This is a genomic window from Streptococcus pseudopneumoniae (genome assembly GCF_001068775.1).
Classification (GTDB): domain Bacteria; phylum Bacillota; class Bacilli; order Lactobacillales; family Streptococcaceae; genus Streptococcus; species Streptococcus pseudopneumoniae_N.
Genome location: NZ_JWAJ01000124.1, coordinates 1 through 52231 on the forward strand (window position 1 = coordinate 1; position 52231 = coordinate 52231).

A 52231-nucleotide genomic window follows, 5' to 3' on the forward strand; every position below is an offset into this window, starting at 1 on the left:
CTGATTCTCCCCGTTCAAATCTAGAGATTTGAGATTTAGATAAATTACTATCAGCAATTGAACATAAACTGATTTGCTTTCCTTTTCGAATTTTTCTGAGTGTTATACCAAGTTTTGATTTCATATTTCCCATTTTCCCAACAAAATTTCAAAGGTTTTTTATTTATTATACAATAAATAAAAAATAAAGGGAGGTTCAGTATGAAAAAACTTTTAAAATTTACATGAATATTGTTATTGATTATGGATATTATCATTATAGTCGGAGGTTGAATCTTACCTGTACAGGTAAGTGTTTAGTTATAACTAAACACTTATTTTGGATTATTATGAAATAGATGGTACTTGTTATCTTAATTTTAGAGTATCTGGCGAGGATGTATATTTCATTGAGTTAGTAACTATGTATGGTTTAAGTGAAAATAGTGCGGTACCAACTCTTGCAAAGAGGTTTGGAATAAGTCTTACCGATTTAATAAAAAGTGATATTCATCGTGGTTTAACTAGAAAGAAGGGACATTTTGGATATTAACAAGAAAACGTTTTATACAATAACTTTTGGTGAATTTATATCAAATATTGGAGATAGATTTCAGAAAATTGCTTTTCCAATCTTAATTTACCAAGAATTTCATTCGTCTTTTGCAATGGGAGGAATGGTGATTATTGAATTGCTACCTCAATTCTTCTTGGGATTTGTTATGGGTTACTTATTAGATAATTTCAATAAGAAAAAAATACTATTATGGTCTACATTAATACCTGCATTATTATGTAGTGTAATACCGATATTATCTAAATATTCAGTTTCTATATTTTTTTACTATGTTATTGCATTTTTGCTACCTTTATTTTCGACACTTTTTCAAACAGGATTCTCAGTCATTACTCCTGCCTTATTTGAGAAGGAAGAATTGCAAAAATATAATTCTCAGTTTCAAGGTGTTCGAACTATTTCAAAATTAATTTCTCCAGCTCTAGCAGGGCTACTAATGTTAAAGTTTAATATTAATAGCATTTTTTTTATTAATAGTGCTTCTTTCTTGTTATTATTTCTTTCAATCCTAATTTCATATATTCCAGATCAAGAACACAAGGAGAATGGTAATGATGATATAAAAGAAATTTTTGTAGGTTTTAAAGAGAACTTTACAAATATTAAATTGAGGATTTCTTTACTCTTTACTCTTTACTATTGTTGTGAATATCGCTATGCTAGGTTTCAATGCAACGATTATTTTTTATTTACAGGATCAATTAAAGTTATCAAATAGTCTTGTTGGAATTGTATACTCAATTGCTGGATTTGGTAGTTTGATAGCAGTAACCCTTCTTTCTACTTTTTTGAATAAGAAGGATGCCTTTATCTTGATGAATATATCAATGGCAACCATCCCACTTGTCATTATGGCAAGTGGGATGGTAGAAAATTGGATATTTTTTGGAATTTGTTATTCAATTTTGAGTGGATTAATTACAATAGCTTCTGTCTCCATTACAACAATACAGCAACAAGAAAGTACTGTGTATAATATTGGAAAGATACTTTCAAGTTCTTTTGTAATAGCTACCATTTTTGCTCCTTTTGGAGGGATATTGGCCGCTTATTTTAATTGGCTTTTAAACCCGAGATTAAGTCTAGTTATTTTGGGATTACTAAGTAGTTTATTGGTTATTCTTATAAAGAGTTATGAAAAAAAGCTAACTAAGAAAAGAACTGCAACATTTATAAAGGAAGATTAGTGGATCAATTATCACTTGAAAAATAATATTAATTCGTAGTAAAATAAAAAATTGAAAAAGGTTTTACATAATGTACTACCTAATTCAGATTTAATAATTATTGAGGGGATAGAACTAGAAACCAAAAATACTGAATTTTAAACTGCACCCCAAAAGTAAGATTTTTTCTGTCTAACTTTTGGGGTCAGTGCATTATCTCTAACTTATGGAGTGCTTTTTCTATATTGAAATTATTTTACAGTACCCATGTGCGGATGGCATGGGCAACGCCAGATTCGTCATTTGTTTTAGTGATATATTTGGCGATTTTTTTGAGTTCTGGATTTCCATTTTCCATAACAACGGGGTTACCAACAACTTCAAGCATGGCACGGTCATTTTCCTCGTCACCGATAGCCATAGTTTCATCCTTGTTCAAACCGAGTTTCTCAGCTAAGTGAGTGATAGCTGAACCCTTGTCTACACCCTTTTTGAGAAGTTCGAGGTAGAAAGGAGCAGATTTGTTGATAGAGTAGCGGTCGTAAAATTCTGCTGGAATCTTTTCAATAGCAGCATCGAGAATTTCCGGTTCATCGATAAACATACACTTGACGATTTCCTTATCAGCCATTTCTTCAGGTGTACGGTAGAAGATGGGCATGCTGACGAGGGTTGATTCGTGCACTGTGTATTTTCCGATATTGCGATTGGCAGTGTAGATACCGTCCTTGGTAATGGCATGCATGTGGACGCCAAGTTTGCGACTGAGGAATTCCATATCTAAATAATCTTCATAAGTCAAGGATTCGCTGATAATCTCATGGCCAGTAGCAGTTTCTTGAACAAGGGCACCGTTGAAGGTAACAACGTAGTCCCCTTCATCTCTTAATTTCAAGTCATCTAGAAGTTTGGCAACTCCTGCGATAGGACGTCCAGTTGCAATCATAACTTTGACACCAGCTTGTTTGGCATCTTGAATAGCGGCAAATACTTCAGGAGTGATTTCCTTCTTACTGTTGACAAGGGTTCCGTCGATATCGACAGCGATTAGTTTAATACTCATATAGTTCCTCTTTTAGTTTTTATTTGGTGTAAAATGATCATTTTCAATTAAGTGTAAAAATTGCTGGGTGATGCTTGCAAAGATGCTGTTTTGGTCTAACATTTCTTTTGGAAAATAGAAACGATTATCTCCGTGGCGGCTGCCAGCAAGGGATTGAACGATAGGAGACAGGCTAGAGAGTTCTGCTAGTTCTCCATTTTTTTGTATAATCTCAATCTGTGTCCGTGGGTTTTCTGATTCAGGGCGATAGATATCATAAGGGAGGTCAAAGTTCTTATGGATAGCTGTGTAATAGTCAGGGTCAAAGCCGATGTCTTCAACCAGTTTTCTCATAGATGCAAGCTGTTCTTGATCTTCTTGTGAAAAGGTGATAGATTTAAAAACCTTGCGATTGACAAAACGTTGTGACAAATCAGCTAAAATCTTATCAGGACTAGTCATCCATAGTTGGAAATAGGTATTCATAACTCCGTCATCCAAAGATAGATAGTCAGCTAAGCTAACATTTTTTTCGAAAAATGGCAGTAGATGTGGGGATGTAAGTATAAAGAAGTCCTTGTTTTCTGGATAAAGTTCTTTAGCACGTTTCAAAAGATTCTGCAGAAGTACTTCCATAGCACGTGTTGCTGGATGGAAATATACCTGCATATACATTTGATAGCGACTAAGAACATAGTCTTCGATGGCATGCATCCCGTTTCGTTGGAAAGCAATTCCGTTTTCGATAGGGCGAATAACTCGTAAGATACGTGTTAGGTCAAATTCCCCATAAGAAGCCCCTGTAAAATAGGAGTCACGTAAGAGATAGTCCATGCGGTCTGCATCGATTTGACTCGAAATCAATTGAACCACCTGCTTATTTGGATAAGTGTGGTCTATAACGCTAGCTACCTTTTCTGGGAAATCTGGAGCTACCTGTAAAAGAACCTGGTGAATCTCTGTTTCAGGGCTTTGGATAATTTCCTGCGTAATAGCCTCATGATCGGTATCAAAGAGATTTTCAAAGGTATGCGAGTAGGCACCATGTCCTAAGTCATGAAGGAGAGCTGCAGTCATGGTTAGGAGGGACTCCGAGGAATCCCATTCTTTAGGATACTTTTCCTCAAAAATCTCGGTGATGCGTCGTGCAATCTCGTAAACGCCCAGACAGTGAGAGAAACGACTATGTTCTCCACCGTGAAAGGTATAACTGGATGTTCCGAGCTGCTTGATTCGACGAAGTCGTTGAAATTCTTTGGTATTGATTAAGTCGTAAATGACTTGATTGTTAACGTGGATATAGTTGTGAACAGGGTCACGAAATACTTTTTCATTCATAAAACCATTATAGCAAAAAGCTACAGTTTTTGGTAAAATAGTAGGATAAGAGTGAAGAAAGAGGACTTGAAGTGAAGATTCGAATGAGAAATACCATCCAATTTGATGAACAATTGGAAGTGATCGACCAACTTTATGATGTTGAGTTACGTGAGAAAGGTGATTTTTCCTATCTCCTTTTTTACAATGAAGAGAAGGAAAAAGTGGTACTCAAGTTTAATGATACAGAGTTGGTGATGTCTCGATTTTCCAACCCTAAGACCATCATGCGTTTTCTGAAGGAAGCTGATAGTTTAGCCTATATTCCTACACCAATGGGGATACAGGAGTTTATCATCCAAACAAGCCATTATCAAGTCGAACAACAAAAGATTGAACTAGCCTATCAACTACAAAACAAAGAAGGAAATCCATTTGCGGACTATCGCTTAGAAATTACTTGGGGATAAGAAAGTCGGTGGAGGAGAAATCGATAGACAAAGTCTCGATTTCCTAGTTCCAAATCAGCTAGCAGGTCAAATTTTTTTGCTAAAAAAAATGAGGTTGGAATTTTTATCCCAGCCTCTATTTGATATATAGTTCCTGATTTTTTAGGACGATTTCACGTACACTTGCAAATTTCTTAAGTTTTTTAAGATCTTCTGGATGTGTAACAAGGGTAATAACATATCCCTCTTTACCCATACGACCTGTACGTCCAGCACGGTGAGTATAGGTTTCAATATCTCTAGGGACGTCAAAGTTGAGCACACATTCCAGGCTATCAATGTCGATACCACGAGCTAGAAGGTCTGTCGCAAGAAGTAGTGTTAGCTGATTATCTTTGAATTTTTCTAAGATAACTTTTCTAAATTTGACGTTGACATCGCTAGCTAGTGAAACAGCTAAAACATCACGATACTGCAATTTTTCCTCGGCGCTTCCAAGATCTGACAAGTTATTGAAGAATACCAGTCCACGGAAGTCTTCGACATGTGCCAGTTTTCTAAGCATATCTACTCGATGACGTTGATCTACTTGCATGTAGAAGTGTTGAATGTTGTCCAACTTTTGATCAGAGAGGTCGATAGTGCGCGTGTTAGGCGCAATCTTATCTTGGTCAAACTTGGTAGTGGCACTCATATAGATGAGTTGGTGGTCGCGAGGTGCGTAGTGAGTAATCTTTTCTACAAAGTGGATTTGAGAATCATCTAGCAACTGGTCAAACTCATCAAGTATGATAGTCTCCACATTCATCATCTTGATTTTTTTCAATTTGATCAGTTCGAAGATACGACCGGGAGTTCCGATCAAAATTTCTGGTCCTTTTTTTAGTCGTTCAATTTGGCGTTTCTGACTCGAACCAGAAAGGAAGAGCTGAGCAGTCAAGCCAATAGCTTCCCCCCACGTTTTGGTTACCTCAAAAATCTGACCAGCCAGTTCAGTATTTGGCGCTAAAATCAATAGTTGTTGGGCTTTTTTCTTTTGCAGTTTGAGAAGACTAGGTAGGAGATAGGCCAAAGTCTTTCCTGTTCCAGTTGGACTGACTCCAAGAAGGGTTTGACCGTCTAAAATCGGATCAAAAAGCTGAGTTTGAATGGGGGTGAATTCTTGAAAGCCGAGTTGTTCGGTTAGCTCTTGCCATTCTTTAGGTAGTTTGGTTTTCATTTTTTCTGCCTCAAATCTAATGCCAGCAGTCTGGCGCATGGTGTAGAGTAGCTGATGGACGTGTGTTGCATCATCCAACCAAGCTTGGTAAAGTTCTAGGTTTGGCTGCTTGATCATGTTAGCAAAAGCAGCGACCTCCTCAGTCATGGTGTGAGGTGCTTGCTGAATAGGTAGATGTGTTTCATTACCTTGATGATCTGTAAAAATAGCTGAGCAAACATGCTCAATGGTATTGAGTGTCAAGGTTCCATCTGTTGTATATATTTCACAATGCAGATTAGAAGTAATGTTTTTACCAGCTTTGATATGAACTTGATAACCGGGATAAGATAAGATACCATCTCCGTTTAGATCAATAGCGTTGTCAAGTTGTTGAGCTTGATAGGTCGCATCAAGTGCCTTTCCAAATAAGCGCACCGCTGCATAGATTGGATAAATACCTAAGTCCATGAGAGCCCCACCAGCAAAACGGTCTGAAAATACATTCGGCGTGTTTCCAGAAAGAAGGTCTGACATCTTAGAAGAATACTTGGCATAGTTGAGGTCTGCACCTAAAACCTCCTTATCTACTAAAAAGTTTTCAATAGTTGTGAAGGCTTCCTCATGATAGTTACGGGCTGCTTCAAAGATAAAACGGTGATGCTCCTGAGCTATTTGAATTAACTCTTGCCATTCTTGGGGGTGAGTCACAGCTGGTTTTTCAAGGATAACATGTTTACCAGCAGATAAGGCCTTTTTAGACTGACTATAATGCAGAGAATTGGGACTTGCGATATAGACAACATCAAATTCAGACTGGAAGAAATCCTCTAAATTATCAAATAGACTAACATTTTGATAAGAACTAGTAAATTGCTGGGCAGTCGTAAGTTTTCTTGAATAAACAGCGACCAACTGGAATTCCTGACTAGTATGAGCAGCTTCTATAAAGTGGTGACTGATTGCACCAGTACCGATAATACCAAGTTTTAGCATGAAATCTCCTTTTCTACAAGTAATGACTGCTTTCATTATATCACAGATAGACTAAACTAGCCAAAGGGAGACAATTCTTTTATTTGATACTTCGAATTTTCATCAAAAAATGGTACAATAGATTCAGAAAAAATAGGAGTGTAGTATGAGATTATTACCTATGAGAAAAATTTCTCGTCATTCAAAAAGATTGGCGCTTTTTTTGACTTTTTGTGCGGGCTATGTAGATGCCTATACCTTTATCATACGTGGGAATACTCTAGTTGCAGGTCAAACGGGGAATGTCGTTTTCCTTTCCGTTGGTCTCATTCAAGACAATGTTTCAGATGCCAGTGCCAAGGTAATGACCTTGATTTCCTTTATGGTAGGTGTTTTCCTCTTGACAGTCTATAAAGAAAAGTTACGGATTGTAAGAAAACCAATTCTATCCCTTCTTCCACTAGCAATTTTATCTTTGATTATCGGATTTGTTCCCTTGACGGTTGATAATATATACATAGTACCACCGTTAGCATTTTGTATGGGACTTGTAACAACAGCATTTGGAGAAGTTTCAGGAATCGCATATAACAATGCTTTTATGACGGGAAATATTAAACGAACCATGTTAGCATTTGGGGAATATGTTCGCACAAAACATACTCCTTTTTTACGAGAAGGTCTTATCTTTGTCAGTCTACTATCTAGCTTTGTTCTCGGAGTTGTTGTATCAGCTTATCTGAGTATTTCTTATAAAGAAAAAACAATTTTAGGGATTCCAATCATGATGAGTATTTTTTATCTAAGTATGCTTTTTGCATCTTGGAGGAAAAAAGTTGGAGAAAAAGTTTAAATTCGATGATTAATACTTGTCAAAAATTAGGAATCATGCTATACTTGAAGAGTTGACTATGCACAATCCTGTGCAACCGCACGAACATCGTTGCTTGATTTTCAAGTGTAAGTGGTTCGTCCCACGATGCTAGGCGAGTCTTCACAAAAATACGGGGGGAACCCCAAAAAATCATAGGAGGTGCATAATGAGCACATACGCAATTATCAAAACTGGCGGAAAACAAGTTAAAGTTGAAGTTGGTCAAGCAGTTTACGTTGAAAAATTGAACGTTGAAGCTGGTCAAGAAGTTACTTTTAACGAAGTTGTTCTTGTTGGTGGTGAAAACACTGTTGTCGGAACTCCACTTGTTGCTGGAGCTACTGTAGTTGGAACTGTTGAAAAACAAGGAAAACAAAAGAAAGTTGTTACTTACAAGTACAAACCTAAAAAAGGTAGCCATCGTAAACAAGGTCACCGTCAACCATATACAAAAGTTGTCATCAACGCAATCAACGCTTAATTTTAAGGAGAACACATGATACAAGCAGTCTTTGAGAGAGCCGAAGATGGCGAGCTGAGGAGTGCGGAAATTACTGGACACGCCGAGAGTGGCGAATACGGCTTTGATGTCGTGTGTGCATCGGTTTCTACGCTTGCCATTAACTTTCTCAATTCCATTGAGAAATTTGCAGGCTATGAACCAATCTTAAAATTAAACGAAGATGAAGGTGGCTATCTTATGGTTGAAATTCCCAGAGATCTTCCTTCACATCAGAGAGAAATGACTCAGTTATTTTTTGAATCATTTTTCTTAGGTATGGCAACCTTATCGGAGGACTCTTCAGAGTTCGTCCAAACCAGAGTTATCACAGAAAACTAACACGGAGGAAAACATTATGTTAAAAATGACTCTTAACAACTTGCAACTTTTCGCCCACAAAAAAGGTGGAGGTTCTACATCAAACGGACGTGATTCACAAGCTAAACGTCTTGGAGCTAAAGCAGCTGACGGACAAACTGTAACAGGTGGATCAATCCTTTACCGTCAACGTGGTACACACATCTATCCAGGTGTAAACGTTGGACGTGGTGGAGACGATACTTTATTCGCTAAAGTTGAAGGCGTAGTACGCTTTGAACGTAAAGGTCGCGATAAAAAACAAGTTTCTGTTTACCCAATCGCAAAATAATCGCTCTAAGTAGCATTAAATAAGGCTTTCCGAGTTTTCGGAGAGCCTATTTTTTTGTTTTGATACCCACGCTGATACCCATATTTTAAAAACCAATGTAAGAAGCGAACTTGTCAGCCACTTCATCCTTTGCTTTTTGAGTGACGTGAGCATAGATGTCCATAGTGGTTTGAATATTCTCATGACCTAATCTTTCCTGAACTTCCTTGATAGTAGCACCAGCTTCGAAGAGTAGTGAGCAGTGTGTATGCCTAAAGCCATGTGGTGTGATTCGTTTGAAATCAGGATGCTTCCTCCAGATTCTATTCAACATATTGTTGACATGGACAACACTCTTAGGCTCTCCATTCTCATTTTTAAAAAGAAGTCCTTTTGTACTATACTTGTGCCAATCTTTTAAAACCTTAATTGTTTTTGAATCGAGGGTAATTGTTCGGGCACTCTTTTTTGTCTTTGGAGTCTGAAAGATAAGTTTATTATCTTCACCCTTGGCCAAGGTTTGATTGACAGTAATATGTCCTTTTTTTAAATCGATATCAGACCATCTTAGAGCGCTGATTTCATTTTTTCGCATTCCGGTAAAAGCTAGTAGTCTAAAATACGTCAGCATTTCATCATCGTCAAAGCCTTTAACGATTTTGAAAAATTCCTTCAGTTCTTCTTTGTTGTAGAACTTTTCGAGTTCATCTGTATTATTTTTTTGTCGTTTAGGCTTCAGTGTCTTTCTCATCGGATTCGTTTCAATCAACTCCATCGAAATAGCGTAGTCAAAGATTTGATTTGCTATGCTGATGATTCCAAAAAATCTTTTGTATTCGTCTGCCCACTTATTAACTTGAGTTTGGCACATGGTCATAGTAATCTTGTTTATAGCTTTATCTCCAAAAATTGGCAAGATATGACGGTCGGCAATGCTAGTCTGGCTTACGTAGGTTGACTCTTTAACAGTGTTTTTATAATGGTCCTTCCAAATCTCATAGACTTGTAGGAAGGTAGTTGTAGTGGTGTTCTTTGCTCTGAATGTCTTTTTTTCATAATCAGTCAGGCACTTTGCTTCAGCAAGTCTTGCCTCACGTTCTGTTTTAAAGCCACGACGGAAGGTTTGAATCTTCTTGTTAGTCAACGGATCTAATCCGTGATAAGCCTTAAAATAGTAAGCAGTAGTACCATTTTTTTGGTATTTTCCAATCATTGATTTTACCTCACTTTTTTGATAAAATGGGTATAGTAAAGAGGGCTTTTTAATGCCTTTTACTATCCAGAATATCCTCACACTCAGAGTCGCCAAACTTTGCGAGTGTGAGGATTTTTTATTTGAAGTTATTTTCCCAATTGTATTTCTAATTGTTTTTTATCTGAGAAATTCAAAATGTTGATGCCATATTCTTGCAAAGCGATTTGATGGTCGTCTTTGATATTATTGTACCCTTCGTCGCTTACAATAATATATAATTGTTCTGTATCACCGTATTCTTTTTTACGGTATTCAGATGTATCTAACCAACTAGCTAATATAGTATCAACTTGTTGTTTAGTGATGTTATTGTGAACTCTAGCTATTTTTGAAATTCCTTTACTCATGAATACAAAATTAAAACGGTGTTCTAGGCGTGATTTACCAGCGATTGAAAAAGCCGGAAAGACGGTGTAATGGTCGTTCTTCATGAAGTAGTATTTAACATCGTCTAAGAATTGAGATTTAACATTGTTAGGAGTTAGCTGAATAAAGTCATAAACATTCATCAACAATTGTGTCATATCGTGTATGACTTGTCCTAGATGTTCTTTACCAGTCGTCCGTTCGATTGCTCCATTATGTAAATCAAATCCGTTAAAATGTAGTAGTGAATTAAAGATATCCTGACGTCGTCCTTTTTTTGTGACATCAACATTATTGACGGATAGATTCCAAATAGTATAACCATCATCTGTAACTGTCAAATGTTTGCCGTTGCTTTTTATTGAGAAGCCGATAGCTTCACCTAATGGATCTACAAAAGGAGTAATCACTTCAGTATGAGTATCAGTCACATCGTTAAAAACAGCGTTCTCTTTTATGTAATTTAGATAAGTATTTTTGATATCGGTAGCATTCATGATATTCTCCTTTCTTTATAGGTTGATTATAACAAATCTTCTTGGATATTGATAGCTAAATATTCAGGGTTGTTCACGTTGGTATAGTCAAGTAAATTCTCAAACATATCCAGGAAATCATCGGTGTCGAAAATATCTTCATATGGAAGCGGATAGGCTTTGTAATGAGTTGTTTCATCTCCTTTTTGATAATACTCTTCTTCAGAGAAGATATTAACCCGATTACCCCAAACTTTCTCACCATTTGCGTTCTTATGGAATTTATTATTTAGATTGATTCGTAAGAGAGTATAATTGTGCTGTGTCTCTCTTAGATGAAAAACTTTACTTGTAGTACTGTAGAAGTAGTTCAAAATAAATCTAGTATTATGCTGACCAACAAGGTCAATAGTTCCTGAACTGCGATTTGTAAGAGTTCGATTGTGTTTAGTAGCAATTGCTTTGATTATTTTTATGAGAGATTTAGCTTCGCTATCGGTCAAAAGTAACTCTTTCATATTTTTCCTTTCTATTCTTCTCTTTCTTCTCCTATAAAGCACGAAAGAGCCCCAATAATTTATTGAGACTCTTTCGGTAGGATGCATCGGGCATCCGGACCAATTCGTATAAATACATTATAGAGTCTTTTGTTATTTTTGTCAAGCAACTATTTCCAAAATGGAAACAGTTGGTTTTACTTCTCTCTATACAAATCCACGACTTCACCGATAATTCGGAAGTCTGTCTCTGGTGTGATTGGCATATCTTTGTACGCTGGGTTTAGACTATGTAGGTATGCCTGGTCTTTGTCGATGACAAGCTGCTTGATATAAGCATCGCCGTTGTAGTTGAACACTCCGATAACTCCGTCATTTAAGTCCACACTGGTCTGGATAAATACCAGATCACCATCGTGATAGTCTGGCTCCATGGAGTCCCCTTTGATTGGAATGACAAAGTCGGCATCGATATCTACTGGCAACTCAATCCGTTCAACTCGTACGTCGTTCAAATACTGGCCTGTACCTGCAGAAACTGGGTGGTCGTAGTAGTCGTAACTATAAAGTTGAATGACTTCCGATACTTCGTTTATCTTCGTTTCTTCTTCGTTTTTCTGCTCGTTCAGTTGCCTCTCTGCATAGTTCAAGACTTTGGCTTGTCTTGGCTGGTGCAACTGGTCGTAGATGGTTTGGATTTGGGGAGTGCTATCAACCGATGTAGGTTTCGATAAATCAAACAAATATTGAGGCGATACACCCAAAGCCTGAGCATATATTCTTATATCTCCTTCATCTAATTGTCTATTCCCGTTCTCATGGTTAGAAATTGTATTTTGTTTAAAACCTGTCAGTTCGGCAAGTTTTTTTTGAGTTAACTTTTTGGATTTTCTCACCTCTTTAATTGAGTTTCCTAGTATATTCATATCAATTAACTCCTTTCTTTTTTATTATATACCAATGTGATAAAAAAATAAATAAAAAAATCTCAAAAAGTGATAAAAAGTTATTGACATATATCTCAAAATGAGATATAATTAAATCAAGCTTAAGGAAATAACAAAAAAACAAACCGGAGGGAAACACCATGAACACATTAAACGAGAAAGCCATCAACATCTTCAAAGCAGTGGTTGCAGAAACCCTGCTTCAAAATACATACGAGGAAAGCTTCCTCTATGGTCAGCTTGAATCATTCTGGAACAACTGCCGTCAGTTCGCTTTCGGATGGACAGAGTTGGCAGAAGAGATCGAACGCCAAGAGCGTTACCTTCTTGATGCTGGCTTCACTCAAGACGAAATCGATGACATTCGTTTCGATGCAGCGTTCGCAGGAATGCAGGACAAAATGAATGTAGCCTGATCGGTAGCACCAGGGTTCGACTCCCTGGCAGGCTGTTGCTCTTGAAGCAAAAAAATAGGGAAAGGAGGTAGGCGATGGATACAAAAGAAGTTGTTTCAAAATTAGAAAAAAACCAAGAAAAAAACATAGCCGAAATAAGTTACTTAAGAGGCTATGTTAAGGGTCTTGAGGAACGAATCAGACGTTTAGAACAGGCTAATCAGTAGTTTTAAGTGTGAAAGCATTTGGATACTTCGCTTGCAACTCAAAGATTTTCTCAAGTTTTTCAGGTTCTTGAAAAGCCATCATGATAATATCTTCTTGAGTCATTGGACGATTGGTAGTTGGTGCGTTTGCAATATTGCTGTTTAACGTTTCAATAGCATCATAGATATTGTTAATAGTAGATTTTAACTGGGCGAACTCTTGAGTTGTGACATAGTCTTTCTCATCATTATTTTTCTTTTTTAATGATGAAAAGTCTAGACTTTCTTCGGTCTTTTGGATCCGTTGGATAGTTTTGCTAACAGATTCAAGGACATCTGTTCCTGAAGTATTTTTCAAATCATAATGTATGATATTGATTGTTCGAATATCAAATGGGATGTCTTCATTGGTTTGCTGTCTTAAAAAAATGGTTGGCAAATCCAAAGCCTTACGATAGCCGAGTTCTAAAAAGACATTTGGGTTGTTACCTGTTATATCAACAATAACAAGGTCTGACTTTATTAGAGCGTCAAATATTTTATCATCTATTCTATCAGAATGATATAATTCATCAGCTCTTTTTACATCGTATTTATCAGACAAAGCTGGCTTAATGATGTGTCTTAAGACGCTATCAGAATGATTTCTAATTTCTGATTTTTCTGGACCGATAGCAGAGACGACAAAACAAATTTTTTGTGACATGGTTTTTCTCCAATCATTTTATTTTGATTATACCATATTTAGAAAGGAAAAATATGATACATCACTATATAACAAAGTACACCGAAAATAATCAGCGTTTCGCTGAAAGTTGGCTACAAATCAATATTTTTGGAAAGTGCTTTTGTCTATCGAAAAAGCGTATCAAAATTTGATACGCTCACCAGATTATTGTTTGACCCAGTTTCGACCAGGTTCTTGAGTAGGTGGTAATCTATCACCTTGGTCGATGTGGACTACACGACCGCCAGAAACTTGTCCGCCACGAGGGCCCACTTCTTGGTAAGTCCCTGCTGGTTGATTGTCAGTTCCTGGTTTGAAAAGCGGAAAGGTAAAGTACCTTTCTTGGCCGAATATATGCAAAATCGCTGATGCACTGGAAGTCAGCTTGGATGAATTAAGATAAGGAGGTAGGAACGTGCAAAAACTTACAAAAAAACAAAGATTGAGAAAACAAGAATTAAAGCCTAAAACTAAGCTGCGAAAAGAGCGAAAAAAGCACGAACTCACAACAGTTTTTATGGCTGATTTAATCGGCTTGAAAGACCGAAGACAATACGAACAAAAAGAAAGTGGTAAAGCACCATTCCACGATTATGAAATATCGATTATATCCAATTATTTTCACAAGACAGAAAGTGAATTATTTTTTTAAAACAAAATATCTCGAATTGAGATATAAAGAACAGTCCTCATTTTTAGAAAGGAACATTATGAACAACGCAGCGCAAAAAGTAACACGGATTGACAAAGATGCCTGGGATATTGCTACGGAACTTGCGAACGAGTACGGCGTATCTATTTGTCACATCATCAGTGAGAGCGTCCGCTACTGTGCAGAGAATGCCGAATTTAAGGAGATGGACGTTGTCGTTAAACGATTGGTAGTCGGCAGTAAGGTGTTAGCGTAGGAGGTTTGAGATGGACGTAAAGAAACAAAATAATGATGTCATCAAAGAAATCATTGAGAAACATTTTGAAAATATGGTTGATGATATTTTGGAACACACAGAGACCTACTATGAAGCTTTAGGAGCTATTAGTAGCATCAAAGGAAGCAAGATCCCGAACATGCTTCACTTAGCTGATTGTTTGAGGCAAAATATCAGAAAACGTGCTATGCAACAAAAAACACCTAATCATCAAAATTAGGTGCTAGAGGAGAGGACTATGAACGAACTAGTATGGTTTTACTTTGCTGTCATAATCAATCTTATCATTGGCTTTGCTACATACTACGCTAGTAAAAGAGATAGGAACAAGCGTATTGACGAATACAAAAAGAGACAAGAGACGGAGATAGAAAGAGTTAGAAAGAAATTTAATTTATGATTTTTTAGAGGTCTTTACTTAGAAAGGAATATTATGAACGAACTTATCAACGTTACACTTAATGATAGTCATGAGCCTGTTGTTTCTGGAAGACAACTTCATGAGGCTCTAGAAGTCAAAACACCTTATGATAAATGGTTTCCACGAATGACGGAATACGGATTTACAGAAAACGAAGACTTTTCGACATTTTTGTCGCAAAGTACAGGAGGTCGTAGAGCTACTGACCACGTTATCAAGTTAGACATGGCCAAAGAAATTGCCATGATCCAGCGGACAGAGCAAGGCAAGCAAGTCCGACAATACTTCATCCAAGTAGAAAAGGACTTCAACAGCCCTGAGAAGATTATGGCTAGAGCCTTGCTCATGGCAGACAAGAAGGTTCATAAGCTAGAAGCTCAGATTGAGGTGGACAAACCGAAGGTACTCTTTGCGGACGCAGTCAGCGCAAGTCACACGTCTATCTTGGTCGGAGACCTTGCTAAGCTCATCAGTCAAAACGGCTACAAAATCGGAGGAAATCGCCTTTTTGTCTGGTTGCGTGAAAATGGCTACTTGATCAAGCGAAAAGGTTCTGACTGGAACATGCCAACACAACGAAGCATGGAAATGAAACTCTTTGAAATCAAGGAGTCAACCATCACACATCCTGACGGTCATATCTCTGTCAGCAAGACCGTCAAGGTCACTGGCAAGGGGCAGCAGTATTTTATCAACAAATTTTTGAATGAGGAGGCGGTGTAATGAGACCAAGACGATATCCGTATAGTGGGAAAATAAAAAAGCCTATCAAACAATCGATAGACTTTATGATAGACAAAGATGCTATTCTTCAGTCGGATCTTCGAATTTCCCAATCGAAACACCCAATATCTGATCTAGAAATAGACAAACGTATGGCATTTTAAACGGTCCACCTATTGAATCGGTGTGAACTTCAACATCTACTAAAAAGATTGCTGTTGGATTTTTTGGGTCGTATTCAGAAACTCGAAGTTCTTTTATGTTTTGAGCAACTGCAGATACGTCAGGATAATCAGAGCTATCAGGATTATAAGCTTCTCCAATGTATCGCCCTGCAGCTGTTTGGACTATCAACTTGTGACCTGTATTTTTAGCGATAATAGCATGTGCTAGTAGAATGTCATATTTTTTGAAGTTGTTACTCATAACTTTCCCTCCTTTCTGTTGAAATTTTGACTAAAACGGTGAGAGGTCCTAGTCAAATTTATTATAGCAATCGAGGAGAAAAAAACATCCGTCTCAAGACTGATATAGGAGGTCAAATTGGAAGATAAAATCATTGAACTAGCTGATTACTTCATCAGCGAATCTAAAACCTACAGAGAAGCTAAAATAGCGTGTGAGAAGCTATTGAAACAAGTCAGCCATGAGATTGAACTCAGGGCGATGGAAAGTAATACTGTGTAAACAAAAAAGCACCTGACGGAAATCAGGCGCATAGAAAAATAACCAATAAAATTATAACACATTAGGAGGCTCTTGTGAATATACTTAGCGAAGAATTTGAAAATGGCATCCGAACAGTTGTAAGAACTCAATTCAAGGAATCATTCGAAGAATTGTTAGAGCATGAAACAACAGAAAAACGGTGGCTATCTATCGAAAGCGCAGCTAATTATGCCGACTGTAGCGCTAACACTATCAGAAAATGGTTAAGAATGGGTTTGAATCTATACAAGATTGACGGAACCAAAAGAATTGATAGAAATGAATTGGATAACTTTGTGCAGTCGCACTTAGTGATTTAGAAGGAGAAAGAAGAAAAAATGACAGAACCAACTTTATCAAGCCAATTGATTGGCTTAGTGGCAATCTTTATCGGGTTCTTTATCTTGATGCTACTGACTGCTAAAAATGAAGAAGAAGCTGAACAAAAAACAGTGATCATCATTGAAGAAGCTGAAGATTTCAGACAAGTTGCACGAAGAAACCTGAAAAACTGTGACAGAAAGTCAACCTATGATTCACAACCACCTGTCGGACTCGCTTCAACGATTGAGGACGTGCCTCATAGTTTTAGAGAATGCATCGAAGATTATGACAGACTGGCTAGCGACTATCAGGAAGAAGCAAGAATTAATGACCTTCTAAGAAGTCAAAATGCGAATCTCTTAGAAGAAAATGGGCGTTTGCTTTACAAAGAAATGACCATGGATTTTCGGAGAAATCAACGAAAATGGGGAGCTAGGGCATGATACTTCCAAGGAGGAAATATGTCAGAAATTAAATGGATTAAGATTACGACGGACATTTTTGACGATGAAAAAATACGTCTTATTGATGCACTGCCAGACCATGATGCCATTTTAGTTATATGGTTTAAAATCCTAGCTCTCGCTGGCAAACATAATCGCAACGGGCTTTTGATGATGTCAGATAAGGTTCATTACACTGATGAAATGCTTGCTACAATTTTTCAAAGGCCTCTAAATACTGTCAGAATGGCTCTGGGAGTCTTTGAGCAATTCGGGATGATTGAGATTATTGACGGTGTCATTACTTTGCCAAATTGGGAAAAACATCAAAATATTGATGGCATGGAAAGAATCAAGGAACAAACACGGAATCGTGTGGCAAGACATCGTGAGAAGCAAAAAAATCTAGCTCTCGGTAACGTTACAAGTAACGTTACAGTAACGGACGGTAACGCACTAGAAGAAGAAGGAGATAAGACTAAGATTAAGAATAGATTAGATAAAGATAAGAATATAACTACTACTAGTAATAGTGAAAATATCTTAGAACTATTTCAGTCTGAGTTTCGCAGATTGCTATCAGGTTTCGAAATTGAAGAAATCAATCATCTGTTGAACGAAAATGACTCTGAACTAGTCAAAGAAGCTTTGAGGACCGCTGTTAATTTAGGAAAACCAAACGTTAAATACATAGGTGGTATTTTGCGAAATTGGCAGCTGAATCAGGTTACAACAGTTGAACAGGTTCAACAATCTCAAAAACAACATCAAGAAAAAAAATCAGGTAAGGAGGCGACAGACGAATGGGGATTTTAGAACTTATCGAGCAATTTGAAGATGACTTTTATCCGATAAGCGAGGAAAAGAAGTCACTGCTTGCAAAACAATCTCTTTCTACTGCCACTGCTTGCTTGTCAGATATGGCCAGCTGGCAAGCTTGTGGAGGTAAGGTATCATGGTAACTGATGCACTCGAGGAAATGGCCTTATCTTACCATAGAAATACTGAACAGCAGGATGAAATTTGCGAAAAGCATGGAATTCCCTTGATCAAAATCCTCCGGACAAATGATGTCCTTTGTCGATTATGTGAATCAGAACGGATCCATGCAGAGAATCAAATAAAGGTCAATGAGTTGGCTGATGCTGAACATGAACGAGAGCGTAAGTTCTATCTTGAGAGATTCTCTCTCTATGATGATGTACTGAAAAATGCTACTCTTGATAACTTTGAGACACCTACTGAAAAAGAGGCTAAAAAATTGAAGTTTGCCAAAAAAATTTGTAGAGAGTGGGTAGGTGGAGCGAGAAACAATGTTGTTTTTCAAGGAGAAGCTGGAACGGGTAAAAGCCATCTTGCTTTTGCCATGATGAAAGCTTTATCAGAAGCTACAAAAGAAATTGCTATCTTTATCAATGTCACTGATTTACTGATGAAAATCAAGGCGGACTTTAGTCAGGAAGAGTTCCTGGTCAATAAGATTGCCAGTGCTAAGTTTTTGGTTTTGGATGATTTGGGTATGGAGAAGGACAGTGAGTGGTCCTTCAGTATTCTTTACAACATTCTCAACAAAAGGGCCAATACGGTTATCACGACTAATCTAACTGCACAAGAAATTCAGAAACGCTACGGTCGGCCGTTTATGAGTCGGTTGATGAAGGGTGTAGACAATGATCATCTGATGGTATTTAATGACTTAAAAAATAAAAGGAAAGATTACTTTTAGAGAGGTGGGACACCTTGTTATTAAGACTATATTTCGTCTACAATGGACACTGTCAATTTTTTCTTGGAAGTTTTTACAATGTGGATGAACTTATCGAACAGATGAAAGATCATCAGTGGGCTTTCTCAGGTATTACCAGACCAAAATTCAAGAAACACATCGGAAAAGACGATGTGAGGTTTGATTATGGTGCGGTAGATTGCTATTACTTAGCAACAAAATCAACGTGCCGCGAACCACGTTAAAAGCGAGCTAGAATATGCGTCAGACTTGGACGAATGACGTATAAAGAATTTGCTAGCTCTTGTGTCTTTGAGCCATGAGGGGCAAGAGCTGGATTTTTATAAACAGGTTAGATAAACCATGGAATATAGCAAAAAGGTAGTAATCGAAGGACTGAAACGCACAATCGAGCAAAACGAAGAGAATATAATCGAGTATTCGAAGCCGTGCGATTCACGGAAAAGACGCATTAGAGCGTTGGAGCGCGATTTGTTGAAGAAAAAGAATAAAGAATTGAGGAAGAAAGTGGAGGAGTTGGAAGATGAATAAACAGGAAGCGTTAAAAAGGATTGAGGCACAGAAAGAAACCATCATAAGACTTACTGGCTGGGCAGTTTATGTATATATAGAGGAGCTTATTAAAAGTCTTGACGAACCAGAAAAAGTCGTAGTACCGCAGTTTGTGGCAGATTGGATTGAGGAAGCTAGAAAATCTTGCAAAGACGTAGCAGACTTCTTCGATTTTGATTTCACAAATGAAGAAGTTGGTAAATGGTTTATGCAAGAACGACCGTTTGATTTAGCCGCTCGTGCATGGCTAGATGGCTACGAGATCGAGGAAGAGAACCAGTATGTGGTGACTTTAAAAAATAGGCAGCCTTTGGTCAAATCGCAATCAGGGAGTATTCTTTATTTTAGTCAAGATATAACAGCTGGGAATTATAAAGTTACCCGCAAAGAACTAGAAGAAGCTGGCTTTGGCTGGGTGTTCGATTGTCCGGGAATTGAAGTGGAGGAGGTGGAGTGATGGCTAGAAAGGTACAAACAACGCTTACCAAAGATATGTATGACCATGTCGAAGCCTTAAAAGAATATGGTGGTTATAGAAGCATATCAGAAGTGGTCAATAAAGCACTTGAAAAGTTAGTAAATGAACATACCGACAATGAAATATATAAATATTATTTGCAAAAAGTAAGAGATGGAAGAGAGGTCACAGATTGAAACGATTCATAGCAATCTGGATTTTATTGTCTGCTGGATTAAATATCTGGCAGAGTATCCACATTAAAAAACTAGAAGCAAAGCGCCCGATGGTTATCTATCGAGCCGATAATCAAGGTGCGGAAATCAAAGGCAGAGTTTTACAAAAGGAGAAGATTGGCGACATGTACACTATCACTATTAAAAGTTATGGCATTTTCGTAGTCACGCAAACAAGCTACGAATCATTGACGATTGGAGATGAGGTGAAATTATGATACCCAAATTTAGAGCGTGGATGAAGTCGCCAAAATGGATGTGTGATGTAACTAACATTTCATTTGATAGTAAGCTCGTAGATATCTGCCAGCAGGGAGATATTGAAAGATCTACAGAAATATCTGTAGAGTTTGACGAAATCGAACTCATGCAATCAACAGGACTCAAGGATAAGAATGGCAAAGAGGTATTCATCGGTGATATCGTTAAATGTACAAGAGGATGTTCCCATGAAGTATATCTAGAAAAAGAATACGGTGGCACATTCATAGGCGGAATGCCTGCCATATATCTAAAGGGATTGCTAAGTGGGTATGCGTGGACTGAAGACGAGGAAATCATCGGCAATGTCTACGAAAATAAGGAGCTTTTGGAGGATAAGGAATGAACCCAGAAATAATTGACAACGTAAACAAACCAAGCCATTATCAAGGACGATATGGTATGGAGTCTATCGATGCTTTAAGAAATTTCATGACACCAGAACAGTTAAAGGGCTTCTACTTAGGAAATAGTTTGAAGTATTTACTACGTCATCAGAAGAAAAACGGTCTTGAAGACTTGAAGAAGGCACGCAAGAACCTTGATTGGTTGATTGAGGAGATGGAACATGAGAATTAAGACATCAAATGGATCTATCATCAACGTTGACAAAATAAAGCATAGCATCACGATTGATGGTGTTGAGTATGGTTCAGATTGTCGTGCACTGGTTTCTAAGCACATAGATGGGACAGGGACTATTACATTAGTATTTGAAGGAAAAATGATTTAAAAAGGAGTAAAAACAATGTTTACACAATACGATAATGAAACAGGAAAAACTAAACTTACGAAACTTGCAAAAGGTGGCATCATCATGGTTGTTGCTATTACTTCACTTGGAATTTTTCGTCTCACGGCCGTGAAGCGCATCCCAGCTAATACGGTTGGAGTAAAGGTCAGTGCGATCGGAGGTGTTCAGGAAAACACCCTACAAACAGGCTATCATCTTAAAATTCCTTTCATCGATACCGTCTATACTCTTTCGACTTCAGTTCAGACGAAGACTATGGAAAAAATCACAACTCAGACCAAAGATGGTCAATGGCTGAATACTAACATTGATGTGAAGTATCGTGTGAATAAAGAAAAGGCCATGACGATCTTTTCAAACTACACCAAGTTAGAAAATGTGAATGAGAGTGTAATTGCGCCAGCAGTTCAACGGGCTATTGAATCTGTGACTGGAAATTACGATATCTATGATATTCTTGGAAATAAACGGACAGAAGTCTATGAAGGGATTGATAAGGCGCTAAAAGAAAAATTTGAATCTTATGATCTTGAATTTGTTTCATTCACAATAACTGATCAGGATGCAGGAGATGAGATTGAAGCAGCAATCAAATCTGAATCTGTCAAACAGAAGGAAATCGACACAGCTAAACAGGAACAAGAAAAAGCTAGGGTCGAAGCCGATACTAAGAAAGTTCAAGCTCAAGCTGAAGCGGATGCTGGTATCATCAAAGCAGAAGGTGAAGCCAAAGCTAACAAAGCTAAGTCAGACTCAATCACAGACAACCTTATCCGCATGAAGGAAGCGGAAGCCAGAGAAAAACATGGCTGGGTTACTGTCAATGGAGCTGGTAGCGTGATTACAAATCATGAGTAAAATATAAACGGCATAGAAACGAGGTGAGCGATGCCCTTCTTTCCTGATATAAATGAAATAAAAACGAAAGAGAATGCCAAAAGGATTCTAAAAGGATATCCTCGTTGGAGAAGAGTCGCAAATGACACTGATGGTCAGAGAGTGACCACCACCTACTCATTCATGCCACGAAATCCATTAAGCGGGAGAGATAGTCAAGTTGAAAAATTGGCTATACGAAAAGTTGATGCAGAGATTGAGCTGGATGCAATTGAGCAAGCTGTCAGTAGATTACATGATCCCCTCTATCGTAGGATACTTTTTGAGAAGTATCTTCAGTGGAATTGCAAGAAGGATGAAACAATCGCAATGGACTTGTCTCTTTCAGAAAGTTCATATTACGACATCTTGGATAAGTCTCTGATGGCATTTGCAGAGCTATACCGCAATGGAGAACAGATTGAAATTTTGGAGTAAATTTGGAGTTTTTTTGGAGTAAACTCGGAGTAAGTCCGGAGTAAATATATGATTTTATGTGCTAAAATTATATTATGAAATAATTGTAAAGGCAGGCACACCCTGTCTTTTCTTTTAGTTTGGAGGTGATATCGTGAAAAAAGTAGAACCAATTCGTGAGCTAGACGATATTGATAGAATGAAGAATTACTTGAAATCAAAGAGTGAACGAAACTATATTCTTTTCTTAGTAGGAATATATTCAGGTCTACGAGTAAGCGACATTGTTCCTCTTCAAGTGAAACATGTAGTTCAAGATAGAATTGAAATCAAAGAGAAAAAAACTGGCAAAATAAGAAAATTTGCAGTTAATCCAGAATTACGAAAGGCTTTGAATCGTTATATAAAAGAAAATCATCTTGAGAGTTACGACTATCTTTTTCCAAGTAGAAAAAAAGTTAGAGGTGACGGAGTAAGTATTAAACATATCGGTAGAGTGGCTGTGTATCAATTCTTGAACGATGCAGCTAAACATTCAGGACTCAAGCACATCGGAACACATTCGATGAGAAAAACGTTTGGTTATCATCATTATAAACAAAATGGGAATATAGCTATTTTAATGCAAATACTTAATCACTCTGCTCCAGACATCACATTAGATTATATTGGATACAATCAAGATGAAATTGATGAAAGTATGCTTACTTTTACGTATTAAAAGCACGCTTATTTATCATATTGAGAAATGGTAAATTAAAAAATAAGAAAAACCGGAAACCCATTGTCATGATTGGGCTAAACCATACTTTCTTGAAAGTCACAAAATATAAGATATGTTAAATATATGAGGGTGTCAGAGGTTGAAAAACTCCCCCCTACATCATAAAAATTTAACTACCTACCTCCCCAAAAAAGAAAGGCCCCTCCCTAAATGAATATCCCCCAAGAAAGACCAGACCGGAGTGGTCCTCACCGAGTCGCCTTTGAGAAAAATAAGAAGATTATTCTTAAGACAAGAAATACTTGTGGGATTTGTGGACTACCAGTAGACAAGTCATTGAAGTATCCACATCCTTTGTCACCAGTCATTGACCACATCATTCCAATTAATCGGAACGGTCATCCATCAGACATCAATAACCTACAGCTCGCGCACTGGCAGTGCAATAGACAGAAGTCTGACAAGCTTTATGCTGATGATAAATCAGCAAGTACAACTGTTGTTGGCAACAGAAATTTGCCACAATCGAGAGATTGGACAAAATATAGATCTTAAAATAAAAAATATATTAAATTATTTTTAATAAAAATATGAATTACCGGATTATTAGACTTAGAGAAAAATAGAAGAGTGTGAGGAAGTCCTAGCAGAGGATAGGGGGGTATCCCCCTCCCACTAGGCGCTCGAGGGCTTCACGCCGTCACTGTACATTTTTTCTCGCGCCAAATCATCACAAGAAAGGAGAACGGTTTGGAATTAAGAGGAATTGACTATCTCAGGAGAAAGTTGACTCTCTATCAGAGCAGAGTTAATCTGAGGTACAAGCATTATGCAATGCAACACCATGAAGCACCGACAGGAATCACAATTCCTCCACAAGTCAGGGTGAAGTACCAGGCTGTCCTTGGTTGGGCTGCAAAGGGCGTTGATAGTCTTGCAGATCGTTTGATTTTCAGGGAATTTGCTAACGATGATTTTAATGTTACAGAAATCTTTAATCGGAACAATCCTGATATCTTCTTTGATAGTGCTATTTTAGCTGCGCTGATTGGTTCGTGTAGCTTTGTCTACATTTCGAAGGGTGAAGATGATAAGGTGAGGTTGCAAGTCATTGAATCAAGTAATGCAACTGGTGTCATTGATCCTATTACTGGATTGCTTGTGGAAGGTTATGCGGTGTTGGCTCGTGATGATTACAATCGTCCAACGCTTGAAGCCTACTTCGAGCCTAATGCTACTCATTTTATTCCAAAAGATGGTAGTCCATACTCAGTTGTGAATGAAACTGGTATCCCTTTGTTGGTTCCAGTCATTCATCGTCCTGATGCTGTTCGTCCGTTTGGTCGGAGTCGTATCACCAGAGCTGGGATGTATTATCAGAAATATGCTAAGCGTACTTTGGAACGAGCGGATATTACGGCTGAGTTCTACTCATGGCCACAGAAATATATTCTTGGGCTTGATCCTGATGCAGAGCCTATGGAAAAATGGAAAGCTACTGTATCAAGCTTGTTGACGATTTCTTCTAGTGACAAAGGAGAGAAGCCGAGCGTTGGGCAATTTACTACCGCTAGCATGTCACCTTTTACTGAACAGCTCAGAACAGCCGCAGCTGGATTTGCTGGCGAAATGGGGCTGACATTGGATGACCTTGGTTTCGTTTCAGATAATCCATCATCTGTGGAAGCCATCAAGGCTAGTCATGAGAATTTGCGTTTAGCTGGGCGGAAGGCTCAGCGCTCACTAGGTGCTGGATTGCTAAATGTCGCTTATGTTGCAGCTTGTTTGCGTGATGAGTTTTGCTATACTAGAAGTCAATTTGTAAGAACCACAGTCAAGTGGGAGCCATTGTTTGAAGCGGATGCGAATACGATGACTATGATCGGTGACGGTGTTGTCAAACTAAATCAGGCATTACCTGGTTACATCAACGCAGAAACCATTCGAGACCTTACTGGTATCGCTGGAGATATGTCTGCTAGGCCAGTGATAAGCGAGGGTGGTTCAAATGGAGAATGATGTTTTACCTGGTATCTTGCAAGAGGTTCAGGAGAGATTTGAGAGAGATTTTGGTAAGAGCGAGATTATCAGAAATGCTTTTGCTACATTAAAAGCAAAAAAAGCCACTTACAAAACTGCAAATGAGTTTGCGATTGAAATTGGAGAGATTCTTTCTAAGGCTCTAGGAGCGTCTCTGAGCGCCGATAAATTACCAGATGGTAAAATGTATTACAATATCGCTCAGCGTTTGCTGATGGACGTGCTGGGACGAAATCACGAGCTTGTGAGTGGTTATGCTAGCGATGTTCAGAAGAATTTGAATGATGAAGCCAAAATCGGTCTCAAAGTGCAAGTCCCTGAATTGAATCAGGATCGAATAGCTGGCATTGTCAATCGCTTTTCGTCTGAGGAGAATTTTGAGGATGTCAGTTGGTTGCTTGGTGAACCTATTGTGAACTTCACTCAGTCCATTATCGATGATAGTATCCGGAAGAATGCGGAGTTTCATCATAAGGCAGGATTGCAACCTGAGATTGTCCGAAAATCGTATTTTCATTGTTGTGAGTGGTGCCAAGAAGTTCAAGGAAGCTATAAATATCCAAGAGTTCCAAAGGACGTTTACAGAAGGCATCAGCGCTGTCGTTGCACTGTAGACTATGATCCGAAAAGCGGAAAAACTCAAAATGTCTGGACGAAGAAATGGAATTCTATAGACAAAGAGAGAGTTGAGCGTAGGAAGTTAATTGGCATAGTATCTGTTGACGAGCTTGAGCAAAAGCGCTATAATAGGATTATGAAGAGTAGTGGTGCTGTGTATGGTGCTTGGAACGACAGAAATGATCCATACAATAAAGAGCGTGACCGACATGCTCAAGAATTTTATGAGAGTGTACGAAATCGAAATAAGCAACATGAAATAGTGAAGGTATCTAACAATAGCGGTCTTTCACAATCAGATGTTGAGAAGATTTATAACCATATTTTTATTAATGAGTATGATTTAGAAGATGGTCGGAAACGTTTTGACCCTAGCTATGATATGGCTGAGAGTTGGAGAAGACTTTCAGAAATCGGTGGCAAGAATATTCAACCTCACGACCTCGTAATGCTATATCACGAGTTGATGGAACACGATTTGATGGCAAAGGGAATGAAGTACGATGAAGCCCACGAACTTACTAATAAAAGCTATAACTACCAAAAAGCGTGGATTGCTTGGATGAAGCAGAAAGGAGACCTATAATGCTTAAACTTATTAAAATTTTCAATTCAAAAAGTAAGGGTTATTGGTATATTCCTGAAAACCGTGACCCAGGTATGATTGAGATTGATGAGCGCACTGGTGACGTTACAGTTGTCATTGAGTCGAATTATGATAAAGAACTAGGTTATCCTTACTATGCGAACAAGGCTCGTGGAGCAGTGAAGCAGATGTTGGATAGAGGAGAATTACCAAACGAGAAATCTTTCGCTTGGGGTTAAGCACTTAGAAAATTCTAAGTGCTTTTCTTATTTTTAATTTTTTTCAAAAAAACTCTTGACTTTTTGTGACCACTATTATATTATATAGTTGTGGCAACAGAAAGTAGGTGATGAAATGAGTCCACGGACTGGAAGACCTAAGAGTGAAAATCCTAAATCTCGTCAATTTAGAATGAGATTGACTGAGGAAGAGTTCAGTAATCTTGAACAGGTTGCTAAACAAAAAAGCATGACCAAAACTGAAGTAGTCATGCGTGGGATTGAACTTGTTAAGTCTGAGATAACAAAATAACGTACGACCTGCTCCCGCCAAGAATAGGGTCATACGTTATCACCACAGAAGTGTTTCTGCATGAAATATTATATCATGCTGAGACGCTCTTTTCAAGGTACACGAAGGAGTGTTTTTATTATGGCAAAAATTGAATTAACAGAAGAACAATTGACTCATCTAGGCTACGAGCTTGCAGATATTCGAAGAACGGTTGAAATGGCAACCAATATGACAGAAACCTTGGCTTGGGTTCAACTTAAGGACGAGACAGCTTTTAAAGAGATGTCTAAAAAGTTCTTTGATACTTTTAATGAACAATTCGGTTTACTTCATTCAACACTAGATGAAATTGCTTTTATTTTGATGAACTCAACAGATAAAGCAGAAATCTTAGGAAGTAAAATTTTTAACTAGGAGCATAAAAATGGAACTACAAATTTTTAAAAATGAACAATTCGGAGAAGTAAGAACGACAGAAGTTAATCAAGAAATTTATTTCAACTTAAAAGATTGTTGTCAGATTTTGGATATAAAAAACAGTAAAGATGTAGTAAAAAGGCTAAATTCAAAGGGGGTAGTTACTACCGACCTCCTTACAAATGGAGGAGTCCAACAAGCCAACTTCATCAACGAAGCGAATTTCTATAAACTTGTTTTTCAATCTCGCAAACCAGAAGCAGAGAAATTTGCTGATTGGGTCACTAGCGAAGTGCTGCCCTCTATTCGTAAGCATGGGTTGTATGCGACGGATCAGTTGCTAAACGATCCAGACTTAGCTATCGCAGCCTTTCAAGCATTGAAAGAGGAACGAGCTAAAAAACAAGCGTTGGAAGCGCAGATGGAAGCTGACAAGCCAAAAGTTCTCTTTGCTAATGCGGTGTCAGCTAGTCAGACATCTATTTTGATTGGTGACTTTGCTAAGTTGCTCCGTCAGAATGGTCTGGAAATTGGTCAGAATCGTTTGTTTATTTGGCTACGTGAAAATGGATTTCTAATTAACCGAAAAGGAGACTCTTGGAATATGCCAACTCAGCGTAGTATGGATAGGGGATTGTTTGAAATTAAAGAACGAACACACCATGAACCTAATGGAACAATTCGTATCAGTAAAACTACAAAAATTACTGGAAAAGGTCAAGTCTATTTCATGGAAAAACTATTAGCAGAAGTAGCATAATATAAGCACTCGAAAGGGTGCTTTTATTGTGCTTTAGTTTAGGAGGTGATCCGATATCTCCCAGCGATAGGGTTATCATGCGGTACGATTGAAAGGAGCAGTGGATGGCGAGGAAGAAACTTGGCAATCAGAATCCTTCTCAATCGGTGATTTTAAAATACGTCAAGAAAAATTCAAAAGCTAAAGAAGCGATTGAACTTTACGAGCGGACTGGTCTTTCTTGCTATGCTTGGCAAAAGAATCTTTTGCTGCCTATGATGGCTGTTGACAAGAACGATCTTTGGGTGCATCAGAAGTTTGGTTACTCTATTCCTCGACGAAACGGAAAATCTGAAATCCTTTATATTCTTGAAATTTGGGGTTTGCATAAGGGATTGAATATCCTGCACACGGCTCACCGAATTTCTACATCTCATTCCTCTTTCGAGAAGGTGAAACGATACCTTGAGAAAATGGGGTATGTGGATGGTGAGGATTTTAATTCCATTCGGGCGAAGGGGCAGGAGCGTATTGAACTTTATTCAACAGGTGGTGTTATCCAATTCCGTACTAGGACATCAAATGGTGGTCTTGGTGAAGGTTTTGATATGCTAATCATTGACGAGGCTCAAGAGTACACGACTGAGCAAGAATCTGCTTTGAAGTACACGGTTACGGATAGTGAAAATCCTATCACAATCATGTGTGGAACACCTCCGACACCTGTTTCAAGTGGTACGGTCTTTACTAAGTATCGTGAGACTTGTCTTTTCGGGAAAGGGAAGTATTCAGGGTGGGCTGAGTGGTCAGTTTCTGATGAAAAGGAAATCGATGATGTGGAAGCTTGGTATAATTCTAATCCGTCTATGGGATACCACTTAAATGAGCGGAAGATTGAGGCAGAGCTTGGTGAGGATAAGCTAGACCATAATATCCAACGTTTGGGATTTTGGCCAACTTACAACCAGAAATCTGCTATTTCTGAAACTGAGTGGAACGAGCTCAAGGTGGATGATATTCCAGCATTATCTGGCAAGCTGTCTGTTGGCATTAAGTACGGTCAAGATGGAACGAACGTGGCATTGAGCATTGCTGCACGTACCAAGGATGGCCGTTTCTTTATCGAAACAGTCGATTGTCAATCCGTTCGTAATGGTAATGAGTGGATGGTTGCCTTTTTGCGTCAAGCTGACGTGGCTCAAATTGTCATCGATGGCGCAAGTGGTCAAAAGATCCTGGATGAAGAGTTGAAGGACTATAGAATCAAGAACGTGATTCTACCGACGGTGAAAGAAATCATCGTGGCCAACGCTCTTTGGGAGCAGGGAATTTACCAGAAAACCATCTGTCACGCTGGTCAACCATCGCTATCAAAAGTAGCTACTAACTGCGATAAGCGGAATATTGGCTCAAATGGTGGTTTTGGTTATCGATCGCACTTTGACGATATGGATATTTCTTTGATGGATAGTGCTTTGCTTGCGCACTGGGCTTGTGCTACGACCAAGCCTAAGAAAAAGCAAAAAATCAGTTATTAAAATAAGCGGTCTTGTGACTGCTTTTTTTGATGCCAAAAATTACCGAACTGCCGGGGAAGCAGGAGAAAGGAGACATGAGAATGTCAGAATTTAAACCAATCACTACACAAGAAGAATTTGATGCTGCTATTAAGGAGCGTTTATCTCGTGAGAAAGCGAAGTATAGCGACTATGACCAGCTCAAATCTCGAGTTACAGAATTGGAAACAGAAAATGTTGGCTTGAAGTCAACAATCGAAGCTACTAATCAAAGTAAGTCAGATGCTGACAAGCAACTTGAAGTTTTGCAGAATCAAATCGCTGGTTATGAGACAGCTAGTCTGCGAACTCGAGTAGCTTTGCAACATGGACTGCCTTATGACCTTGCAGATCGTTTGCATGGAAATGATGAAGAAAGCTTCAAAGCTGATGCGGAGCGCTTGGCATCTTTCGTAAAACCTACTGAACATTTCGCACCAATGCGAAATCTAGAGCCTGCTCTAGAAAAAACTGAAAATACATCTTATAAAAACCTAGTACAAGGTTTAGTTTTTGAAGATTAAAGGAGTAATAATATATGACAGATCAACTATCAAGAGGAACATTATTTGATCCAATGCTTGTGACAGACCTTATCAACAAAGTTAAGGGTCACAGCTCACTGGCTAAATTGTCTAATCAACAAGCGATTCCTTTCAATGGATTGAAAGAATTTACGTTCTCGTTAGATGCTGATGTAGATATCGTTGCAGAAAACGGGAAGAAAACGCATGGTGGTGCAAGTCTAGAACCTGTAACTATTGTGCCTATTAAAATCGAGTATGGCGCTCGTGTATCTGATGAGTTCATTTTTGCATCAGAAGAGGCTAAAATCGATATTTTGAAGTCATTCAATGAAGGGTTTGCTAATAAAGTAGCTCGTGGTATTGATATCATGGCCTTCCATGGCGTAAATCCACGTACTAAACAAGAATCCGCTGTTATTGGGGATAACTGTTTTGACAAGGCGGTCACTCAGACAGTGAACTTTACAACAAGCGATCCAGATACTAATGTCGAAGATGCAGTTAAAATGATTCAAGGAGCTGATAATATCGTTAGCGGTATGGCTATTGATACTACATTTGCAAGTGCACTAGCTAGCATGAAGAACTCAGCTAATGAGCGCCTATACCCTGAATTGGCATGGGGAGCAAATCCAGGGGCTATTAATGGTCTACCTGTAGATGTGAATACTACAGTTGGTCTTAATGTTGGAACCAATAAGGATGTTGCTATTGTTGGTGACTTTGCTAACATGGTTAAATGGGGATATGCTAAGCAGATTCCACTCGAAGTTATTCGATATGGTGATCCAGACAATTCTGGGAAAGACTTGAAAGGTTATAACCAAGTCTATCTTCGTGCAGAAATCTATCTCGGTTGGGGAATTTTGGACAAAAACAGCTTTGCTCGTGTTGTGAAAGCGGGGTAGTATATGGAATACATTAATGTAAAAACAGGGACTACTATCGTTACTGAAAATGCAATTAGTGGAGGCGATTGGGTTCCAATTGCAGAATACAAACCTTTGGACTCATTAACTAACGCAGCGTTGAAAGAAATCCTTGATGAAAAAGGTATTACTTATGATAACCGCGCCACAAAACCTGAATTGATTTCGATAATCGAACAAGCTGACACTGAAGTCCAGTAGTCGCTTGACTGGAGGTAGAAATGGAAAACTTTGCAACAGTAGAAGATTTGAAAAAATTGTGGCGGGCGTTGAAATTCGATGAGGAAAAACGAGCCGAAGCGCTGTTGGAAGTTGTTTCTCATTCTCTTCGCGTTGAAGCTAAAAAAGTTGGCAAAGATATAGATGGATTGGTTACTACTGATCCATCTTTTGCCATAGTGGTCAAATCGGTTACAGTCGATGTGGTAGCTCGTACCTTGATGACCTCAACTGAGCAGGAGCCGATGACTCAATTTGCTGAGAGCGCTTTGGGTTATTCAGTGAGTGGTTCTTATCTAGTACCTGGTGGCGGCCTCTTCATCAAGGACTCTGAATTGAAACGTCTGGGTCTAAAAAAACAAAGATATGGGGTGATTGATATCTATGGGACGGATTAAAGGAATTACTGTGACTTTGATTGGGAAAACCAAGAATGGTCGGGATGACTTTGGGCATCCAATCTATGAGAATACCGAAGTTCAAGTAGATAACGTCCTGGTTGTTCCAGCTTCGACAGAAGATGTCACTAATCAACTCAATCTGACTGGAAAGAAGGTCTCTTATACACTAGGCATTCCAAAAGGCGATCAGAACGAGTGGAAAGACCGTGAAGTTCGTTTCTTTGGGCGCAAATGGCGCACGATTGGTATTCCTTTGGAAGGAATTGAAGCCATGATGCCTTTAGACTGGAACAAGAAAGTGATGGTTGAAGCGTATGAGTAATACAAAAGTCAAGCTTATCGGTTCGGGTGTAGGAGCTCTTTTGAAATCAAAAGAGATTCAGGACATTCTGAACAAAGAAGCGACAGTCATTAAAAAAAGATGTGGCCCTGGTTACGAACAAGATAGCCACGTTGGTAAGACAAGGGCCAATGCTATGATTTATCCAGCTACGCGAAAAGCGAAAAGGGATAATTTGAAAAATAACACTTTGTTGAAGGCGGTGCATTAGATGATTGAAATTATTATCAAGAAATATCTTGACGGTCATTTAGATGTACCGTCATTTTTTGAGCATGAAGCTGAAGCTCCAGCCAGTTTTGTCATTATTCAAAAAACTGGAGGTAAGGAGCGAAATCATTCTGGTAGTGCGACCTTTGCTTTTCAAAGCTATGGTCCTACTATGCAGAAGGCTGCAGAGCTTAATGTGAAAGTGAAAAAAGCTGTAAAAGAGTTGATTGAATTAGATTCAATCTGTGGTGTCCACTTAAACAGCGATTACAACTTTACGGACACTGAAACGAAACAATATCGATATCAAGCCGTATTTGATATTAATTATTTTTAAAAAGGAGAAATTAAATGGGAAAAGAAGCAAATGTAACGACTGCAAAACCTAAAATCGGAGGTGCGGTTTATTCTGCACCTCTTGGAACAGCACTGCCGACAGACGCAACAACAAAATTAGATGAGGCGTTTGAAGCACTAGGTTATATTTCAGATGACGGTATGACCAATAGCAACTCCCCTGAGTCAGAGAATATTAAAGCATGGGGCGGTGTCATTGTAAGTTCAGTTCAAAAGGAAAAAACAGACACATTCAAATATATGCTTATTGAGGCATTGAATCTACATGTTTTGAAGGAAGTGTATGGACCAGATAATGTATCTGGGGACTTGTCATCAGGAATTACAATTAAGGCAAATTCAAAAGAATTGCCACATCATTGCCTTGTAATCGAAACGGTTCTAAAAGGTGGTGTACTTAAACGTATTGTTATCCCTTCAGGAAAGGTAACTGCCATCGATGAAATTACTTATAACGATGGAAGTGTTCTCGGATATGGTACGACAGTCACTGCCTTCCCTAACGCTGCTGACGACACACACTATGAATACATCAAAGGAGCTTAATCATGTCAAGACGAAATCATAAGAAAAAAAATAACGGAGCAACCCCACAGATTAAAACAATTCGTGGTGTTACTTCGACTGGATTTGCTTTTGAAATTACAAAAGAGCGCTTGGAAAACTATGAGTTACTTGAAGCCATCGCTGAAGTAGATACAAATCCGGCAGTTTTACCCAAAGTGGTCAAACTCATGCTTGGTAACAAATCGGAAGATTTGAAAAATCATGTGCGAACTGCGGATGGAATTGTTCCTTTGGACAAGATTGGGAATGAAATTCGGGAAATCTTTACAAGTAAGAACCAGTTAAAAAAATAGCACTCCTTGCTAGAATGATTCAAACAGACGAAGATGCTCTTATCTGTGATTTAGCTGAAACCTATGGAATTTTTGACTACAGACAGTTACCTGCTGACCAGGTAGCTGTCTTTGCTTTTGGTCTGAGAGATGATTCACGGATCAAACTAGCAATGACCAATATCAAGGTTCCTTTTGAAACCTTTTTGCTTGCGGGCGTACTAGATAGACTTTCTGCTCTTGTTTGGTTTAAAACAACAGACGGTCAGAAAGGAATCAACAAACCATTAATGGTTGCAGAGGAGCTGACAGGTAAAACTAAAGCTAAAGAAAGTAAGGAGATGATCTTTGATTCTGGTGAGGACTTTGAAGAATATCGTCAGCAAATTCTAGAAAAGATAGGAGGTGAGGATTAGTGGCGACAGAAATAGCACAAGCTTATGTACAATTGATACCATCAGCCAGAGGTATTACTGGTAAAATCCAATCAATCCTCGATCCTGAAGCGAGTTCAGCAGGGCAAAGCGCTGGACAGTCATTGGGTTCTAGTCTTGTTAGCGTTATGACGAAAGTTATTGCAGCGGCAGGAATTGGCAAGGCCTTTTCGGCAGCTATCAGTGAAGGAGCAGCGCTTCAGCAATCACTTGGAGGTATCGAAACTCTATTCAAAGGTTCTGCTGACAAGGTGAAGGGGTATGCTAACGAAGCCTACAAGACCACAGGTTTGTCAGCTAATGCCTATATGGAAAATGTGACAGGCTTCTCAGCTAGCCTCTTGCAATCTCTTGGTGGTGACACTAATAAAGCTGCTGAAACAGCAAACATGGCCATGATTGATATGTCAGATAATGCGAACAAGATGGGTACATCTATGGAGAGCATTCAGATGGCTTATCAAGGATTTGCTAAGCAGAACTACACCATGCTTGACAATTTGAAGCTTGGTTACGGTGGTACAAAGCAAGAAATGCAACGGCTCTTAGCTGATGCAGAGAAACTGACGGGTGTTAAGTACGACATTAACAATCTTTCGGATGTTTATAATGCTATCCATGCTATCCAAGAAAATCTCGACATCACTGGTACAACTGCCAAAGAGGCAGCATCTACTTTTAGTGGTTCTTTTGAATCCATGAAAGCAGCTGCTCAGAATGTGCTAGGGAAGATAGCAATTGGTGAAAATGTAACACCAGCCTTGCAGTCATTATTAGAAACAACGAAAACATTTTTATTCGGAAATTTCTTACCCATGATAGGGAACATCTTATCAGGGCTAGGTGTTGTTTTAACACACGGACTCAGTGATATTGCTTCTCAACTTTTCGGAGATGCTTTTGGTAGTGCTGTTTTTGATCAAGTTGCACATGTGACAGGAATTTTCGAAACCTTCTTTGATATGATCTTTGGGTCTATGGATAAAGAGGGGAATTTTGAAATATTAGATGCACTTGGTTTTAGCGAAGATGCAGCGAACCAAATTATCAACATAGCAGACAATATTCGAGTTACTTTTGAGAACATTGGTTCTGCAATCGGTGATGTATTAGGCATTATTGGGGGTTTCGTTGGTGATCTTTTAGGGATCAAAGATGGAGAGCAGGGAGTGAATCTGCTAGGCATTGCCTTTGAAAGTATCACAGGTTTTATCAGGGACGCCTCTGAAAGTCTTAGTAAATTTACCTCTTGGTTAAAAGATTCACCTCTTGCATTAGATGCCTTAAAATCGGCTGTTGTTGGTATTACGAGTGCATGGGCAGGATATAAAGCTGTCTTAGCGGTAATAAAAGGAATTGAAACAATCAGGAATGCAACTCTAGCTATTACGAATGGCTTAATGCTAGCTCAGTTCGTAAGAACCGGTGCACTCACTACCGCAGAGGCGGCGAATGCGGCTGCAACCATGGGAGCAAGTGGAGCGTTTGGTATCTTTAATGCAGTTTTATCTGCAAATCCGATTGGCCTAATCGTAACGGCAGTCGCAGCATTGACTGCTGGACTGGTATGGTTCTTCACACAAACAGAAACTGGTCAGCAAATTTGGTCATCTTTTGTGGATTGGATCAAGCAGGCTTGGCAGGGGATTGCTGATTTCTTTGTCGGTCTTTGGTCTGGTATCTCTGAGGGTGCTAGCACATTGTGGGATGGAGTTGTTACAGCTTGGACTGCTTACATCGAATCTTTGAAAGCGATGTGGACTGCTGTTGTAACATTCTTTTCTGACTTGTGGATAAGTATTCAAGAGGCTGCGTCTGTGGCATGGACAGCTATCACAACGGTAGTAATGGCTATTGTTCAACCGTTCATTGACGGATTCATGAATGTTTGGAATAACATTTCAGACGGTCTTACTCAAATTTGGGAAGGGATTAAGATGATTTTTCAAGGCGCTTGGGAGTTCATCAAATCCATTTTCTTGGGCGCTATTCTAATCATTATTGACCTTGTAACAGGGAACTTTAATCAGCTAGGAGCTGATCTTTCTCTAATTTGGGAAGGTATTCAAAATGGCATTTCCATGATTTGGGAAGGTATCAAAACATACTTCTCTGGAGTTGTAGATACTATTGTTGGTTATGGTATTGCTGTTTTTGAAAACTTTTCTGCTGTTCTTAGTGCGATTTGGGAGTTTATCAAGTCGGCTGCTTCAGCGACTTGGGAATGGTTAAAATCTACTGTAACAAGTCTGATCACAGGTTTGGTGCAGGGAGCTCAAAATATCTGGGATGGCTTTATGAACTTCCTATCAAGTTTGTGGGAAGACATCAAGTCAACGGCAAGCAATGCTTGGAGTTCTCTAGCATCTAGTGTTTTAAGCATTATCAATGGTCTTGTATCTGGAGCACAGAACGCATGGAACACTATGTCTAATGCTGTGTCTAGTCTTGTAAGCAATGTCACTGGTTTTTTCAATCAATTGTGGAATATTGATTTGTATAGTGCAGGACAAGCAATCTTGCAAGGTTTCTTGAATGGTTTGCAGTCTATGTGGTCCTCTGTTACCGACTTTGTTGGTGGAATCGCGGATTGGATTCGTGATCACAAAGGTCCTATCGAATATGACCGTAAACTCTTGATTCCTGCTGGTACTGCAATCATGAAGGGGTTAGATCAAGGATTGCAAGACCAATTTAAGGATGTCAAGCAAACGGTCGGAGGCATGGCTGATGAGATTGCGGATGTATTTTCAGGAGACGGTCTGGACCTGAATTCCTCTGCCTCAGTTACTAAAAGTCTTGAGGCTCAGTTGGCTATGCCATCAACTCAATTTGAAGCGCATGAAAATAGAACCGTGTCTGAGATAGCGATTCTGAGAGCAAGTATGGAAAGAATCCTTACTGCTATCCTTGAGAAATCGTCAGATGTCTATCTAGACAATGACATTATCTCGCTCAAAACCTACGAACAACATGGTGCTATTTATGCGAGGGGAGGAATTTAATGGATTATATGATCATCAACGGTTTTAATACATCAAGCCTTCCTGGTTGTGATGTGACAGATTTTGGGAAGGTGGAGGCTGCTAAGCCGAAGGGAGAGAAGGCTGACCTTTATGGAGTCAATGGCAGTTATCGTGTATTAGACGGTTCTTTCGACAGTTACGAAAGGACCTTCATTCTATACGTTAAAAAAATGGTTGAGATTTCAAGTATTCTTGATAAGTTTCAATCGAATGATAACGTTTTGGAATTTAGCTATCAGCTTGGCTCATTGTTTTATGCTAACTTTGTGACTGCTAGTTTTGAACCTTTTGGGAATCATGCTTGGAAGTTAGAAATTAAGTTAGAAATGCAACCATTCAGATATCAGAAGAGCGTAGAACCTGTGGTTCTGACTGCATCTGGTACAATCAATAATCTTGGAACAATCTATTCAGAGCCTATCATCGAAATCGAGGGGGATGGTGATATCTCTCTTACGATTGGTCGTAAGACCATGTATCTTACGATTAAGACCAAGGCTACAATCGATTGTAGACAAGGAAAGCAGAACATCTACAACGCTACTGGTGCGGTTCAGAACACACTTCGGAAGCGTGGAGGGTTCTTAGAAATCCCGACTGGTAAGATTGGTGTTTCGTTTACTGGAACCGTCCGTAAGATTACTTTTCGACCAAATTGGAGGTATAAGATTTGATTTATTTAACAAATGGGAATATGCCTCTGAATGCTGCATACGCTGATGAAATTGTTCAAGAGGATAATAGCACCTACCAATTGAGTTTTCGATTCCCAACTTCTGATCCCTTGTGGGAGAAGTTGAAGGAGGAGACATTCCTAACTGCTGATGATCTTCACGGCGAGCAGGATTTTGTCATCTTCGAGGTTGAGAAGAAGCATGGTTATATTCAAGTCTATGCGAACCAGGTGTTCACCCTCTTGAATAACTATGTGGTCAATCCAATCTCTTTGGATAGGCAGACTGGTTCGACTGCCTTGAGTCGCTTCGCTGGAAGCATCACTCGTGACAATCCGTTCTCGTTCTTCTCGGATATTGAAGATAGGCACACCTTCAATATTGGCTCTAAGAATGCCATGGAAGCATTCGCGAAAGACAAGCATTCCATCCTTGGTCAATGGGGTGGTGACCTTGTGCGTCATGGATATCAAGTTAGACTTTTAAAAAATGGCGGTTCAGAAAATGAATCGCTTTTTATGTACAAAAAGAACCTGTCTAGCTATCAGCACAAGACCTCTACCAAGTCTTTGAAGACTCGAATTACTTTCACTACGACTGTCAAAGGTGATGAAGAGAAAGCACCTGATCGTACATTTACGGTCACAATTGATAGTCTACTCATTAACAAGTATAGTCAAATCTATGAAGATGTGATTGAGGTTAATGACCAGGATGTGAAGGATGAAGCAAGCCTTCGTAAGTATGGTGAGCAGTATTATCGAACCTCACTTTGTGACATGATGGAAGATAGCCTTGAGATTGAGGTTGTCGGCCAGAGTGACGTGCCTGTTCAGATGTTCGATATTGTTAGTCTTTTTCATGAGGTCTACAACCTTGATGTGCGTAAGAAGATTACCAAGTACACTTACTCACCAATGGCCAAGAAATTGAAATCAATTGGCTTCGGTCAGTTCCAGTCAGGTCTTGCGAATGCGATTGGTAACGCAGTGAGTGATGCTGTCAAGGACGAAACTCAACAACTTCAAGGTAATTTTGAACGGCAGTTAGCAAGAGAACTCAAGAATGCTAACCTTGCTTTTGACAGACAGAAAGAAGAGTTGGTCAATCAATTTACTGATGGCCTGAATTCTACCAAAGCAAGAGCTGAAGAAGTCAAGCAAGAACTCTCTGACACTATCAATCAGTGTTTCGACAGCTTTGAAAATGGTCCTTTACAAGATGCTAAACGTAGGGCTATAGAAGCCTTACAAAACGCTGGCGCAAGTAGTCTGCTTGCTCAGGAAGCGAAGCGAATTGGTCTGGATTCAATCGCTAAACTTGAAGAGTTTAAGACACAGGCTACGAGCGCTCAGATGACTTTGTCAAGTGATTTGGATGATTTAGCAAATGAAGTTCTATCGAAGCAAGAACAAATAAAAGATGAAGTTGATGAACAAGTTGAAGCACTAATACAGACAAAAAAAGAACTAGCTGGCGTGAAGTCAGCGCAAGCGACGTATGAAGAAACGACGACTCGCAGACTGTCAGAACTGACCAACTTGGCCGGTGGTAAGGCCAGCAAGTCAGAACTCATACAGACAGCCGAGGAGCTAGCTAGTAAGATAGCGAGTGTGCAGGCATCCGGTCGAAATCTATTCTTGAATTCACTATTCAAGCAGAATATTTCAAAAACAGGGATTTGGACTACGAGTACTTACGAGGCCGCTATTGATAGCACAGATAAGTATTTAGGTCATAATGCCTTAAAAATCGTTGGTCAGAATCCATCTGGTCGGGACGGAGGTAATCCTAAGATTACTTATCCAGCTCTGGGTCAATTTGGAAAAGTAATTTTTGGAAGTACGACTAATCAAGATGTAACCATTAGTTTTTATGCCAAGGCGAATAAAAACGGAATAATGCTGAGATCTCGATTAGGCAACATTTGGTACAAAACCGGAAATGTAACATTGTCGACAGAAATTAAACGATATGTTATCCATATTCCCAAAAGTTGGACAAACGAATCCAAGCAGACCACAAATGAATGGTTGTTCGATTTTAACCAAGAAGGAACCGTTTGGATTTGGATGCCGAAGTTTGAAATAAGCGATGTAGATACTTCTTATTCAGAAGCTCCTGAAGATATTGACGGTCGGATTTCAACTGTCGAATCGACCTTCAAACAGCGTGCTGATGCACTTGATGCTGGTGTAAATCGTCTGACCGAAGGGCTTAGAACTAAAGCGGATATCAGCTCACTCAACGTGACTGCTGAGAACATCAGGCAGTCCGTGAAGAGTTTGGAAACAAGCACGCAGAACAAGCTGGACAAGAAATTGAGCATGGCTGAATTTGAGGTGCGGGCATCTGGTATTAGACAAGAGATTGTCAATGCAACCAAAGACAAGGCAGACAAGACCTTAGTTGTGGCTGAAGCTGGGAAATTGCGTGAAGAATTTTCAAAAATGAAGGTCGGTAGTCGCAACTATGCTGAAGACTACGACTTTTCAAGAGGACTTTGGCACTATAGTCAAGGAGATAACAGTCCACAAGATTGGACTATCTCAAACGGCGAATACAACGTCAAAGGTACGACTAACACTTGGAAGCAGATGCAAATCAATTCGAAAGAAGGTAGTCGTTCTTCTTGGAAGAGTTCAACAGCTCTTCTAGACTTGGAACTTGGCGAAACCTACACACTTTCGTTTCAAGGGATTTGCTACTCTGGCTCTTCAAGTGTTTGGCTATCATTAAGGGCCAACCGTACAGTTTCCGGTAATCCTGAAATTATACCTGGCACTTTCAACCTCACATCTAGCTGGCAGACTTATCAAGTCACTATCCCAGCATTGACCAAGCCTGATAATTTTGACTTCTGGCGAATTATTCTTGGTTATGACGGAATTGGCCATGTGGCATTTCGCAAGGTTGAATTGACCAGAAGCTCAACTCGTATAGATGCAGGTCCTGCTCCTGAAGATGGCAAGACGGATCTTGTCGTTGCTAAGTCTGAATTTCAGAAAACTGCTGAAGGCTTGCGAACTGACTTGTCAGCTATTCAGGAATATGTCAATAAAGACGGTCAGCGACAGGAAGCTTTACAGCGTTATACCCGTGAGGAAAGTGCAAAACAAGCGACGGCTGTACGTGAGCTAGTTGCGAAGGACTATGTAGGCAAAGCGGTTTATCAAGAAGATGTGAAGGGTATCAATCAGAAGATTGAAGCTGTTGAAACTAGTGCGAATAAAGAAATCGCTAGTCAAATCGCAAGTTATCGTCAATCTGTAGATGGTAAGTTCACGGATATTTCCAGTCAAGTTACGACTTATAAACAAGATGTGAGTGGCCAAATCAGTGGTCTATCAAATAGACTTACAAGCAGTGAGCAAGGAACCACTACTCAGATTTCAAATCTTTCAAATCGGATAAACAGTAACAAGCAAGGTGCAGATAATCAGATTTCAAATTTAAAGACTCAGGTCGCTACAAATAAGGATAATGCTGAACGACAAATGGGTAGAATATCTGATCAGGTCTCTGCTAACAAAGCGAATGCTGATAGGCAATTTTCGAATGTGACCAATCAGCTAGCGCGAAAAGTAGAGACTACTGACTTCCAGCGTGTTAAAGAAACCAGTCAGCTTTATGAGCGGATTTTAGGCAATACTGAAAACGGGATTGCGGATAAGGTTGCTCGCATGGCTATGACCAGCCAGCTGTTCCAGGTTGAAGTATCTAAGAATGAAGGCCTGAAAACCGTTCAAAGACAACTTGCTGACTCATGGTCGGTTCAAAACATCAACAGTGCAGGTGATTTGATTTCAGGAATCAATTTTGGAGCCAATGGTCATAATCGACTTGACGGTAAACTGACTCACATCACGGGTGAAACCTTGATTGATAAAGCGGTTATCAAGTCTGCCATGATTGATAAGCTGAAGACAGCCAATTTTGAAGCTGGTTCGGTGACTACTGTAGTTTTGGATGCTGAAGCTGTTACTGCGGAAAAAGTGAAATTCGATGATGCGTTTATCAAGAGAATTACCGCGAAGGATGCGTTGATTGAAGGCATTATAAGCAAGCAAGCATTTATCAATCACCTTAACAGCATCACCATTGACGCTGATAGAATTACGGGTGGGAATTTAAGTGCTACGAATGGAGCGATGAAAATTGACTTAAACAAAGGTCAGTACGAAGTCTATACAGAAAAAGCAGCTATGAGACGTGTTGTAGCAGGTTATCCGAATCAATTTATAAAATTTGACACCGGTATTCAAGAAGTAGCAGGTAATAGAGAAACAAAATCTGGAGTTACTGTTATAGGCTCTAATTCAGATGGGACGGAAAATGGTAATAATCAAACTTTTGCAGGAATACAGATTTGGAACAATCCTCAACAAAGAAACGTGAATTCCATAGGAGATTATTTGAGAGTATCAAATAAAGGCTTCGGAGAAAATGAAAAAGGCTGGATAATTCAGACAAGTGATACACCTACAATCGGGCCTATTGTTGATAAAGACAAACCTGAAACAGGAAAACGTTCAGCGATTTTATCTGGTGATTTTTATTTTATTAATAAATGGGGCCAAAAAGTTTCTCTCTTAGGGATCCTTGAAAGATTTATCGTCAATTTTAATACTCTTAGAGATAAAAGAGGAATCTTATATACAGATTTCTCTGAATTAAATTAATAATGCAAGGAGGCAGAAATGGTTACAGAGCAAATTAATCAAGCACTACGAATGACAATCAATGAATTGTCAACTGCATCAACGAATACTATGATTGAAAATAATTTTTCTATTGTTCAGTTGAACGATCAAAAGATTGCGAATCAGGAGTTGATGCAAGAAAACAACAACATCAAAGAACGAATCAATGAATTTGAAGCTGTTTTAGAATATGATCCAGCGCTTAAAGAATTATTTGAAGAGACACAAGCAAAAATGAAAGGAACTAACTAATGAATTACGAAGTAGCAATTAAACCATATCTTAAAGGCGCAGAAAATGTGACAGTTGTCGCAATCAAGATGGAAAACAACGGACGCTATTCTTACGAGCAAGTAGAATTGCACGGCGACCATACGCAGGATAATGAAGCAACCTTGATTCAAGAAGTGCTGGATCATATCCGTACAGAACTTGACCCAACTAATGCCATCGTCAAAACACAGGTGCAGCTTGAACAGGCTAATCAGAAGATTGCTCAGAATGAAAGCAAGCAGAATCGACTCTCTGCGCTTGCAAATAAAATCGACAAAGTAGTACGAGTCATGGCTCAAGATTCCATTATGGGTGAGAAAATCGCCTATGGAACAACCTACAAGGAACTTGTTGAACTCTTCCCATTCGCTGAAGAAGGTAAGGCCTATCAACCAGGTGATATGTTTGTGATTGAAGATCCTGAACATGTCGAATTGAACGGCGAGGGCAAGCGTGTCTTGATTCAGACAAATCAGGCTTTCACTTACAAAGGCGAATCTCTCAAACAACTTGAAGGCGGACCATCTCAAAATGGCCTTCTTGCAATCTGGAAGTGGGATGGCCAAAAGAATGGAAGTGATCTTGAAACTACTCGAGTTCCTGCACAGTAGATTGGAAGTGGTCTGATTGGAATTACTAGCATTTTTGGATAAATTGAGTCCGATTCTAATCGTAATCATTCCTAGCTATTTCTCCTTCAAAAGCACGCAGAATACAAAAGAAACTGACAAGCAAATCAGTCTCTTATCTGACAAAATTAGTGCTATTGAAAAAACAGTCTCAAATGTTGAGAACATTGGCAAAGATAATAGTAAAGGCTTGAGTATCATTGGAAAAGGTCTTCAAAGATTACAACGTTTTCGATTGCAAGAAAACCTAAAAAAAGCCATTAGACGAGGCAATACCAATCAGCATGAGATTGAGGAATTGTCTCGTCTTTACGAAAGCTATGTCGAGCTTGGTGGAAATGGAGCCATCAAGGTACTGTATGAAAAATTTCTAGAATTGGAAATTGTGGAGGAAAATATAAATGCAACAAATCAATGAAATTATCGCAAACGGAGCCATCAGCATTTTAATCATTTTGATTGGGATTGTGGTTAAAGCAGTCAAAGATTACCTCATTAAAAAAGGTGGGGAGAAAACCATCAAAATTGTTGAGAGCTTGGCCAAAAATGCGGTCAATGCCGTAGAGCAAGTAGCTTCAGAAACTGGCTTTAAAGGCGAGGAAAAACTGGAACAGGCACGAACTAAAATCCGTGCAGAATTGTCAAAATACAACATCAGCATGACTGACCGTGACCTTGATACCTTCGTTGAGTCAGCGGTCAAACAAATTAACGAAGAGTGGAAAGGGGAGTAAGGATGGATATTGATACAAGCAGATTAAGAACTAACTTACCTCAGGTCGGTGTACAACCTTATCGTCAAGTGCATGCACACTCAACAGGAAATCGAAACTCAACCGCACAAAATGAAGCTGACTACCATTATCGTAAAGACCCTGAACTAGGGTTCTTTTCACATGTTGTCGGAAACGGCCGTGTCATGCAAGTAGGGCCTGTAAATAACGGATCTTGGGACGTTGGTGGCGGTTGGAATGCTGAGAGTTACGCAGCAGTCGAATTGATCGAAAGTCACGGAAGTAAAGAAGAGTTCATGCGTGACTACAAGCTCTATATTGAACTTCTGCGGAATCTTGCGGACGAAGCAGGCATTCCGAGAACGCTGGACTCTGACAGCCTAGCAGGAATCAAGACGCATCAATATTGCACGAATAACCAACCAAACAACCACTCAGACCATGTGGATCCATACCCTTACTTGGCAAAATGGGGCATTATCCGTGAGCAATTCAAGAAAGATATTGAAGGTGGTCTATCTGAAGCTGGCTGGAAACGTAATGAAACCGGCTGGTGGTGGGAGGAGTCGGATGGTTCTTATCCGAAAGACCGTTGGAAGAAAGTTAACAATGAATGGTTCTACTTTGATAATCGCGGCTATTGCCTAATCAATCGATGGTTCAATGATGGGAAGGATTGGTTCTATCTTGACAAACGTGGCGCAATGGTTACAGGCTGGATGTACATCGGTAATTACTGGTATTATTTCAAGGCAGACGGTCGTATGGCTAAAGGCTGGGTGAAATACCGAGAAACCTGGTACTATCTTGATGAAAAAGATGGCGACATGAAATCAAATCAATTCATCAAATCAGGCAACGGTTGGTACTATCTCAAACCAGACGGCAGCATGGCAGACAAACCAGAATTTACAGTTGAGCCTGATGGGCTCATCACGACAAAATAAAACAGAAAGAATAAAAAATTATTACACTAGACCGCAGGCTCACGCTTGCGGTTTTTTTGATACCCAAAATGATACCCATAATTATTGACTATGTAATTTTACGGTAATTTTTACGAATGTAACTTGTTGATTTTTCAAGGTTTTGAAGGATATTGCATAATAGTTTTCTTTTATTGCAACAACAAGTTTCTGTTTACCCAATCGCAAAATAAAAAGGTCCAGTGAACCTTTTTATCCCGAGCCTTGAAATGTAAAGGCTAGGAAGCTAGAAGTAGCATTAAATAAGGCTTTCCGAGTTTTCGGAGAGCCTATTTTTTTATCCAAAAAGAATATAAGAAATTCAAACCCTGTTCATTCGTATTTTATATATAAAACAAAGTATGAAAGCGCATCTCAATTTTAAGACTTTTTGGTAAATTAAGAGTATAATCAAAGTGTGTTACCTTTTTATAAGATAACAGGCTAATATAATAAAGTTTAGCTTGCATATTTTTAAAATTTTATTTCAAGGAGGAATCATGGAAAAGTACTTTGGTGAAAAACAACAGCGTTTTTCATTTAGAAAATTATCAGTAGGACTTGTCTCTGCAACGATTTCAAGTTTATTTTTTATGTCTGTATTAGGTATCTCATCTGTAGAGGCTCAAGAGACTAAAGGTGTTCACTATAAATATGTGACAGAGTCAGAGCTATCATCAGAAGAAAAGAAGCAGCTTGTCTATGACATTCCTACATACATGGAGAATGATGATGAGACTTATTATCTTGTTTATAAATTAAATTCCCAAAATCAACTGGGAGACTTACCAAATACTGGAAGTAAGAATGATATGCAAACCCTAGTTACTGGTGCTAGCTTAGCGGCTCTGGGGATTTTAATTTTTGCCGTCTCCAAGAAAAAGGTTAAGAATAAAACAGTATTACATTTAGCATTGGTTGCAGGGATAGGAAATGGTGTCTTAGTTTCAGCTCATGCTTTAGAAAATAATCTTTTGATAAATTACAATACTGACTATGAACTGACCTTTGGAGAAAAATTACCTCTTCCTAAAGATATTTCAGGTTACAGATATGTTGGATATATCAAAGAGGGAAACATAACTTCTGAGTCTAAAGTAAATAATCAAGAAAAATCAGCAGCCACTCCTACAAAACAACAAAATGTGGATTATAGTGTTACACCAAATTTTGTCGAGAATCCATCAACAGTACAAGCTATGCAGGAACAAACATCTGTTTCTTCAACTAAGCCGACAGAAGTTCAAGTAGTTGAAAAACCTCTCTCTGCAGAATTAACCAATCCAAGAAAAGAAGAGAAACGATCTTCAAATTCTCAATCACAATTAGCAGAACATAAGGATGTACAAGCTGGAACTCTGGTAACCGACAAGGGTGAGCCTGCGATCCAGCCAGAGTTACCAGAAGCGGTAGTCAGTAACAAAGGCACACCAGAAGTCCAATCAGAGTTGCCAGAAGCGGTTGTAGCTGACAAAGGTGAACCAGCAGTCCAATCAGAGTTGCCAGGAGCTGTAGTTAGCGCCAAAGGCGAGCCGGAAGTTCAACCTGAATTGCCAGAAGCAGTTATAACAGACAAAGGTAAACCAGCAGTCCAATCAGAGTTGCCAGAAGCTGTAGTCAGTGACAAAGGTGAGCCTGCGATCCAGCCAGAGTTACCAGAAGCAGTTGTAACCGATAAAGGTGAGCCTACAGTCCAACCCGCCTTGCCAGAGGCTGTTGTAAGTGATAAAGGCGTATCGGAAGTTCAACCTGCGTTACCAGAAGCAGTCGTGACTGATAAGGGTGAGCCTGAAGTTCAACCTGAATTGCCAGAAGCGGTTGTAACCGATAAAGGTGAGCCTGAAGTTCAACCTGAATTGCCAGAAGCGGTTGTAACCGATAAAGGTGAACCTACAGTCCAACCCGCCTTACCAGAAGCTGTTGTTACTGACAAAGGTGAACCTGCAGTCCAACCTGAATTGTCAGAAGCAGTTGTTACCGATAAAGGCGAACCTGCAGTCCAACCCGCCTTACCAGAAGCTGTTGTAACTGACAAAGGTGAACCTGCAGTCCAATCAGAGTTGCCAGAGGCTATAGTCAGTGACAAAGGTGAGCCTGAAGTTCAACCTGAATTGCCAGAAGCAGTTGTTACTGATAAAGGCGAACCTGCAGTCCAACCTGAATTGCCAGAAGCAGTTGTTACTGATAAAGGCGAACCTGCAGTCCAACCCGCCTTACCAGAAGCTGTTGTAACTGACAAAGGTGAACCTGCAGTCCAATCAGAGTTACCAGAGGCTGTCGTAACCGACAAAGGCGAACCAGAGGTTCACCCAGCGTTGCCAGAAGCTGTTGTAACTGACAAAGGTGAGCCTGAACAGGTAGCCCCACTTCCAGAATACACTGGTGATATTGATCAAGTAAAGCCAGATATTCCGACTGAAAAAACGAAAGAGCAGGATCCAGAAAAAACACTCGAATTAAGAAATGTTTCGGATATTGAGTTGTACAGCCAGACGAATGGGACTTATAAACAACATATCTCATTGGATGGAATTCCAAAGAATACGGATAATTACTTTGTCAAGGTAAAATCTTCGGCATTTAAAGATGTCTATCTGCCAGTCTCCTCAATAACTGAAGAGGAAAGAAATGGTCAGCCAGTTTACAAAATTACAGCTAAGGCTGAGAAACTCCAGCAAGAGCAGAACAATAAATATGTCGACCATTTCACCTTCTACCTCGATAAGAAGTCTAAAGAGGAAAAGACAAACTTTACTTCCTTTAGTAATCTGGTCAAAGCTATAAACCAAAATCCCTCTGGAACCTATCATTTAGCGGCCAGCCTGAATGCTAACGAAGTGGAGCTTGGTCCTGATGAAAGATCCTATATCAAGGGCACCTTTACTGGTCAGTTGATTGGTGAAAAAGATGGTAAGAAGTATGCTATCTATAACTTGAAAAAACCTCTGTTTGAAAACTTGAGTGGTGCTACAGTAGAAAAACTGAGCCTAAAAAATGTTACTATTTCAGGGAAAAATGATATTGCTTCACTGGCAAATGAAGCTCAGAATAACACAAAGATTAAACAAGTTCATATCGATGGTGTTCTGGCTGGAGAACGTGGTATCGGTGGATTGCTTGCTAAGGCAGACCAATCAAGCATCACAGAGAGTAGTTTCAAGGGAAGAATTGTCAATACCTATGAAACAACTGCTGCCTATAATATCGGTGGTCTGGTCGGTCATTTGACAGGAAACAAAGCTTCACTGACTAAATCAAAAGCGACAGTAGCCATTTCATCCAACACCAATAGTTCAGATCAGACTGTTGGTGGGCTAGCAGGTCTAGTAGACCAAGATGCGCATATACAGAACAGTTATGCGGAAGGTGATATCAACAATGTCAAGCACTTTGGTAGAGTTGCGGGTGTGGCTGGATATTTGTGGGATCGAAAGACGAATGAGGAACAGCATGCTGGAAGCTTGACCAATGTTCTCAGTGATGTCCATGTAACCAACGGAAATGCTATTACCGGTTACCACTACAATGGAATGAAGGTGAAGGACACATTCAGCAGCAAGGCGAACAGAGTATACAATGTAACCTTAGTTAGGGATGAAGTCGTCAGCAAAGAATCCTTTGAAGAAAGAGGAACAATGCTAGATGCTTCTGAAGTGACTAATAAAAAAGCAGAAATCAATCCTCTCACTCCTCCAACAGTGGAGCCCCTTTCAACAAGTGGTAGTAAAGAAAGTGATTTTTCTAAGGTGAAGCATTATCAAGCTAACCGTGCTTTGGTTTATAAGAACATTGAAAAATTGTTACCTTTCTATAACAAGGCGACCATCGTGAAATACGGAAACCTGGTCAAGGAGAACAGTCTCTTATATCAAAAAGAACTCTTGTCCGCAGTTATGATGAAGGATGACCAAGTAATCACAGATATTGTTTCTAACAAACAGACTGCAAATAAACTCTTGCTTCACTATCAGGACCATTCATCTGAGAAGCTTGATCTCAAGTACCAGACTGATTTTGCCAAGCTAGCAGAATATAGTTTAGGGGATACAGGACTCCTCTACACTCCAAATCAATTCTTGTATGACCAAGACTCTATCATTAAGCAAGTCGTACCTGACTTACAAAAGGTTGACTATAAGTCGGATGCTATCAGAAAGACACTCGGAATTTCTCCAGATGTCAAGCAAACTGAGCTCTATCTGGAAGACCAGTTCGCCAAAACAAAACAAGATTTGGCAAACAGTTTGAAAAAACTCTTGTCAGCAGATGCTGGACTTGCTGGTGACAACTCAGTTACCAGAGGCTATCTTGTAGATAAAATCAAGAACAATAAGGAAGCCTTACTACTCGGTTTAACTTATTTAGAACGTTGGTATAACTTTAGCTATGGTCAAGTGAATGTCAAAGACCTAGTTATGTATCATCCGGACTTCTTTGGTAAAGGAAATACTTCACCACTAGATACTCTGATTGAGTTAGGTAAATCTGGCTTTAACAATCTTCTTGCTAAAAACAATGTCGATACTTATGCTATCAGTCTTGCCAGCCATCATGGAACGACAGATTTGTTTAGCACGTTGGAAAATTACCGAAAAGTCTTTCTACCAGACAAAAGCAATAATGACTGGTTTAAATCACAGACCAAGGCTTACATTGTCGAAGAAAAATCCAATATCGAAGAGGTGAAAACGAAGCAAGGACTAGTTGGTACCAAGTATTCTATTGGTGTTTATGATCGCATTAGTAGTGCCACATGGAAATACCGCAATATGGTCTTGCCGCTCCTAACCTTGCCAGAGAAATCAGTCTTTGTCATCTCGACCATGTCTAGTCTAGGATTTGGAGCTTATGATCGTTACCGCAATAGTGAGCACAAAGCAGGCAAGAATCTCAATGATTTTGTTGAAGAAAACGCGCGTGAGACAGCCAAACGTCAACGAGATCACTATGATTATTGGTATCGCATTTTAGATAAAGAAGGACGTGAAAAACTCTATCGTACAATTCTACTTTATGATGCCTATAAGTTTGGAGATGATACAACATCTGGAAAAGCCACAGTTGAGGCTAAGTTTGATAGTACCAATCCGGCGATGAAGAATTTCTTTGGTCCAGTGGGGAATAAAGTAGTTCACAATCATCATGGTGCTTATGCAACTGGAGATGGCGTTTACTATATGTCCTATCGTATGTTAGATAAGGATGGAGCTATCACCTATACCCATGAGATGACACATGATTCAGATCAGGATATTTACCTTGGTGGCTATGGTCGAAGAAGTGGCTTAGGACCAGAGTTCTTCGCAAAAGGCTTATTGCAAGCTCCTGACCAACCAAGTGATGCAACCATTACCATAAACTCTATCTTGAAACATAAAACATCAGATAGTACAGAAGGTCAGCGATTGCAAGTGCTTGATCCAACTACAAGATTTAATAATGCAGCAGATCTTCAGAACTACGTCCACAATATGTTTGATGTCGTTTACATGTTGGAATATCTCGAAGGGCAATCTATCGTGAAACAGTTAGATGCTTATCAGAAAATGACGGCCCTGAGAAAAATCGAGAATAAATACGTGAAAGATCCTGCAGATGGAAATGAGGTTTACGCTACTAACGTAGTACAAAATCTGACAGAAGAAGATGCCAAAAAATTGACTACCTTTGATAGTTTAATTAAAAATAATATCTTGTCAGCTCGTGAATATAAGTCTGGGGAATATGAAAGAAACGGTTACTATACGATTAAACTCTTTGCCCCAATCTATTCGGCTCTGAGCAGTAAGGGAACTCCGGGTGATTTGATGGGACGTAGGATAGCTTATGAACTTCTGGCTGCCAAAGGCTTTAAGGATGGAATGGTACCTTATATCTCAAACCAATACGAAGAAGTTGCCAAACAAAACGGTAAAACCATCAATCTCTATGGTAAAGAACGAGGATTGGTGACAGATGATCTTGTTTTGGAAAAGGTATTTGAAGGGAAGTATTCTTCTTGGGCGGATTTCAAGAAAGCTATGTACCAAGAACGGGTGGATCAGTTTAGAAACTTGAAAAAGGTTACCTTCAACGATCCAACTAAATCTTGGGCAAGTTTTGCAAGAAAGACGATTCATAGTGTAGAAGAACTGCAGCGATTAATGGACGAAGCTGTCCGTAAGGATGCAGATGAGAATCGTTATTCTTGGGACAACTATAATCCAGAATATGATAGTGCAGTTCATAAGTTAAAGAGAGCAGTGTTTAAGGCCTATCTAAATCAAACTGATGATTTTAGAAGTTCAATTTTTAAGAATAAAAAATAGTGTTTACTATTAGGAAATAAAATTAAAGAAGGTGATTACGATTGTCATTATTTAAAAAAGAACGGTTTTCAATCCGAAAAATCTGTGGGATTGTTGGTTCAGTTTTACTCGGAAGTATCTTGGTTGCACCGTCAGTCATTCATGCTTCTACCTATCATTACATTGAAAAAAGCGCTCTGACAAAGGAAGAACTAAGCAAGATTCAAGCAGGAATTCCTACTGATAATGAAGCAACTTATGCTCTTATTTATCAGCAGGAAGCTCTTCCTGCGACAGGTTCATCGACTTCTGTGCTTACAGCTTTAGGTCTATTAGCTATTGGTAGTTTAGTTCTTTTGGTTCATAAAAAGAAAAAAGTTAGTAGTTTGTTCTTAGTTACTACTGTCGGACTGATTAGTCTTTCTAGTATGCAAGCTCTCGATATAAGCAATCCTTTGAAAGCTCCAAGTAATGAAGGAGTAGTTCAAATTGCTGGATATCGTTATATTGGATACTTACCACTTAATGATGAAGCAATTTCAGAAATTCAACATAAAGATGAGGGGACAAAAAATGTCCCATTATCTGAAATTCAAAGTATCCCTAATGAAGCGCCTAAAGCAGAAAAACCAGAACATACAGCACCAGTTGGTGGTAATCTGGTTGAGCCCGAAGTTCATGAAAAACCAGGATACACTCAACCTGTGGGGATGGTTCCTGACGAAGCACCTAAAGCAGACAAACCAGAATATACTAAACCAGTTGGCACAGTGCCTGACGAAGCACCTAAAGCTGAGAAACCAGAATACACTAAACCAGTGGGTACAGTGCCTGACGAAGCACCTAAATCAGAGAAACCAGAGTACACTGCACCAGTAGGCACAGTCCCAGACGATGCTCCTAAGTATGAGAAGCCTGACTATACGCAACCAATAGGTACAAACCTTGTAGAACCTGAAGTTCAACCAGCGTTGCCGGAAGCTATTGTGACTGACAAAGGCGAGCCGGAAGTTCAACCGGCATTACCCGAAGCTGTTGTGACTGACAAAGGCGAACCGGAAGTTCAA

At 39.2% G+C, this 52231-nt stretch carries 69 protein-coding genes, 2 pseudogenes and 1 other annotated feature; of the genes and pseudogenes, 59 read left to right on the forward strand and 12 right to left on the reverse strand.

Annotation, left to right across the window (positions count from 1 at the left end):
• A pseudogene (locus ADF68_RS10595) lies at nt 1-124 on the reverse strand (Rgg/GadR/MutR family transcriptional regulator); the annotation flags it as partial.
• 195 nt (nt 125-319) lie between these two features.
• Between ADF68_RS10595 and ADF68_RS10600 the strand changes: the two are divergent.
• Genes ADF68_RS10600 through ADF68_RS11450 form a run of 3 tightly spaced genes read left to right on the forward strand, consistent with a single transcriptional unit; the run spans nt 320 to nt 1743 of the window.
• Nucleotides 320-532 carry a hypothetical protein gene (locus ADF68_RS10600; RefSeq protein WP_239665538.1) on the forward strand — a complete coding sequence of 71 codons (213 nt, stop codon included), beginning with the start codon at nt 320-322 and terminating at the stop codon, nt 530-532.
• Nucleotides 522-1274 carry an MFS transporter gene (locus ADF68_RS11445; RefSeq protein WP_239665539.1) on the forward strand — a complete coding sequence of 251 codons (753 nt, stop codon included), beginning with the start codon at nt 522-524 and terminating at the stop codon, nt 1272-1274. Before ADF68_RS10600 ends, ADF68_RS11445 begins: the two co-directional genes overlap by 11 nt.
• A gap of 40 nt (nt 1275-1314) precedes the next feature.
• On the forward strand, nt 1315-1743 hold the full coding sequence (locus tag ADF68_RS11450; protein ID WP_239665540.1) for a hypothetical protein: 429 nt from the start codon (nt 1315-1317) through the stop codon (nt 1741-1743).
• 235 nt (nt 1744-1978) lie between these two features.
• Here the strand turns inward: ADF68_RS11450 and yidA are convergent, their stop codons facing one another.
• Nucleotides 1979-2785 carry a sugar-phosphatase gene (gene yidA, locus ADF68_RS07030; protein ID WP_049549194.1) on the reverse strand — a complete coding sequence of 269 codons (807 nt, stop codon included), beginning with the start codon at nt 2783-2785 and terminating at the stop codon, nt 1979-1981.
• 12 nt (nt 2786-2797) lie between these two features.
• The gene (locus ADF68_RS07035) at nt 2798-4102 is read right to left on the reverse strand and encodes an HD domain-containing protein (protein ID WP_049549195.1); all 1305 of its coding nucleotides are present in this window, start codon (nt 4100-4102) and stop codon (nt 2798-2800) included.
• A gap of 71 nt (nt 4103-4173) precedes the next feature.
• On the opposite strand from ADF68_RS07035, the gene ADF68_RS07040 reads away from it, so the two are divergent.
• Nucleotides 4174-4551, forward strand: a complete 378-nt coding sequence (locus tag ADF68_RS07040) for a DUF1934 domain-containing protein (RefSeq protein WP_148131838.1) — start codon at nt 4174-4176, stop codon at nt 4549-4551.
• 115 nt (nt 4552-4666) lie between these two features.
• Here ADF68_RS07040 and ADF68_RS07045 read toward each other — a convergent pair whose 3' ends face one another.
• Together ADF68_RS07045 and ADF68_RS07050 are read right to left on the reverse strand one after the other, a co-directional pair.
• A complete protein-coding gene (locus ADF68_RS07045) occupies nt 4667-5749 on the reverse strand; it encodes a DEAD/DEAH box helicase (protein ID WP_049549246.1) in 1083 nt (360 codons plus the stop codon).
• A pseudogene (locus ADF68_RS07050) lies at nt 5750-6724 on the reverse strand (Gfo/Idh/MocA family protein); the annotation flags it as partial.
• Nucleotides 6725-6869: 145 nt separating this feature from the next.
• Between ADF68_RS07050 and ADF68_RS07055 the strand changes: the two are divergent.
• From ADF68_RS07055 to rpmA, 4 genes are all read left to right on the forward strand, one after another.
• Nucleotides 6870-7556, forward strand: a complete 687-nt coding sequence (locus ADF68_RS07055) for a YoaK family protein (RefSeq protein ID WP_049549197.1) — start codon at nt 6870-6872, stop codon at nt 7554-7556.
• Between the two features lie 64 nt (nt 7557-7620).
• Nucleotides 7621-7707, forward strand: a sequence feature (ribosomal protein L21 leader region).
• Between the two features lie 36 nt (nt 7708-7743).
• The gene (gene rplU / locus ADF68_RS07060; RefSeq protein WP_000109141.1) at nt 7744-8058 is read left to right on the forward strand and encodes a 50S ribosomal protein L21; all 315 of its coding nucleotides are present in this window, start codon (nt 7744-7746) and stop codon (nt 8056-8058) included.
• Between the two features lie 15 nt (nt 8059-8073).
• Nucleotides 8074-8418: a ribosomal-processing cysteine protease Prp gene (locus ADF68_RS07065; protein WP_049549198.1), complete on the forward strand. Its 345-nt coding sequence runs from the start codon at nt 8074-8076 to the stop codon at nt 8416-8418.
• 16 nt (nt 8419-8434) lie between these two features.
• Nucleotides 8435-8728: a 50S ribosomal protein L27 gene (gene rpmA / locus ADF68_RS07070; RefSeq protein ID WP_000916509.1), complete on the forward strand. Its 294-nt coding sequence runs from the start codon at nt 8435-8437 to the stop codon at nt 8726-8728.
• Between the two features lie 85 nt (nt 8729-8813).
• Here the strand turns inward: rpmA and ADF68_RS07075 are convergent, their stop codons facing one another.
• The 4 genes from ADF68_RS07075 to ADF68_RS07090 form a co-directional block, all read right to left on the reverse strand.
• Nucleotides 8814-9920, reverse strand: a complete 1107-nt coding sequence (locus ADF68_RS07075; RefSeq protein ID WP_049549199.1) for a site-specific integrase — start codon at nt 9918-9920, stop codon at nt 8814-8816.
• Nucleotides 9921-10048: 128 nt separating this feature from the next.
• Complete coding sequence (locus tag ADF68_RS07080; protein WP_049549200.1) at nt 10049-10825, reverse strand: DUF1828 domain-containing protein; 777 nt, start codon at nt 10823-10825, stop codon at nt 10049-10051.
• 26 nt (nt 10826-10851) lie between these two features.
• Complete coding sequence (locus ADF68_RS07085) at nt 10852-11322, reverse strand: DUF6978 family protein (protein ID WP_049549201.1); 471 nt, start codon at nt 11320-11322, stop codon at nt 10852-10854.
• Between the two features lie 176 nt (nt 11323-11498).
• Nucleotides 11499-12227: an XRE family transcriptional regulator gene (locus ADF68_RS07090; protein WP_049549202.1), complete on the reverse strand. Its 729-nt coding sequence runs from the start codon at nt 12225-12227 to the stop codon at nt 11499-11501.
• Between the two features lie 161 nt (nt 12228-12388).
• Here ADF68_RS07090 and ADF68_RS07095 point away from each other — a divergent pair, with 161 nt between their 5' ends.
• Both ADF68_RS07095 and ADF68_RS11595 read left to right on the forward strand, forming a co-directional pair.
• Complete coding sequence (locus tag ADF68_RS07095) at nt 12389-12664, forward strand: hypothetical protein (protein WP_049549203.1); 276 nt, start codon at nt 12389-12391, stop codon at nt 12662-12664.
• Between the two features lie 74 nt (nt 12665-12738).
• Complete coding sequence (locus tag ADF68_RS11595) at nt 12739-12870, forward strand: hypothetical protein (RefSeq protein ID WP_261674347.1); 132 nt, start codon at nt 12739-12741, stop codon at nt 12868-12870.
• Here ADF68_RS11595 and ADF68_RS07100 read toward each other — a convergent pair.
• Both ADF68_RS07100 and ADF68_RS10605 read right to left on the reverse strand, forming a co-directional pair.
• The gene (locus ADF68_RS07100) at nt 12860-13555 is read right to left on the reverse strand and encodes a hypothetical protein (RefSeq protein ID WP_049549204.1); all 696 of its coding nucleotides are present in this window, start codon (nt 13553-13555) and stop codon (nt 12860-12862) included. The two genes, ADF68_RS11595 and ADF68_RS07100, sit on opposite strands and share 11 nt — an antisense overlap.
• A 186-nt stretch (nt 13556-13741) precedes the next feature.
• Nucleotides 13742-13936 (reverse strand): YjzC family protein, encoded by a 195-nt coding sequence (locus ADF68_RS10605; protein WP_239665541.1) that lies wholly within the window; start codon nt 13934-13936, stop codon nt 13742-13744.
• 55 nt (nt 13937-13991) lie between these two features.
• Between ADF68_RS10605 and ADF68_RS07105 the strand changes: the two genes are divergently transcribed.
• The 5 genes from ADF68_RS07105 to ADF68_RS07120 are packed head-to-tail and all read left to right on the forward strand — an operon-like array spanning nt 13992 to nt 15649.
• The gene (locus tag ADF68_RS07105; protein ID WP_049549205.1) at nt 13992-14228 is read left to right on the forward strand and encodes a hypothetical protein; all 237 of its coding nucleotides are present in this window, start codon (nt 13992-13994) and stop codon (nt 14226-14228) included.
• Between the two features lie 58 nt (nt 14229-14286).
• Nucleotides 14287-14484 (forward strand): hypothetical protein, encoded by a 198-nt coding sequence (locus ADF68_RS07110; RefSeq protein ID WP_049549206.1) that lies wholly within the window; start codon nt 14287-14289, stop codon nt 14482-14484.
• A gap of 10 nt (nt 14485-14494) precedes the next feature.
• Entirely contained in the window at nt 14495-14725 is a 231-nt protein-coding gene (locus ADF68_RS07115) for a hypothetical protein (RefSeq protein ID WP_049549207.1), read from the forward strand.
• Nucleotides 14726-14743: 18 nt separating this feature from the next.
• Nucleotides 14744-14905 (forward strand): hypothetical protein, encoded by a 162-nt coding sequence (locus ADF68_RS11230; RefSeq protein ID WP_186823213.1) that lies wholly within the window; start codon nt 14744-14746, stop codon nt 14903-14905.
• A 33-nt stretch (nt 14906-14938) separates the two neighbouring features.
• The gene (locus ADF68_RS07120) at nt 14939-15649 is read left to right on the forward strand and encodes a phage antirepressor KilAC domain-containing protein (protein WP_049549208.1); all 711 of its coding nucleotides are present in this window, start codon (nt 14939-14941) and stop codon (nt 15647-15649) included.
• Between the two features lie 81 nt (nt 15650-15730).
• Here the strand turns inward: ADF68_RS07120 and ADF68_RS07125 are convergent, their stop codons facing one another.
• Nucleotides 15731-16075, reverse strand: a complete 345-nt coding sequence (locus ADF68_RS07125; RefSeq protein ID WP_049549209.1) for a hypothetical protein — start codon at nt 16073-16075, stop codon at nt 15731-15733.
• 117 nt (nt 16076-16192) lie between these two features.
• On the opposite strand from ADF68_RS07125, the gene ADF68_RS11235 reads away from it, so the two are divergent.
• The 44 genes from ADF68_RS11235 to ADF68_RS07325 all read left to right on the forward strand — a co-directional run.
• On the forward strand, nt 16193-16336 hold the full coding sequence (locus ADF68_RS11235) for a hypothetical protein (RefSeq protein WP_186823214.1): 144 nt from the start codon (nt 16193-16195) through the stop codon (nt 16334-16336).
• Between the two features lie 74 nt (nt 16337-16410).
• A complete protein-coding gene (locus tag ADF68_RS07130) occupies nt 16411-16677 on the forward strand; it encodes a helix-turn-helix domain-containing protein (RefSeq protein ID WP_049549210.1) in 267 nt (88 codons plus the stop codon).
• A gap of 18 nt (nt 16678-16695) precedes the next feature.
• Nucleotides 16696-17124 carry a hypothetical protein gene (locus ADF68_RS07135; RefSeq protein WP_049549211.1) on the forward strand — a complete coding sequence of 143 codons (429 nt, stop codon included), beginning with the start codon at nt 16696-16698 and terminating at the stop codon, nt 17122-17124.
• A gap of 18 nt (nt 17125-17142) precedes the next feature.
• A complete protein-coding gene (locus tag ADF68_RS07140; protein ID WP_049549212.1) occupies nt 17143-17940 on the forward strand; it encodes a phage replisome organizer N-terminal domain-containing protein in 798 nt (265 codons plus the stop codon).
• Nucleotides 17928-18086, forward strand: a complete 159-nt coding sequence (locus tag ADF68_RS11240) for a hypothetical protein (RefSeq protein ID WP_180821094.1) — start codon at nt 17928-17930, stop codon at nt 18084-18086. The genes ADF68_RS07140 and ADF68_RS11240 overlap by 13 nt, the downstream gene beginning before the upstream one ends.
• Nucleotides 18080-18850 carry an ATP-binding protein gene (locus tag ADF68_RS07145; RefSeq protein ID WP_049549213.1) on the forward strand — a complete coding sequence of 257 codons (771 nt, stop codon included), beginning with the start codon at nt 18080-18082 and terminating at the stop codon, nt 18848-18850. The genes ADF68_RS11240 and ADF68_RS07145 overlap by 7 nt, the downstream gene beginning before the upstream one ends.
• 14 nt (nt 18851-18864) lie before the next feature.
• On the forward strand, nt 18865-19095 hold the full coding sequence (locus ADF68_RS11460) for a hypothetical protein (RefSeq protein WP_080979395.1): 231 nt from the start codon (nt 18865-18867) through the stop codon (nt 19093-19095).
• Nucleotides 19096-19394: 299 nt separating this feature from the next.
• A complete protein-coding gene (locus ADF68_RS07155) occupies nt 19395-19880 on the forward strand; it encodes a DUF1642 domain-containing protein (protein ID WP_049549215.1) in 486 nt (161 codons plus the stop codon).
• The gene (locus ADF68_RS07160) at nt 19880-20077 is read left to right on the forward strand and encodes a ribbon-helix-helix domain-containing protein (protein WP_049549216.1); all 198 of its coding nucleotides are present in this window, start codon (nt 19880-19882) and stop codon (nt 20075-20077) included. Before ADF68_RS07155 ends, ADF68_RS07160 begins: the two co-directional genes overlap by 1 nt.
• Nucleotides 20074-20334, forward strand: a complete 261-nt coding sequence (locus ADF68_RS07165) for a DUF1372 family protein (RefSeq protein WP_049549217.1) — start codon at nt 20074-20076, stop codon at nt 20332-20334. The genes ADF68_RS07160 and ADF68_RS07165 overlap by 4 nt, the downstream gene beginning before the upstream one ends.
• On the forward strand, nt 20331-20723 hold the full coding sequence (locus ADF68_RS07170) for a YopX family protein (RefSeq protein WP_049549218.1): 393 nt from the start codon (nt 20331-20333) through the stop codon (nt 20721-20723). The genes ADF68_RS07165 and ADF68_RS07170 overlap by 4 nt, the downstream gene beginning before the upstream one ends.
• Nucleotides 20720-20956: a DUF3310 domain-containing protein gene (locus ADF68_RS07175; RefSeq protein ID WP_049549219.1), complete on the forward strand. Its 237-nt coding sequence runs from the start codon at nt 20720-20722 to the stop codon at nt 20954-20956. Before ADF68_RS07170 ends, ADF68_RS07175 begins: the two co-directional genes overlap by 4 nt.
• Complete coding sequence (locus tag ADF68_RS11245; protein WP_186823215.1) at nt 20946-21110, forward strand: hypothetical protein; 165 nt, start codon at nt 20946-20948, stop codon at nt 21108-21110. Before ADF68_RS07175 ends, ADF68_RS11245 begins: the two co-directional genes overlap by 11 nt.
• A 15-nt stretch (nt 21111-21125) precedes the next feature.
• Entirely contained in the window at nt 21126-21989 is an 864-nt protein-coding gene (locus ADF68_RS07180) for an SPFH domain-containing protein (protein WP_049549220.1), read from the forward strand.
• A 30-nt stretch (nt 21990-22019) separates the two neighbouring features.
• Nucleotides 22020-22445: an ArpU family phage packaging/lysis transcriptional regulator gene (locus ADF68_RS07185; RefSeq protein WP_049549221.1), complete on the forward strand. Its 426-nt coding sequence runs from the start codon at nt 22020-22022 to the stop codon at nt 22443-22445.
• A 133-nt stretch (nt 22446-22578) separates the two neighbouring features.
• Complete coding sequence (locus ADF68_RS07190) at nt 22579-23145, forward strand: site-specific integrase (RefSeq protein WP_049549222.1); 567 nt, start codon at nt 22579-22581, stop codon at nt 23143-23145.
• 213 nt (nt 23146-23358) lie between these two features.
• On the forward strand, nt 23359-23703 hold the full coding sequence (locus ADF68_RS07195; RefSeq protein ID WP_049549223.1) for an HNH endonuclease: 345 nt from the start codon (nt 23359-23361) through the stop codon (nt 23701-23703).
• A 195-nt stretch (nt 23704-23898) separates the two neighbouring features.
• On the forward strand, nt 23899-25167 hold the full coding sequence (locus ADF68_RS07200; protein WP_049549224.1) for a phage portal protein: 1269 nt from the start codon (nt 23899-23901) through the stop codon (nt 25165-25167).
• Nucleotides 25157-26392 carry a hypothetical protein gene (locus ADF68_RS11465; RefSeq protein WP_239665542.1) on the forward strand — a complete coding sequence of 412 codons (1236 nt, stop codon included), beginning with the start codon at nt 25157-25159 and terminating at the stop codon, nt 26390-26392. The genes ADF68_RS07200 and ADF68_RS11465 overlap by 11 nt, the downstream gene beginning before the upstream one ends.
• Nucleotides 26392-26631 (forward strand): hypothetical protein, encoded by a 240-nt coding sequence (locus ADF68_RS11250; protein ID WP_049549225.1) that lies wholly within the window; start codon nt 26392-26394, stop codon nt 26629-26631. Before ADF68_RS11465 ends, ADF68_RS11250 begins: the two co-directional genes overlap by 1 nt.
• Before the next feature lie 115 nt (nt 26632-26746).
• Nucleotides 26747-26923, forward strand: coding sequence for a hypothetical protein (locus tag ADF68_RS11255; RefSeq protein ID WP_172924868.1), 177 nt, complete (start codon nt 26747-26749; stop codon nt 26921-26923).
• Between the two features lie 120 nt (nt 26924-27043).
• Nucleotides 27044-27319, forward strand: a complete 276-nt coding sequence (locus ADF68_RS07215) for a hypothetical protein (protein ID WP_049549226.1) — start codon at nt 27044-27046, stop codon at nt 27317-27319.
• Nucleotides 27320-27329: 10 nt separating this feature from the next.
• A complete protein-coding gene (locus ADF68_RS07220; RefSeq protein ID WP_049549227.1) occupies nt 27330-28082 on the forward strand; it encodes a phage antirepressor in 753 nt (250 codons plus the stop codon).
• A 104-nt stretch (nt 28083-28186) separates the two neighbouring features.
• On the forward strand, nt 28187-29599 hold the full coding sequence (locus tag ADF68_RS07225; protein WP_049549228.1) for a terminase: 1413 nt from the start codon (nt 28187-28189) through the stop codon (nt 29597-29599).
• 80 nt (nt 29600-29679) lie between these two features.
• Entirely contained in the window at nt 29680-30141 is a 462-nt protein-coding gene (locus ADF68_RS07230; RefSeq protein ID WP_049549229.1) for a capsid assembly scaffolding protein Gp46 family protein, read from the forward strand.
• Nucleotides 30142-30155: 14 nt separating this feature from the next.
• A complete protein-coding gene (locus ADF68_RS07235; RefSeq protein WP_049549230.1) occupies nt 30156-31052 on the forward strand; it encodes a phage major capsid protein in 897 nt (298 codons plus the stop codon).
• A 3-nt stretch (nt 31053-31055) separates the two neighbouring features.
• The gene (locus tag ADF68_RS07240; protein ID WP_049549231.1) at nt 31056-31274 is read left to right on the forward strand and encodes a HeH/LEM domain-containing protein; all 219 of its coding nucleotides are present in this window, start codon (nt 31056-31058) and stop codon (nt 31272-31274) included.
• Between the two features lie 20 nt (nt 31275-31294).
• On the forward strand, nt 31295-31690 hold the full coding sequence (locus tag ADF68_RS07245) for a phage Gp19/Gp15/Gp42 family protein (RefSeq protein ID WP_049549232.1): 396 nt from the start codon (nt 31295-31297) through the stop codon (nt 31688-31690).
• Nucleotides 31677-32015, forward strand: a complete 339-nt coding sequence (locus tag ADF68_RS07250; protein WP_049549233.1) for a hypothetical protein — start codon at nt 31677-31679, stop codon at nt 32013-32015. Before ADF68_RS07245 ends, ADF68_RS07250 begins: the two co-directional genes overlap by 14 nt.
• On the forward strand, nt 32008-32244 hold the full coding sequence (locus tag ADF68_RS07255) for a hypothetical protein (protein WP_049549234.1): 237 nt from the start codon (nt 32008-32010) through the stop codon (nt 32242-32244). Before ADF68_RS07250 ends, ADF68_RS07255 begins: the two co-directional genes overlap by 8 nt.
• Nucleotides 32245-32580 carry a hypothetical protein gene (locus ADF68_RS07260; protein WP_049549235.1) on the forward strand — a complete coding sequence of 112 codons (336 nt, stop codon included), beginning with the start codon at nt 32245-32247 and terminating at the stop codon, nt 32578-32580.
• Between the two features lie 14 nt (nt 32581-32594).
• Complete coding sequence (locus ADF68_RS07265) at nt 32595-33146, forward strand: hypothetical protein (protein ID WP_049549236.1); 552 nt, start codon at nt 32595-32597, stop codon at nt 33144-33146.
• 2 nt (nt 33147-33148) lie between these two features.
• Nucleotides 33149-33460 (forward strand): hypothetical protein, encoded by a 312-nt coding sequence (locus ADF68_RS07270; protein ID WP_065426694.1) that lies wholly within the window; start codon nt 33149-33151, stop codon nt 33458-33460.
• Nucleotides 33461-33474: 14 nt separating this feature from the next.
• Nucleotides 33475-33855 carry a DUF5361 domain-containing protein gene (locus ADF68_RS07275; RefSeq protein ID WP_049549237.1) on the forward strand — a complete coding sequence of 127 codons (381 nt, stop codon included), beginning with the start codon at nt 33475-33477 and terminating at the stop codon, nt 33853-33855.
• The gene (locus tag ADF68_RS07280; protein ID WP_049549238.1) at nt 33855-36878 is read left to right on the forward strand and encodes a phage tail protein; all 3024 of its coding nucleotides are present in this window, start codon (nt 33855-33857) and stop codon (nt 36876-36878) included. Before ADF68_RS07275 ends, ADF68_RS07280 begins: the two co-directional genes overlap by 1 nt.
• Nucleotides 36878-37573: an adenylosuccinate synthetase gene (locus tag ADF68_RS07285; RefSeq protein ID WP_049549239.1), complete on the forward strand. Its 696-nt coding sequence runs from the start codon at nt 36878-36880 to the stop codon at nt 37571-37573. Before ADF68_RS07280 ends, ADF68_RS07285 begins: the two co-directional genes overlap by 1 nt.
• Nucleotides 37570-42255 (forward strand): phage tail spike protein, encoded by a 4686-nt coding sequence (locus ADF68_RS11260; protein WP_053090651.1) that lies wholly within the window; start codon nt 37570-37572, stop codon nt 42253-42255. The genes ADF68_RS07285 and ADF68_RS11260 overlap by 4 nt, the downstream gene beginning before the upstream one ends.
• An 18-nt stretch (nt 42256-42273) precedes the next feature.
• Nucleotides 42274-42528: a hypothetical protein gene (locus ADF68_RS07295; RefSeq protein ID WP_065426695.1), complete on the forward strand. Its 255-nt coding sequence runs from the start codon at nt 42274-42276 to the stop codon at nt 42526-42528.
• Complete coding sequence (locus ADF68_RS07300) at nt 42528-43160, forward strand: hypothetical protein (RefSeq protein ID WP_049549240.1); 633 nt, start codon at nt 42528-42530, stop codon at nt 43158-43160. Before ADF68_RS07295 ends, ADF68_RS07300 begins: the two co-directional genes overlap by 1 nt.
• A 16-nt stretch (nt 43161-43176) precedes the next feature.
• Entirely contained in the window at nt 43177-43596 is a 420-nt protein-coding gene (locus tag ADF68_RS07305) for a hypothetical protein (RefSeq protein WP_049549241.1), read from the forward strand.
• Nucleotides 43580-43912, forward strand: a complete 333-nt coding sequence (locus ADF68_RS07310; protein WP_049549242.1) for a phage holin — start codon at nt 43580-43582, stop codon at nt 43910-43912. The genes ADF68_RS07305 and ADF68_RS07310 overlap by 17 nt, the downstream gene beginning before the upstream one ends.
• A 2-nt stretch (nt 43913-43914) precedes the next feature.
• Complete coding sequence (locus ADF68_RS07315) at nt 43915-44859, forward strand: N-acetylmuramoyl-L-alanine amidase family protein (RefSeq protein ID WP_049549243.1); 945 nt, start codon at nt 43915-43917, stop codon at nt 44857-44859.
• A 518-nt stretch (nt 44860-45377) separates the two neighbouring features.
• Nucleotides 45378-51185, forward strand: coding sequence for a ZmpA/ZmpB/ZmpC family metallo-endopeptidase (locus tag ADF68_RS07320; protein WP_049549244.1), 5808 nt, complete (start codon nt 45378-45380; stop codon nt 51183-51185).
• 41 nt (nt 51186-51226) lie between these two features.
• Nucleotides 51227-52231 (forward strand): SIALI-17 repeat-containing surface protein (locus ADF68_RS07325; RefSeq protein WP_049549245.1); only part of this gene is annotated, 1005 nt, incomplete at its 3' end.

What these genes read in the sequence shown, in the direction of transcription:
- ADF68_RS07285 (WP_049549239.1), top strand. Translation starts at nt 36,878, where the DNA reads ATGGATTATATGATCATCAACGGTTTTAATACATCAAGCCTTCCTGGT.
- ADF68_RS07270 (WP_065426694.1), top strand. Translation starts at nt 33,149, where the DNA reads ATGTCAAGACGAAATCATAAGAAAAAAAATAACGGAGCAACCCCACAG.
- ADF68_RS07245 (WP_049549232.1), top strand. Translation starts at nt 31,295, where the DNA reads ATGGAAAACTTTGCAACAGTAGAAGATTTGAAAAAATTGTGGCGGGCG.
- ADF68_RS07260 (WP_049549235.1), top strand. Translation starts at nt 32,245, where the DNA reads ATGATTGAAATTATTATCAAGAAATATCTTGACGGTCATTTAGATGTA.
- ADF68_RS07035 (WP_049549195.1), bottom strand. Translation starts at nt 4,102, where the DNA reads ATGAATGAAAAAGTATTTCGTGACCCTGTTCACAACTATATCCACGTT.
- ADF68_RS07140 (WP_049549212.1), top strand. Translation starts at nt 17,143, where the DNA reads ATGTCAGAAATTAAATGGATTAAGATTACGACGGACATTTTTGACGAT.
- ADF68_RS07110 (WP_049549206.1), top strand. Translation starts at nt 14,287, where the DNA reads ATGAACAACGCAGCGCAAAAAGTAACACGGATTGACAAAGATGCCTGG.
- ADF68_RS11595 (WP_261674347.1), top strand. Translation starts at nt 12,739, where the DNA reads ATGGATACAAAAGAAGTTGTTTCAAAATTAGAAAAAAACCAAGAAAAA.
- ADF68_RS07250 (WP_049549233.1), top strand. Translation starts at nt 31,677, where the DNA reads ATGGGACGGATTAAAGGAATTACTGTGACTTTGATTGGGAAAACCAAG.
- ADF68_RS07265 (WP_049549236.1), top strand. Translation starts at nt 32,595, where the DNA reads ATGGGAAAAGAAGCAAATGTAACGACTGCAAAACCTAAAATCGGAGGT.
- ADF68_RS07275 (WP_049549237.1), top strand. Translation starts at nt 33,475, where the DNA reads ATGATTCAAACAGACGAAGATGCTCTTATCTGTGATTTAGCTGAAACC.
- ADF68_RS07085 (WP_049549201.1), bottom strand. Translation starts at nt 11,322, where the DNA reads ATGAAAGAGTTACTTTTGACCGATAGCGAAGCTAAATCTCTCATAAAA.
- ADF68_RS07160 (WP_049549216.1), top strand. Translation starts at nt 19,880, where the DNA reads ATGGCTAGAAAGGTACAAACAACGCTTACCAAAGATATGTATGACCAT.
- ADF68_RS07055 (WP_049549197.1), top strand. Translation starts at nt 6,870, where the DNA reads ATGAGATTATTACCTATGAGAAAAATTTCTCGTCATTCAAAAAGATTG.
- ADF68_RS07235 (WP_049549230.1), top strand. Translation starts at nt 30,156, where the DNA reads ATGACAGATCAACTATCAAGAGGAACATTATTTGATCCAATGCTTGTG.
- ADF68_RS07135 (WP_049549211.1), top strand. Translation starts at nt 16,696, where the DNA reads ATGACAGAACCAACTTTATCAAGCCAATTGATTGGCTTAGTGGCAATC.
- ADF68_RS07230 (WP_049549229.1), top strand. Translation starts at nt 29,680, where the DNA reads ATGTCAGAATTTAAACCAATCACTACACAAGAAGAATTTGATGCTGCT.
- ADF68_RS11465 (WP_239665542.1), top strand. Translation starts at nt 25,157, where the DNA reads ATGGAGAATGATGTTTTACCTGGTATCTTGCAAGAGGTTCAGGAGAGA.
- ADF68_RS07155 (WP_049549215.1), top strand. Translation starts at nt 19,395, where the DNA reads ATGAATAAACAGGAAGCGTTAAAAAGGATTGAGGCACAGAAAGAAACC.
- ADF68_RS07080 (WP_049549200.1), bottom strand. Translation starts at nt 10,825, where the DNA reads ATGAATGCTACCGATATCAAAAATACTTATCTAAATTACATAAAAGAG.
- ADF68_RS07175 (WP_049549219.1), top strand. Translation starts at nt 20,720, where the DNA reads ATGAACCCAGAAATAATTGACAACGTAAACAAACCAAGCCATTATCAA.
- ADF68_RS07315 (WP_049549243.1), top strand. Translation starts at nt 43,915, where the DNA reads ATGGATATTGATACAAGCAGATTAAGAACTAACTTACCTCAGGTCGGT.
- yidA (WP_049549194.1), bottom strand. Translation starts at nt 2,785, where the DNA reads ATGAGTATTAAACTAATCGCTGTCGATATCGACGGAACCCTTGTCAAC.
- ADF68_RS07095 (WP_049549203.1), top strand. Translation starts at nt 12,389, where the DNA reads ATGAACACATTAAACGAGAAAGCCATCAACATCTTCAAAGCAGTGGTT.
- ADF68_RS07170 (WP_049549218.1), top strand. Translation starts at nt 20,331, where the DNA reads ATGATACCCAAATTTAGAGCGTGGATGAAGTCGCCAAAATGGATGTGT.
- ADF68_RS07120 (WP_049549208.1), top strand. Translation starts at nt 14,939, where the DNA reads ATGAACGAACTTATCAACGTTACACTTAATGATAGTCATGAGCCTGTT.
- ADF68_RS07180 (WP_049549220.1), top strand. Translation starts at nt 21,126, where the DNA reads ATGTTTACACAATACGATAATGAAACAGGAAAAACTAAACTTACGAAA.
- ADF68_RS07295 (WP_065426695.1), top strand. Translation starts at nt 42,274, where the DNA reads ATGGTTACAGAGCAAATTAATCAAGCACTACGAATGACAATCAATGAA.
- rplU (WP_000109141.1), top strand. Translation starts at nt 7,744, where the DNA reads ATGAGCACATACGCAATTATCAAAACTGGCGGAAAACAAGTTAAAGTT.
- ADF68_RS07255 (WP_049549234.1), top strand. Translation starts at nt 32,008, where the DNA reads ATGAGTAATACAAAAGTCAAGCTTATCGGTTCGGGTGTAGGAGCTCTT.
- ADF68_RS07075 (WP_049549199.1), bottom strand. Translation starts at nt 9,920, where the DNA reads ATGATTGGAAAATACCAAAAAAATGGTACTACTGCTTACTATTTTAAG.
- ADF68_RS07310 (WP_049549242.1), top strand. Translation starts at nt 43,580, where the DNA reads ATGCAACAAATCAATGAAATTATCGCAAACGGAGCCATCAGCATTTTA.
- ADF68_RS07215 (WP_049549226.1), top strand. Translation starts at nt 27,044, where the DNA reads ATGGCAAAAATTGAATTAACAGAAGAACAATTGACTCATCTAGGCTAC.
- ADF68_RS07045 (WP_049549246.1), bottom strand. Translation starts at nt 5,749, where the DNA reads ATGAAAACCAAACTACCTAAAGAATGGCAAGAGCTAACCGAACAACTC.
- ADF68_RS07125 (WP_049549209.1), bottom strand. Translation starts at nt 16,075, where the DNA reads ATGAGTAACAACTTCAAAAAATATGACATTCTACTAGCACATGCTATT.
- ADF68_RS07225 (WP_049549228.1), top strand. Translation starts at nt 28,187, where the DNA reads ATGGCGAGGAAGAAACTTGGCAATCAGAATCCTTCTCAATCGGTGATT.
- ADF68_RS07240 (WP_049549231.1), top strand. Translation starts at nt 31,056, where the DNA reads ATGGAATACATTAATGTAAAAACAGGGACTACTATCGTTACTGAAAAT.
- ADF68_RS07145 (WP_049549213.1), top strand. Translation starts at nt 18,080, where the DNA reads ATGGTAACTGATGCACTCGAGGAAATGGCCTTATCTTACCATAGAAAT.
- ADF68_RS11255 (WP_172924868.1), top strand. Translation starts at nt 26,747, where the DNA reads ATGAGTCCACGGACTGGAAGACCTAAGAGTGAAAATCCTAAATCTCGT.
- ADF68_RS07100 (WP_049549204.1), bottom strand. Translation starts at nt 13,555, where the DNA reads ATGTCACAAAAAATTTGTTTTGTCGTCTCTGCTATCGGTCCAGAAAAA.
- rpmA (WP_000916509.1), top strand. Translation starts at nt 8,435, where the DNA reads ATGTTAAAAATGACTCTTAACAACTTGCAACTTTTCGCCCACAAAAAA.
- ADF68_RS11245 (WP_186823215.1), top strand. Translation starts at nt 20,946, where the DNA reads ATGAGAATTAAGACATCAAATGGATCTATCATCAACGTTGACAAAATA.
- ADF68_RS07090 (WP_049549202.1), bottom strand. Translation starts at nt 12,227, where the DNA reads ATGAATATACTAGGAAACTCAATTAAAGAGGTGAGAAAATCCAAAAAG.
- ADF68_RS07115 (WP_049549207.1), top strand. Translation starts at nt 14,495, where the DNA reads ATGGACGTAAAGAAACAAAATAATGATGTCATCAAAGAAATCATTGAG.
- ADF68_RS11240 (WP_180821094.1), top strand. Translation starts at nt 17,928, where the DNA reads ATGGGGATTTTAGAACTTATCGAGCAATTTGAAGATGACTTTTATCCG.
- ADF68_RS11230 (WP_186823213.1), top strand. Translation starts at nt 14,744, where the DNA reads ATGAACGAACTAGTATGGTTTTACTTTGCTGTCATAATCAATCTTATC.
- ADF68_RS07300 (WP_049549240.1), top strand. Translation starts at nt 42,528, where the DNA reads ATGAATTACGAAGTAGCAATTAAACCATATCTTAAAGGCGCAGAAAAT.
- ADF68_RS07320 (WP_049549244.1), top strand. Translation starts at nt 45,378, where the DNA reads ATGGAAAAGTACTTTGGTGAAAAACAACAGCGTTTTTCATTTAGAAAA.
- ADF68_RS07195 (WP_049549223.1), top strand. Translation starts at nt 23,359, where the DNA reads ATGAATATCCCCCAAGAAAGACCAGACCGGAGTGGTCCTCACCGAGTC.
- ADF68_RS07220 (WP_049549227.1), top strand. Translation starts at nt 27,330, where the DNA reads ATGGAACTACAAATTTTTAAAAATGAACAATTCGGAGAAGTAAGAACG.
- ADF68_RS07065 (WP_049549198.1), top strand. Translation starts at nt 8,074, where the DNA reads ATGATACAAGCAGTCTTTGAGAGAGCCGAAGATGGCGAGCTGAGGAGT.
- ADF68_RS07185 (WP_049549221.1), top strand. Translation starts at nt 22,020, where the DNA reads ATGCCCTTCTTTCCTGATATAAATGAAATAAAAACGAAAGAGAATGCC.
- ADF68_RS11250 (WP_049549225.1), top strand. Translation starts at nt 26,392, where the DNA reads ATGCTTAAACTTATTAAAATTTTCAATTCAAAAAGTAAGGGTTATTGG.